Below are 57,671 nucleotides of genomic sequence, written 5' to 3'. Positions count from 1 at the left end.
TGCAATTATTGGAGTATTAGGATGCATGATTTTGGCTATTTCTCTTGGGGCAAAAGAGGTTACTTTTAATACAGTTTTGTCAGCAATTTTTAATTATAATCCTATATTGACTGAGCAACAGATTATTCATGAACTGCGGCTTCCACGGGTGATAGGTGCTGCAATCGTTGGGGCGTCTTTTGCAGTTGCTGGGTGTTTAATGCAGGGAGTAACCCGTAATCCATTAGCTGATGCAGGGATTCTTGGTATTAACGCTGGAGCAATGTTTATCGTAACTCTTTGCTTTGCTTTTTTTCCAGGTATTCCGTATGCTTTATTAATGATTTTTTCTTTTATTGGAGCAGTACTTAGTACTTTATTCATTTTTATCATTGGATCTTCCGTCCCAGGTGGACTAACACCTATGCGGCTGACTATTTCAGGTGCAGTAATAGCAGCACTCCTACATTCACTTAGTGCTGGTGTAGCCATTTACTTTGATTTGAGCCAAGATCTAGCTTTTTGGTACGCAGGAGGTGTTGCAGGAATTAAGTGGGATCATTTAAAAGTGTTGGTCCCTGTTATTCTCATCACCATTATTTGGGCAATAATCATGGGTCGCTCTGTTTCTCTTATTTCCTTGGGCGATGATATTTCAAAGAATCTTGGGATGAACGTAATTCTAATAAAGGTACTCGCTATTATTATCGCAGTTATTTTGGCAGGAGTTTCTGTTTCAGCTGTTGGATCAATAGGTTTTATTGGATTAGTAATTCCACATATTTCTCGAAAGTTGGTTGGAGTAGATTATAGACTTATCATTCCAATGTCAGCATTATTGGGCTCAATCTTATTGATAATGGCTGATTTAGGAGCTAGAACGATAAACCCGCCTCGTGAATTGGCAATTGGTATATTGGTAGCCCTGGTAGGAGTTCCTTTTTTTCTTTATATTGCCCGTAAAACGGGGAGGGATTTATAGTGAAATACCAAGACCAAGCCAATTTAGACAACAAGAGAGCCTATACTGTTGCACTAGTATTAATTCTGATTAGTATTACTATTGTTTTAATTAGTTTGAATACAGGGTCTTTGCAGATTGCTCCACTAAAAGTGATCCAAACCCTTTTTGGTTACGGTGATTATAAAAGTTCTTTAGTGTTGTTTGAATACCGTATGCCCCGAATCCTGATTACTATGTTGGGCGGGATCGGCCTAGGGATTTCTGGTGCGATCTTACAAGGATTATCCCGTAACCCTTTGGCAGAACCAGGAATTTTAGGGTTACATTCAGGTGCCTCATTTGGTCTTATTCTTTTTGTTACATATTTTCATTCATTAGATGATCATGCTGCCATTCTTATCCCGTTATTTACTTTTTTAGGTGGATTTTTAACTGCTTTTATTATTATTTTACTTACTTATGACCGAACCAAGGGTTTACTGCCTATCCGACTTATTCTCACAGGAATTGCGGTTTCAGCGGGTTTTAGTGCAGTTACGCTTTTCCTATCCCTTCGTCTTGATGAAGAAACGTACACATTTGCTTCAAGATGGCTGGTAGGAAATGTTTGGGGAAGAGACTGGATACATGTAACGGCCCTTTTTCCCTGGATTCTTGTCTTAGCACCTTTTGCTTGGTCTCAATCTAGAACATTAAATGTCTTATCTTTAGGGGATGACATTGCAGCTGGGCTTGGTACCTCTGTTCAAGGACAACGCTTGCTTATGCTGGCAACAGCTGTCGGTTTATCCTGTGCTAGTGTAGCAATGGTAGGCGGCATTGGTTTTATTGGTCTAGTCGCCCCCCATCTTGCACGTCGTCTTGTTGGCCCGATGTATCAGCATCTTCTACCTGTCGCAGGACTCATCGGGATGGTCATATTAGTACTCGCAGATACAGTGGGACGCTCAATATTCCAACCCAATGCGATTCCCGCAGGTGTAATTGTTGCAGCAATAGGAGCCCCTTATTTTCTTTATTTATTAATAAAAACAAAATAAATCAATCAACCAGGAGAGAAAATCATGAAAAAGAAACTTACCCTTATATTAAGTACAATGTTGTTACTTTTATTGTCAGCTTGTGGACAAACCGCTTCAAATGAAGCTAAATCAACTAACGAAGAGAAAGCAGATAATAAAGAAACTAGAATTGCTTCCCTCTCTATTCACTTAACAAATGATTTACTTGCATTAGGGATCAAGCCCGTCGGTTCTGTCGTAGGCGGAGAATTAAAAGATTTTCTTCCACATGTAAAGGATCAGTTGAAAGATACAACAAAGCTTGGACCTGCTAAAGATCCAGACATGGAAGTATTGCTCGAATTGAGTCCTTCTGTGATCTATCTTGATAAAGAATTTGCAGGACAAGATGTATCCAAATATGAAAAAATTGCATCCGTTGAAGTATTTGATCTTGATGAAGGGACCTGGAGGGATCATTTAAGGTCGATTGGTAAACTTGTTGACCGAGAGCAGCAAGCTGAACATTTTATTGCTGATTATGAAAAACAAACAAAAGAAGTACGCACTTTATTTAAAAATAAACTTGGTGAAGATAGTAAAGTAATGGCTATTCGTGTTACAGCAAAAGAGTTACGAGTATTCAGTACAAAACGTCCAATGGGCCCGATGTTATTCGAAGATTTAGGTTTAAAACCTGCTAAAGGTATTCAGGAACTTGATTCAAAGCAGCCTTACGAAGTGATTTCCCAAGAAGTTCTTCCAGACTTTGATGCTGATGCTATATTTGTTGTTGTTAATAAAGATGACGAAGCTCAAACAGCTTTCAAACAGTTACAAGAGTCACCTATTTGGAAAGGGTTAAAAGCAGTAAAAGGTAATCATGTTTACGTAGTTCCAGATCAACCTTGGCTTGACTATTCAGCATTAGGAAATAAAATGGCAATGGATCAAGCAAAAGAAATTTTTTCGAAATAAATCATAGAAATATATCTTTTGCACTTTCATAGTATTAATGGACATCTTTGATGACATCATAAAAATTGCAATGCTAAAGCCTGTGGAACAAAAATTCCATAGGCTTTATAAATAAAGAGATTCTAAATCATCTATAAGTTAATCCCAATCTACTTATATTAATTGTTAGATGTATTATTTTTTGATCTTTTCGTTTTCTAATCTCAGTAATCTCACTTTTTGAAGCTTGACGCCCCATAATCTATAATAGTTAATTTCACGTTGTATTCGATTGGAACTTCACTAAATGTTTGGTCCCAATCTTCTTTGACTTTTTCCCATACTTTAGGATGTTCAATTCTCAATCGATTTCCGAAGCCGGCAACGTCGACTTGGTAATCCTTTTGCATTTTTCCTCCTACATTATTTACCAATCGATTCACTTCTTCTTCAGCCGCTTTTTCAGCCCTTTTTAAAAAATTTTTTCCGGAATTTTCCCCCGAAACCACCCAATTTTCAGAAAGACGCCCTTCTGATTCGATTTTTACATCAAAAGAGATGTTGTTCCCATTAATATGAGGTGTGATTTTGCTTTTCATAGACTTTACCTCGTAAATAAATGGCTGATTTGTCTCTTGATCAAAGTTTTTCACCAAACCGCCTTTTCCCTTTCCAGTTATCCATGTTAAGCCATCCAATTCCTCTTCATTCAAAAAACCAAGCAGCTGTTTTGTCTTTCCTGTAATCACGGCAGCTCCTGAAAATTTAACTTCTCCGTTCGTCGAAATTACATTTTGCAAAAGAAAACTAGATCCTGATTGCATCTTGCCCTCTAATTTAGCGAGAGACATAGGAGGCAAAATCCTTGTTGTTCGATCCTCATTATCTGAAATTCCAATCAAACGAAACGCTGGAATTTCTCCTGATTCGTTTGATTCCAGCGTCTCGATTGCTCGCCCCTTGCTAATGACAACAAGACAGCTTGGTCTAATCTCATTATCACGGAGAAATTGATCAAGTAATTGTTCCAAACTATACTTACGCACAAGATCCTCACTAATAACGATCACTTTAAGGTGTGGACTGAACATGGGGCGAGAACCTCTCAATGAAAATTCTCGAGTCATTTGATGGATGGAATCACCGGTTTCAGAAATATTTAAGTAAGGTTTTTGTTGCGATCCCCCTCCCTTACTCTCCGAACCTGTTCCTTTTGGGTTAACGAATTGATAAGTCACGGTTATTTTTTCTGTTTGGTTATATTCCCCTCCTTGTTCCTTTAATTCTTTCTCAGTTGTTGACTCTTTTCCTTCATCTAATGCCAAACCTACAGTTAAACCTAATTCTTCAATTTCATGACTGCTCCAGCATCCTGTAAGAAACAGGAGTAATATAACAGAAAGCATACGTTTTAGAGACCGTAAATTGTTATAGCTTTGCTTCATGCTTTCCCACCTTCCATCTTGAAACAATGAGAAGTAGCAACGGTAGTAAACCAAATAAATACATTGCGATATAGCCAACCATATCGCCGAGTTTAAATAGGTCATTAATATTTTTCGGAATCATAGAGATAAAGTAAATAACTGGAAGCAATCCAAACATAAATGGTTGAATGTTCTTTTTGAAGAGTTGAGCCAGCCCCAAAGCAGCCACATAGTAACTGATGGTAAATGAAGAAAATATTTGCATGATCCATATCACGAGCAACAAAGACTCAAACCTTTCAAAGATCAAGCCGTGGATTTCAAAACTTCTTATAAGATCAAGGGACGGCCACGTTCTTGTGACCACTCCATCGACGGATAACGCTCCGATAACCATAATGACGGTTATTACATAAAAGATCAAGGGTATGGATATTCCGACTAAAACAGCTTTTACTGCTTTATTTGGATGTTTCATAAATGCCGGAAGGAACAACATGATTTCAAAACCTGTATAGGCGAGAGCCGTTGTCTTTATCCCTTTTAGCACTGGTATGACTCCCAATCCTAATACTGGACGGAGATTATCCATCTCAAATATTCCGAAACTCATAAAGGCAACCAGCAAAAAAAGAATGACCGTAATAGGTAATATAATTTCAAACAGACGGGCGATCGGATTGATGCCTCCAATGATCAAATAGAGACCTATCCAAATAAATGGCATGGTGCTTGCCCATATGGGGGTGCCTTCCAGTAAATAAAAGCCTGTTACTTCCACCATTGAACGTACTTGAAACCCGGAAGTTATTAATAAATAACATACAATTAGGAGACTGAGCAGCCCGCCTACCCATTTTCCTACTATTTCTCCACTATATTGATAAAAGGTTTTTTCGGGAAACTGTTGGCTTAATTTCACTATGATCACCCCTGCCATCATCGCGATTAGCCCCCCTAAAATAACGGTAATCCAAACATCCGGTGTTTTTACCTTTTCCACAGATACCCTGGGCAGAGTGAGGATCCCTGATCCGAGGATAAAATTGATGACGACAACAGCTGCTTGCGGAGTGGTTATTCGGTCTTTCGGACTGAGTATCATCTAGGGTTCACTTCCTTTCGAAGTAGGCTATCCTTTACGAATTTGATCTTTCGTATGCAACATCTTCGGACGACGTTTCATCATCTGAAGTGGCATGCGAACCATAAAATCTTTCCAATCCCTTAATCGATAAGGTACAGCAGGGCTTGCATAAGGTACACCAAAACTCTTCAGTTTCACCAAATGACTGCAAAGAAAGAGGAAAAACAGAATGATTCCGTACAATCCAAACAATGCAGCACTAAACATGGCTACAAAGCGAAGAATACGTAATGGCATCCCTGCACTATAACTCGGAATGGCAAAGGAAGAAATGGCGGTTATTGCCACTACAATAACCATAATATTACTAACAATCCCTGCTTGTACGGCTGCTTCACCGATGATCAGTCCGCCAACAATCCCCATCGCTGGGCCAATGGGTTTAGGTAAGCGCAGCCCAGCTTCCCGTAAAATTTCTATGGCTATTTCCATAACCAGTGCTTCTATTAATGAGGGAAACGGAACACCTTCCCTTGTTCCAATGATTGAAATGGCTAACTCGCTTGGGATCAATCCTGGATGAAACGAAATAAAAGAAATATACAATGAAGGTGCAAACAACGTAACAATAGCTGCTCCAAAACGCAGTAGACGGAAGAGCGTGCCGGGAATCCATCGTTCATAATAATCTTCCGGCGATTGCAATAACATGCTGAACGTAACCGGAGCAATCAAAGCGAAAGGCGTTCCATCTAACAAGATTGCTACTCGTCCTTCCATCAATGCGCTGATTACACGGTCGGGACGCTCTGTACTTTGTACTTGAGGAAAGGGACTGAGGTAATTATCTTCGATCAGTTGCTCTACATACCCTGATTCCGCTACATGATCAATATCGATTTTCTGAATTCTTTTCTTTACCTCTTCTACTAATTCCGGGTCAGCAATCTCTTTCATATAGGCGATGGCCAATTCTTTTTTTGCACGTTCTCCTACTTGGAATTTAGTTAATGATAAGTTCACATTTTCACCATGGCGTCGCAAAAGGGCGGTATTATCGGTTAAAATTTCAGTGAAACCAACTCGTGGACCTCTGACCAATGCTTCTGATACCGGCTCTTCAATATTCCGTTTGTTTGCTTTGGTTGTACCAAGAATAAACACATCTGATAATCCATCAATCAAAAGGGCTGTCAAACCTGTCAATACTTTTGGTATCAACTCTTTTATATGATGGACTTCCTTTACTTCACTAATGGAAAGAATTTGATTTTTAATAAACTCTTTTGAAATGGCTCCTTTCACATAAGATGGTTCCTCTTTTAATTCGTCGAAAAAATCAACCATTAATGATTTCATAATATGTTTATCGATGAGATCTTTATCGGACAGTCCTTCTACAAATATAATGGCCGCCCGAATGCCTGTACGGCCGATATTAAATTCCCGAAAGTGCACATCCGAGTTATGACTGATTTCTTTCCTGATAAGTTCCAAATCCAAGGTGAAATCGCCCGTAAAATGACCTGCTGAATTTTCATAAGACTTATATACTTCCTTTTTTTCACTTTCAATTGCATGTTTTTTTGTTTTTCTGATTTTTGATCTCCACATTCTCATCACTCTTCCTCTGAATTTCTGATCCAACTAAAAAATCTCGAGATAGAATATGGGGTGAAAAACACAATAAAAGCTTGCATAAAAATATTCCAGTCTGGAAGATAGGAAACAATTGTTTTCCACATATTTATCACCTAATGTCCCATGCCTACAGCTAACACAAGGACCATCTTCTGTAAAATGTTGTTATCTTTTTTAAAATATATTCATCATTTTTCTGATAGCATTATTATTACCTTATATAAGGAAATTAATCGGAATCTACCTAAAACAGATATCCTTCCCTTGTATTTAAATAGCAGCTCTTGTGCTTTATTTAAATAGGATTCGTTTCGTATATCCCTGATTATTATACGAAACCTAGAATAAAAGTTTAATTCACAAGTAATTGATGAGAATTTAAAAAAGAGCCAACCGAACTTTGTCGGATAGTTCTTTGACTAACTATGCAATTACTTTCGAATTTTTAACATCATTTTTAGTAGGCGAGTTATCATCTAACTCTTTACTTTTCTTCGCGTACAAAGATGGAAATATCCTACATTCGTCAGGCGAAATCGAATCAAGTTTAGTAAGAGGGAATGCTGAAACTACAGCGGTGTGGAATACTAAGTACCATTTGGAGGTATGTATCTAAATCTTGAAATGTCCATCTGTATCTACCTCATTTTATTTTTAGTTTTAATATAATTTATATAAGCATTCCTCAGTTGCTATTAACTGCTTCAAACAATTTTTCTACTCAATAAAAAGAGAAAGCAAGTATACAACTAATCAGCTAGTTGTATACTTGCTTTCTTTACTTCCTACCTTTGTTCTTTAAGCAGTAGGGATTCCTATCAAGCCAGCCTAGAAGTCCAAAAATGGCAATATGAAACTAAGCGCAGCTCTTTCATACGATTAATCAAGTACCACTTATCAAGAAAATCTTCCAAACCAATTGGTTAGCTTTGCATTCTGCACATTCATTCTTTGCACAGATTTCTGCAAATTCCTTTTTTAGAAAAGAATTGAATCAGTGTATTACCTTCCTCATCATGTCCTGTTGCCCAACCCTCATTATACAAGCCCCAAACCACTTCAGAATCTACAACCTTCCTTATGAAATCCTTATATCTTATATTAGGGGGTTGTTTGAAGCAACATTCCTTACTAATTAAAGAGAGTATCATTTTCTAATATTTTAACAACACTCCTTATTCAACTAAACTGGTCCGTTAGTCGAATAAGAAAAAAGGATTGCTGCAGCAACCCTTCTTGTACTCAAGCACCCGTTAGTTGAACAAGAAAAAATGGCTGCCGATAACACAACTATATCTTAAACAAACATATAGTGAGTAAAACAGTTCAGCTGGGTAGTATATGTTTGGGATGGTGTGCTTTCATCATTAGCATATTCCCCATTAATAAACAAGGAAGTGAATAGATGAATCAGAGTAACGAACGCAATAACTTTGGTGGAAATGTAGAAGAAAGTGGCAACAATCAAGCTGGTAGTAATGCTAATCAAGGTGCAAGTGACTTTGGTGAAGCAGCAGGAACTTTTAATGGAGCCGTTGCGGGTGCTATGATAGGTGCTCCATTTGGACTAATTGGTACTGTAATAGGCGGTGTTTCAGGCGGTGCTATTGGTAACCAGATCGTAGAGGGGGCTAAAGTCGATGACAAAACAGCTTCCAAAAATCGTGATGAGAACAATAATAACTAATAAGTAGCAGGCACTTTACAAAAACGTATTTGTGTTAATCTCACCCAAAAAGGACCGTCAAAAAGACAGTCTTTTTTTCACTAAAGCACCCATTAGTGGAATAAGAAGCTTTCAAAAATAATAAAAGACTACCCAGTTATGAGCAGTCCTTTTCAATATTTGTATATGTTTATGAGAAATGGGAATTAATTGTGTCTTCAACTTTCTTTAACATACCTTTATATGCTTCTTCATCAAGGTATCCAATACTTCCGAATAGTAAATGGTCCACAGGTTCAATTCCAGTAAAATCCCATATTCCAATGTCAGAAGTTACTTTCAAACCTGCTGTCATACCTATTTCATCGTAAACCTCATTAGGTGTACCATGTGTATTAATGATAAAGCCTTTTTTACCTTCTAATAACTTAATTACACCTTCTGGTCCAGCAGAATAAGCAAACCCAAACGCAAATACTCGGTCTACATATCCTTTAAGAATAGCTGGAAGACCTGTCCACCAAATAGGATAAATAAATGTTATTACGTCTGCTTCAGCAACAAATTCTTGTTCCGTTCTAATATCATCAGGAGTTTTTCCTGCTTTCATAGCTGCTGTATCTTCTGGTGTCAGTACAGGTTGAAAATCAAGTGCATATAAATCACGGACAACAACTTCGTGACCATTTTTCTTTAATGAATTTACTGTTGTTTCCATGATAGAGTGATTTAAGCTGTCAGCGTTTGGATGTGCATAAACAACAAGATGTTTCATTTAACATAACCTCCAGGTATCTAATATCTTTTTTATTGGATTACTAACCATAATCTAATATTATTGTATTAGCTGTCTTTTTGAAAGTAGTCACTTTTTTATAACATAGTCACAAAAATAGTACCAATAAGAAAGAGAGGTATTCATTATGGCACGAAGTAGGTTCGGAGAACCCCCAGAGGAACAAATAGAGGTTTGTCCAATTACAGAAACTCAAGACATAATTGCAGGAAAATGGAAAATCATCATCTTATGGCATTTAAGCAGACAGACAAGAAGATTTAATGAGCTTCAAAGGTTATTACCTGACATTTCAAAAGGAATACTGACACGTCAGTTGAGAGAATTAGAAGAAGACCAAATGGTTCACAGAGAAGTATATAAAGAAGTTCCTCCAAAAGTAGAATATTCGCTAACACCTTTAGGGACAAGTTTTATTCCTATACTATATAGTATGGGCGAGTGGGGGGAAAAATATAAAGAATTAAGAAAAAGCTAAAGCCTATACTGGTCTTTAGCGTTTTCGCTTTAATTAGGTTTGCATGGTTTATCTTAAACTAACGTAAAAAGACGTCTTCTTATTAAAGAAAAGCGCCCTTATCTGGAAGACTCGATATCAAGATAATCTGATAGACATACATAACGATTTTCCGTTTTTGCCTCGTTTGTTGAATAAAGAATCTTTTTAATCGAAAAATTCCATATGTGTTTTCACTTGTTTGTAATAATCCAATCTATCTTTTAATGTACCTGTATGAAATTCAAATTTATGCCCATCTGGGTCAGTAAAATAAATAGATTTTCTATCTCTCTCATCTCTTGGGCGACCTGACAAGATGTTTACATTCAATCTTCTTAATTTCTCATACATTCTATCAAATTCTTCTTCTTCAATTGAAAAAGCTATATGTGTGTATGATTGGTTTATCTCATTACGAGGTATATCTTTCTCTACATTGAGAGCAAGCCACATTCCATTTATATCAAAGTAAGCAGTGCTTCTACCCTTTACTAACAATTTAGCATCAAATACATTTTTGTAAAACTCAATAGAATTTTCTAAATCAGATACTGAAAATAAAAAATGATTAAGACCTTTTATCGACACCTTTATCACCTCAAAAAATTTGTACCCTTTATTAACTTTTCCAGCCATATAACTGATTAAATACTAAGAAAAATTGGACTGATGAAACAGTCCATCGTTGTTCAATTTTTGCGCCCAATTGCTGAAGACTTCCTTATTATTATTTAGCGAATTCCTTTTCAGGTAACCCCAATATGTCTATATTCTTAGGTATATGCCCAAGTAGACGTAGCATAGCTACAATTTGCCCTTTATGATGCGATTCATGAGTAATTGAATGGATTAGTAATTGATGTGGCGTTTTTCTTACAAACCCACTGCCTGCTTTCCAAGAAGGCTCTTTTTCGATAAACTCATCAAATTTGTTTGTGGATTGCTCAAATACACTCTCTACATATACATCAGCTTGTTGAAAATAGCGTTGAATATCATCTATCTTCATATTATTAATTGCTTCCTTCGTAAATAATGGGGATGATGTTTCTGAAAGTACAAAAGAACCTAACCAAGCATGATAGCAACCTGCCACATGAACTAAAGAATCTCTAATACTTTGAAAACCAAATTCAAACTCTTTAGTAAAGTCATCTTCATTCAATTCTCTACACTGATCTAATAAAATCTGACGTGTTTGTTTTACCCATTCATATTCTAGCTTTTCCATAGCTATCTTCCCACCCCTTAGATATAAAGGAAAATTTTTCTTTTTACTATACACCAATTGACATCATCATTTCACCTAATTTGCTTTTTTATTGAGCTATCCTAAAGGTTAATAACACTCCTTCACAACTCTCTAGAGTAAAGTTTGATCAAAACGATAGCTTTCTTTTATTGTTAAACACTGTTTTTTATTAAAATGTTTGTTTATCTTTTCTCTTTATTTAACTAACTACTTTAAGTACAATACTTCACAATCTCTTTTTTATACGTATTTTCCCTGAAACCCTATTACAAAGCAGAAGTACCAAGGAAAATATCCATCATTGCGTTTTTCAAGCTAGTGAAAGCTATTTTTTACCTAGAGAGAAAATAGCTTTCACTAAATTCAATGAAGAAAAAGGATGACCAATTACAATAAATGGCTAGATTCCACACCTTGCGCTCTTGCTTATTTTAATATTCTCCTTTGATTACAAAAAACGAGCCCCGAATGGTTCCAGCTAGTTTAGACTTTTGTCTAGCAAACTTAAAATTCCCTTCTAACTCCTTTGGTACCTCCATCCCCTCAGAAAGCTTAAAACCAACGGCCCGCTTCTTAGGGTCATCAACAGTATACATGACGTTGACCCCAAGACCGTCCTCATAAAAGACGTAGGCAAATTTGATATTTTCCACTTGAAAACGCGACGTTTCTAAAGGTTTGGCCGCAAACTCAATATTACGTTCTCCTTTCAAAATTCGGTTCACATAATCAAGGGTCTCCTGGCTTTCTCTAGATGGTACAACCGTAAATTCATGCTTGTATTTATTCATAAAGTAACGGGCTTCATTAGCACGTAAACCAGAAAGCGCTTCTACTACAGGTGAGGATTCTAAACCAACCGTAGACACACTTTTAAAATCAACGATATAGGACATTTCCATCCCTCCAGTTATCACATTATTTCCTAACAACAGGAATCCACATTTCACCCAAAACTAAGCCGTTTCGCTGCCCCATCTCGACCGTTGCATTTGGCCCGCCAACATAGGCAAAATTCTTTGCTTCTGGCAAAACTTGACCAAAGGCAATGCCGGAAAGTTTATTATTCAATTCTTCAGCCGTCTTGCCTTCCCCTTTCACAACTAGGTATTCCCCCTTAGGAAATTGGATCACTCTGGCTTCTTCTGGTGCCGATGCCTCTGTCATGACGCCGGCATAATGCATCATCTTGTTATTCACCGCTTCGTTCACGGCAAAGACGTAGTCATTTATGGCTATGGCTTTTAAAGCGTCAAGCCTTCCATCTTGACTGAATGCCTGCCAAAAGTCTGACTTTTCCTTGTTTATGCCAGCATAGTCTGTGTAATCGCTCTTAAGCTCAGTTCCAAAACCTAAAACGGTAAAGCTATCTTTTTCTTGTAGAGTATAATTTGTCATATTTAAAACCTTCCTTTTTTTAGATTTATCAAATGAGTTTGTTATCTTCACTTGATAAGTTTATAATAGTCTTAAATCATGTCAAAAAATGATACTGTTTAGGAGTCCTGATGAAAAAAGTTGAACGGATTAATATCATCATGCGGTATATCAACAACCGCTCCCACTTTACAATTTCTGAAATCATGCGAGAATTTAACATCTCTCGTTCGACAGCTATCAGAGATATCAGAGAAATTGAGGCGATGGGGATGCCACTTGTCGCTGAAGTTGGAAGGGATGGGGGCTATTTTGTCATGCACAACTCTGTCCTGCCCGATGTTCGCTTTACCGATAATGAGGTCAAAGCTCTTTTTATTGCCTTTATGGCCACAAGAAATCAACAACTCCCCTATTTAAAGAGTCGTCAGTCTTTAGCTGAAAAATTACTTGGCCTCATCTCACAAAACCAGCAAGATGATCTTGTTCTTTTAAATCAAATCTTGCTTTTTGTAGGGACCAATTCCAATAATCCCGATCTACTTGATCTGTCGGACCTCCCCCATCCCATGTTAGAAAAACTCATCCAAATTCTTCTTTTGGATAGATATTTATTGGTTACCGTCGAAGAAGAGAAGATAATAAAGACTTATCCAATCTATCTTTTGCACCTTTATCATGAAAAAAGCGTTTGGCTGATCGAAGGCTTTGACGTAAAGGAAGAAAAGAAGCAGATTTTTCCTGTCGACCAACTCACTAATGTCAAACCCTACCCGGCGAAAAAAAGATTAAGTAAGAAAAAGATATTAGAAAAACTAAGTGAGCAGGAAGAAGTAAACAACCTTGTCCTTGAACTTGGTCCAAAAGCAATTGCCCAGTTTAAAAAATACCATCCTTTAAAATCTTCAATTTCCTATACGAATCCTTACCAAACCACAGCAAATCTAAAGACTTATATCAATGTTAATAAGCCCGAAGAATTGAACGAAATAACAAATTGGCTACTTTTCCTAGGTGGGGATATCAAGGTCAGGGAAGTACCAGCAGAAGTCCTAGAAGTTATACAAGAGAGATTATGCTTATACTATCCATAAGCATAATCTTTTCCAAAAAAACAAAAACAAACCCGACTAAAACCCCTTCAACTTTTCTGAAGGGGTTTTCACTCATCATTCATGAATAAATAAATTCGCCTTTATTCAACTAAACTGCACCGTTTGTTTAAGTACACTCCTTCACAATCACTAATTACTTTACCATAATTATCTAGTTTTCTATAAAGGTGTTGTTCAACAATCTGGCCCTATTGCTGAACAAGATCTCCAAGAATTGGATGAATAATCTCTACATTTTCAGTTTACATAATGAGGCGATATAGGCTTTTAATCTCAATTTTTAATTTTGTCACGTACGAATAAATTAATCATCAATTGTTAACACAGCGAAGACATAACATTGCACTCCAAGCGTCGACTAAAAAACTGTTATCAAAATAAATAACAGTTTTTTAATGTGTATCTTTGATTAAAAATCACATATCTTTATATTGTCGATCGCAACGACGTAATGAAATCGTGCGCCCACTTTTTTAAGTGGTCGTTTGATTTTATTTTTAGAGATTTGTTTATTTACATAAGCGATTTGGGTAGTCCCTTCATTTACTCATCAAGTTATAGTTGCACTCCAAGTACCTCCACCTTGGTCACATGTATAGTTACCTGTCACTCTTCTTCCTTCAATTCTACCTGTGTAATCACAGTTATTTCCATCACTGCTGTTTCGACGTTCAATACGAACATTATTATCCTGTTGCTGCATTCTCAAAACAGCCGTTACAGGAGTTGCACCTGGTCTGGTCCACCTCGCGTCAAAGATATTGCTATTTCCTCGACGTGTCCAAACTCCTCTCCATCCGGATTCCTCTTCATCCCATCTTGTTCCTAAATCCGGTACTCGCTGTCCCCTGATAATAGTACCACTCCAAGGACCTCCACCTCGGTTACATATGTTGAAACCTGTCACTCTTCTCCCTTCAATTCTGCCCGCATACTGACAATCATTTCCATCGCTGCTATTTCGGCGTGAAATGCAAACGAAATTGTCCTGCAATCGCATTCTCAAAACTGCAGTAATAGGACGTTCTCCAGCTCTGGTCCACCTCGCATCAAAGACATTGCTGTTTCCCCGGCGTGTCCAAACTCCTCTCCATCCGCCTTCTTCCACTTCCCATCTGGTACCTAAATCTATTTGTCGATAATATGGATCTTCATAATAATATGAATTAACAGAGTAATATGGACTGGCATAGTAATATGGGTTGACATAGTTGTACATATACAACCTCCTCCACGAATAGTAAATTTTTAAAATTGCAGCTTGCAGTTTATAATATGTAAAATAAAAAAAATAAGTACATTGGTTATTAAAGTGAATGTTCTAATTTTCTTTAAAAATGTTGTTCAACAATCTGGCTCGATTACTGAACAAGATCCTATGACAAAGCTAGCTCATAAGCGATATTATAAAAAGATTAGGATTGATCAATAGCATCTACTCATGAACCTCAGTTGATCACCATATATTTATTTTAGTAATACTTCATGTGTTAACGGAGGAGGCTGTATATATTATGCAGACAAAAGAAGTGCGTTTACGACGTATTCAACATCTTGCTCATGAAATTATGGATGAAATGAATTTAAGGGAAGAACAAAGACAATGTGAGGAATTAAGGCTTGTGATTGATAACCTCTCCCGAGCCATTGGTGATTTAGCAGATCCATTCGGTGATTATTCGCTCAACTATATAGAAGAAAAATTGAAAAATGCTCATTACCTATTATTTAAAAATAAAAAAAAGATACAGTTTCATCAGTAACTTCTATTAGGATACCTCAGCATAACCCAGCTAATATAAACTTTTTTACCTCATTTTTTTCAAATAAGATATAAAAATTAAAGTTATTCAATAAATTTGAATGAAAATGAGAGTTATTATCAATACTATAAATAGTAAAAGGTAACCAATATTTTGGTTACCTTAAGAAAAATTAATGCTCTGGTTTAAATGTTTTACAATCTGTTTCTTCACTATTGGATGCTTCTTTACCTTTATTACTCACTACATAAATAGCATCTGCATTACACTTGTTTCCAGAACCCCAATACGTACAGTTATTGACTTCACAAAGAACATCTTGAGCCACAGTATCACACCTCCTCTTTTGCTATCATTAACAAATTAGAGATGGTTGATACTTTCTTTATTTCCCTGTAGTTTCATTTTAATTGAATATAACATAGAGAATTTTTGCTATGTAGAAAGCAAAGTTGTTGTTTACTGGCAAAATCTTAGAGGCATTTTTATGAAGCAGAATGTTCAAAGGTTTTACAGCCTGTTTCTTTAATTTCAGAAGGTTGTTTACTCTCGAGGCTCACTACATAAATTAAATCAGCAGTACATTTGATTCCTTGTTCCCAGTTTTTACAGCTATTTACCTCACATAGTACGTTTTGTGCGGTATGATTCACCTCCTTTTAAAGTGGATGTGAACCTTTAATGATTCCAGTTAATACTTATTCCCTTGCTGAGCGCATTCATGACAATGAAGATCTACAAAACCGATTGCGAAATTTTGCTGAAGGCAATGCTAAACGTTCTCGACAATTAATGGATGAATTAAAAGATAATGTATAGTATATTCACTTTACTTAACACAATGAGGTATTATCGGTACTGAAAAAGGATCTTCGGCTTGGAAGATCCTTTTAGCTGCTTATTCAATTCAAGCTACCCGTTACTATAAGTGAATTAGTTCACAAATCTTTTAGTTAATTCTTTTTTACCCTCTATTATGTATTGGAATCCGTATAACAAAAAAGCCTTGTAAAAGAAATAAAGAAAAAATTGAAAATTATTTAATCGAACTAATTTAGCAACTTTTAATTTCTCTGTTAACCTAACTATAATAAAAGCGAAGAAACCATCTACAATTGCATTAAGGAATATGAACTTTTTAAAACTTCCATATGTCCACTTTAATATCCACATAGAACCTACTAAAAACGGACCAATATTAAAAGGAAATTCATTTGTAATATACGATTTTGGTTTATTGTAAAAAACCCACCATTTCCTTCTTTTTCCTAGTTGAACATTAATAGCTTCTAACAAAACAATTAAGATGGATGATGGTAAAAATCTCATAATACCACGTACCCCTAAAAAAGGCAGTGTCAACCAAGGAAGTATGACCATTGTTATATTAATTAACCACTGATTTTTCATTGACATATTAAATTCCGCCTTAATTAATAAGAATTATTTAACTTATTATATCTCTTTCGTTATTTAACTATTCTGTATCCGAGGACAATAAAAAGGGATTTCCGCAGCAGTTCCTATCGTAAACTCTTGCACCCATTAGCTGAAGAAGGAATTTTTACCTTTTATGTTTAATCCTTTTTTTGGATTTATTAGTTGCAGGAACTGTATCCTTTTTACCCGAAAACTAATTGTTAGGCAGTTGGATGCCGCGCCAGCCGCTTACATCGCATTGGTCATTTTTATTCAAACCCACAGCAACCACCGTTCCGTCAGATTTAAGAGCGATTGTATGAAGATAACCTGCCACGACCGCCACAATATCGCTCCAGCCGCTTACATTGCATTGGCGATACCGATTATTACCCACAGCCGTCACCGTTCCGTCCAATTTAAGACCGATGATATGCCAGTCACCCGCCGCGACCGCCACAATATCATGCCAGCCGCTTACATTGCATTCAACTCCATTATTTCGGCCCACTGCTACCACCGTGCCATCCGATTTAAGCCCAATGGTACGACGCCAACCTGCCGCAACCGCTACAATATCGCGCCAGTCGTTTACATCGCATTGGTCATGCTTATTCCAACCCACAGCCGCCACAGTACTGTCAGATTTAAGACCGATTGTATGAGCATTACCCGTGTTCGTTGCCATATGAACATTACCAGCCGCGACCGCCACAATATCGCGCCAGCCGCTTACATCACATTGGCCATATTTATTATCACCCACAGCCGTCACCGTTCCGTCAGATTTAAGCCCAACGGTATGACGACGACCCGCCGCTATGGTATCTTTAGGCCACCGTTTCACCTTTAACACTGCTTCTTTCGGTGAAATGTAATCCATGTTTTACCTCCTTGAAAACAAGACCTATTTTATTATTGTATCACTTTTGCTTGTTATACTAACCTGCCCCTTTAGTTCAACAACAAATACAATCTATCTATGTAAAATCATCTGGTCGGTTTCTTTAAACCCTATTGACTGGTATAGTTTTTTTGCGTTATCACTAGCTAATAATCGGATGGTATGGATTTCTTTTTTAGAAAACCAATCTAACACTTCTTCTGTTAACTTTCGTGCATTTCCTTGATTTCTAAAGCTAGGCTCGACATACACATCGCCAATAAACCCATATTGTGCTTCTTTATAAAAACAGTAAGGAATATCCTCTTTTATAAATGCCCCAGCACACGCAATAATGTCATTGTCGTGTTCAATGACAAAATGATTAGCTTTTCCTGTTTCATACAATTCTTCGTAGCTGTTCTTAACTACTTGAATAAAATCTTCTATTAGAATGTGTTCCATCCCAACTTCTTTAAACATTTTTAGTTTAAGTTCTCCTAATCCGTAAAACCTCTTTGTATAATCTTTCTTATTAGACTAAACTGCTACCCATATTTGTCCGCCCCTTTATAAAGACTTTCCTTAATAATTCTAGGATTCCCTATGGGTTTCCTTCCTTATTGCTTCTTTAACAAACCTCCGTTAGTTACTGCCTTCGTCATTTGTTAGATATGAAAAAGAAGTTGCCATTGTGACAACTCCGATTGTTAAACAAAACCAGCTAATAGGATGTCAACATTTTTCAATAAAAATCCTATAAACAAAATGATATACTAAAAATATTCATGCCAAATAACCTTCCTCATTTATATTGGAAGGTTTTTCATGTTTTGCCTAATTGTTTTTGTTAAGCTAAATCCAGGAAAGCTTCTTTACGTTTTAGTAAGGCATAAATCCAATGAATAAGCTTATTTACACATGCAATCATTGCGACTTTAAAAGGTTTTCCTTCTTCTCGCTTTCGATCATAGAACTCTTTTAGCTTCTTATTACGAGAGGATCTGATCCCACAGAGAACAGCCATATATAAGGCATGTCGCAGTCTGCTTGAGCCTCTCTTGGTGATTCGATTAATCGTCGCTGTAAATTTCCCCGATGAATGTACACTTGGATCGATTCCAGAGAAGGCAACCAATTTTTTAGGGTGATTAAACCGTTCGATTTCTCCAATTTCAGAAATAATCGTTGCCGCGATTTTTTCTCCGATACCGGGAATCGACTGGATAATCTTATATTCTTCTATTTCTCCTGCCAGGGCATCTATTTGATCATCTAACTTTGCTAGATGCTCTTGGTATTGGAGAAGCAGTTGAATATACATTTCAAGGCTTATCAAATGACTTTGATAGACTATGCTCTTAAATGGGTTACGCTGAGCTGCTTCATAAAGCTTCTTTGCCCTTTCTTGTGCCCAACGTTCCGAACGACTCATACATAAACTCGCTATTTTATCGGTTACCTTGTTTTCTCCAGCCTGTACCACAGATTCTGACGTACTAAATTCCAGGAGTATGTTTAGAGAAACTTTTGAATACAAATCTCCAAATACCCCTTTATATTCAGGAAACACTTGATCTAAAATCGCATGAAACTGTAACTTAGCTTGAACATACAAACCCGTAAGGGTTTCATGTTGTCTAGTAAGATGACGAAGGTTTAAACGTTGGATACCCCTTTTTTTATAGGGTTCAAGCTCTTCTTTGTAATACAGTTCACACAAGCGAAAAGCATCTATTTCATCTGTTTTCACATTTCGCAAACTCGATTTTTTTGCCTGATAAGACAGTAAAGGATTGATCATAATGTATAAATAATTCTGTTCCTCTAAAAACTGAATGACAGGAGTGTGATAATGTCCCGTCGATTCTAATATTACACTTGGTTTTATACCAGTCTCATTTTCTACCACTTTCAAATAATGAAGTAAGGCATCTAGTCCCTCAGTCGTGTGTGATACACTAAAACTTTTTCCAAACGGCTTTCCTTTATCTAAAAATGCTTGAACCTGGCTTTCCCCTTTTGAAACATCCAGACCGATTACTGGATTCATTCTTTATCTCTTCCTCTCCATTTGTTTTGCCAGTAGCCCCTATTCCTCTTGCAGTATCATAGCTTCGCTTGTTATACGAGATCGTTGTCCCAACCAGCCTCAAACATGTTTCTTCAAGTAGGGGGCGGACAGTTTAGTTGACGAGATCATGGTCCCACGCACCCGTACGTCCTACCCTGGCTACCGATATAATAGGTCCTATATAAAAAAGGTCAACCAGTAAAAACTGGTTAACCTCATAATACGATTGCACCCGTTAGCTTAAGTACAATTCTTCTCAATATAAGTTTCTCTTCACCCACTTTAAACATGCTGAAATCAACAATCATTCCTGCAGATAATCAACAATTTAGATTCATTTGTTGAATAAACATCAAATCGCATGTAATTAGCGATTGAAAACAGCCCGTTACTTTATATAATGATAGACGGATGATGTTTAAACATCATTGAAGGATTTGTTTAGTTTAATCATTAGTGAAAGTGGGGGTGTTTTTTTGGCAAAACGAAATAATTTATTGATTTTCATATTGACTATAGGAGTTTTCGGCATCTTAAATACCGAAATGGGGGTTATTGGGTTATTGCCTTCCATTTCTGAACACTTTAATGTCAGCATATCAACAGCAGGTTTGGCAGTGAGTCTTTTTGCCATTGCGATTGCAGTGTCTGGTCCTACGATGCCGTTATTATTTTCGGGTATAGACCGCAAGAAGATCATGTTACTTGTATTAGGTGTTTTCACTTTGGGAAACATTGCATCTATATTTATTTCTAACTTTACCATTTTATTAATTGTTCGTACCATTCTTGGTTTATTTCATCCCATTTATTGTTCCATGGCATTTACAGTAGCTGCTTCCTCAGTAAGTAAAGAAGAAGCTCCAAAAGCTGTTTCTAAAGTATTTATTGGAGTATCGGCTGGTATGGTAGCGGGTGTACCTATCGCAAGTTTTATTGATAGTGCCTTTTCGTATGAAATGGCAATGGCATTCTTTGCAATCGTTACTGCTATTATGTTGATTGCAACATTGATTTTTGTACCATCTTTGCCTGTTAAAGAAAGACTGTCTTATGGTAAACAACTTTCCGTATTAAAAAAACCGATTTTATGGCTTTCCATAGTGACTGTTGTTTTATTAAATGCCTCCGTATTCGGGATATATAGTTATATTGCTGAGTACCTGGAAACTGTTACCCAAATGTCTCCGAATACCATCAGTTTAACGTTATTCGTTTTCGGTGGAGCTAATATTATTGGAAACATCGTTGCAGGGAGGGTACTCACGAATAGTCCTATTAAGTCCATCTTAACTTTTCCTTTGTTATTGAGTGTAGTTTACATCCTTTTATTCTTCACTGGAGAGTTTGCCGTACCTATGGTAATAATCACTTTCCTTTGGGGACTATTGGCTGGAGGAATCATGGCTAATATTAATCAATATTTGATTTCATCTTCAGCTCCAGAAGCTCCTGATTTCGCCAATGGTTTATTTATATCAGCATGTAACGTAGGAACAACAATTGGTGCAGCTGTTGGCGGTTTATTTATATCTCAAATGGGTACACAATACGTTGTGTTAGTGGGAATCCTATCATTAATATTAGGTTTGGTAACTATTTTACTTAGAACCTACATGTTGACTCCTACAAAACAACTTTCTAAAAAAGTTTCCTAATAAAAAAGGCTAGGTAAAAATGCAAAATACCTAGCCTTTTGTTAATAACTATAGAATCCTATCTAGCAAAGTCCCCAATTCTCTTGCTATTGACTGAGGCGGAGATGGCATTCCATCCTTTAACCACGATTCCAATACCCCTACATAAGCATTCGCGGCAAATTTAACAATAACATCTTCATTTAGACCTTCATTTTTTCTATTTGTTTCGTGTAACTCTTCCTTGAACCCTTCCATCACATACTTTAGGAACTTACTACGAAAATAAGGGGCTGCTTCTTTACTGGTTAACATGGTCGAAAAGAACAGATAATGATTCCCAAAGTATTCGAAAAAGACCTCGGTCGCTTCTACCCATTCCTCTTGACATGCCCATTCATTTGTTTCCTTAAGCTCGTTTATATGTTCTTCTATCAGCTTATCTAATAGGTCAAATTTATCCAGGTAATGGAGATAAACCGTACTTCGGTTCACATTTGCCCTGTCAGAAATATCCTGAATGGTTATGTCATCAAAATTTTTTTCATTCATAAGTTCAAGAATTGCTTTTTTTATCGCCTCTTTAGTTTTAACTACTCTTCTATCTACTTTCGTCATCGTTTGATCACCAGACTTTCCTTAAGATTATCTACAATATCGATTACTTTGTTGGATAAACATCATATTGCGTTAAATTGACTATTAACGAAGGTAGGGATAAGGACTATAAAAAAGTAAAAACTTATTGGTAATAGAAACTGCTAGAAAAAATGCCTTAAAAATAATCAACAATTTTTATAAATTTATTGAATAAACAACGAATCACGTTCATTTAACGATTGAAAGCATCCTGTTTCTAATTATAATTATAGACAGATGTTGTTTAAACAATCAATGATGGTTTTCTATACTAGACGAAAATCTAGTAAGCCTAAAAGAAAGAGAGTTATTAACTATGTCAAAAATTCAAGATATCGTTACATTACGATGTTGCTTCATTCGGCATCAAAACGACTATTGTCGAACCAGGTTTCTTCCGTACCGAACTTTTGGAGCCAGAATCAACTTTCTTTGCTGAACTATCAATCGATGACTACACAGAACGTAATGTACAATTCAAAACTTTCTTTAAAGAAAAGAATCGAAATCAGGAAGGTGATCCTGTCAAACTTGCAAAGGCTCTAATCACCATCGCAAATCAGGAGGAACCACCGTCTCGCTGGATCGGTGGTACAGATGCCATCGCTGGTGCAGAGCAGAAGGTCGCAGAACTTCAACAATAGATCAATGCCTATCGTAATCTGTCTACCTCCCTTGCTTACGAGGATGCATAAGCTATCAGATGAGGTACTATCGTAAATAATAAACTGCCCTAGTCATTGGGGGCAGTATTTTATGGTTTAAAGGAGGAATCACATTGGAAAGACCATATATTATCTGCCACATGCTAACTTCATTGGATGGGAAAGTGGTTGGAGATTATTTGAAAACGGAACGAGCAGCTCACTTTTCAGACGAATACGAAAAAATTCATGAAGTATACGGATGTAAAGCATGGATGTGTGGCAGGGTTACCATGGAAAAACACTTTACTTTCGGACATCAATTAGATTTAAAACATGACAACATTGCGACGATCCCTAGAACAGATTACGTCGCAAACAAAGATGCTAAGAGTTATGCCATAGCAGTAGATCCCTCTGGGAAATTAGGATGGACAAAAAATTCAATTGAACCATGGAATGAGAATAGATCGGAGGATCACATAGTAGAAGTTCTTACAGAGCAAGTGTCCGATGCATACCTGGCTCATTTGAGGAATATAGGTATATCTTATATTTTCGGCGGAAAAGAACGATTAAACTTTAGTCTAGTAGTGGAAAAGCTAAAAAATCTTTTTGCAATCGATAAATTAATGCTAGAAGGCGGAGGTTTTTTAAATGGCTCCTTTTTGAATGAAGAATTAATTGATGAATTGAGTCTGATTTTAGTCCCCATCGCAGATGGTGCATCTAATTCTGTGACACTATTTGAGACAAGTTCCTTTCTAACAAATCAGCATCCAGTAAATTTCTTCTTGAAAGAAGTCGAAAAACTGGATGAGGGTGGGTTATGGTTGAAGTATGTAACAAAACATGATTAATCATCTTGTAAATTACAAAAATAGAGATGCATTATGAATTATGGCAATCACTTGGTTTTGTGCAGCATCAGTTGCGTTTGCAGCGATTGTAGCAGTAATTTCCTAAGGTCCTAATCAAACAGACTCGAACGTACGGGTAATTAATTAGGTTTAATGATAACGGATTGATTAGATAAAAAATTAATAATAGATAAGCTGATTTTTCCTAAATTGGAAAATCAGCTTTTTCTAACTTTGTGAAGGAATATACTCAAACTAAACTGCTTATATTAGTTGAAGAACAAAAAAGCCTTACTCCATATCGAAGTAAAGCACCCCATTACTTGAAGAGTGATACAATAATAAAGGCAATTATGATTACAAGAATCAGAATTCCCGTACCTTTCCAACCCAAGCTACCAACTAAATCAGCAAGATTTCCACTGTTCGCTCTATTAAAAGCATCGTTCATATTCCCCGTTGGATTGCTTTTCAATTCTTTATGACTTAACCTCTCTCTTTTTTGTTCAGGAGTTTCTTTCTTATCTTGCATTTAAACACCCCCTGTAAATTAAACAATCATTCCTTTTTTATTTTGCCACAAATAACCATTATCTTTTGTTGAACTATACTGCCACGATAATCGAATAAGAAAAAGGCTGCCATTTTTAGCAGCCAGATCTTAAAAGAAAGTACCCGTTACTTTAAAGTATAATATTTCACCAACTTCAGGAATCCACATACAATCTATGTGGTTAGATAAAACAATCGAGTGGATTCTTATCTATTTTTAATGATTTTCTATTCAATGTAATCTTCGTGGTTTACAAGGTTAATCGATCACTTTCAAAAATGGTTAGAAAAACATTAGGTGCTACTTCTTCATCCTCTTTTTCAATAAACCCAAACTTTTTATATAAATTCTTAGCAGGGATATTCTTAGTTCCCGTTCTTACGATGTACTTTTTAACTGCTGTGTCTAAATTGAGAATATATTGAACTAAGCTCTCTCCAATCCCCTTACGGAAATAATTAGGATGAACAATCAAACGGTGGATATCTAAAACATTATCTTCTAAAACAAATGCGATAGCTCCGGCTAAACTCGTATCAACAAAGTACCCATAAAAAATCTCAGAACTTGTCATTAGAGATTCGACCGAATCATTTAACTGTGGGATACCATTAAAACCGATTATCTCCGCCTCTACTTGATAAGAAGGTATCTGTACATCAAGAACTTTTTTTGCGACTGATCGCTGTGTAATATCAAGATATTGTATCATAGTTAACATCCTCCAAAATCTGTGTAATATGGAAGTTTAGGTTTTTAAATTCTAAAAAGGGTATAGCATCAACGCTATTTAACCTTATAAACATATTTTGCCACTAAAATGATAAACCTTGTTGAACTATCCTACGACGTTAGTACAATCATTTTCTATTTATTTTTGACTTTAAGGGCCTTAATTACTTCTTCTGTTGCCTCAGCAATAAGCTCGTCGTTATAATCAGCATCTTTTTTATCGCGACTCGAAAGTACAGCAAGAACAATAGGGTCTCCTTTTGATGGCCAAATGATCGCAATGTCATTTCGAGTACCATATGATCCTGCACCAGTTTTATCAGCAACTACCCAACCTTTCGGCACTCCAGCACGAATTAACGCATCTCCAGTAGTATTTCTCTTCATCCAATCTATTAAAAGTTCACGTTTCTCAGTTGGAAGTGTATCTCCCAATGTAAAAGCCTGAAGACTAGTAGCAAGTGCTCTTGGTGTACTCGTATCATGAGTTTCACCAGGATTAACTTCATTTAAATCAGGCTCAAATCGCTCAGGGTTTGTAACATTATCTCCAATTTCCTCCAGTGCTTTTTTAAATCCAGCCGGTCCCCCCAGTTGTTTAAGGATAAGGTTTCCAGCAGTATTGTCACTGTATCGAAGAGAAGCATCAGAAAGCTCCTTAAGAGTCATCCCCGTATCAACATACTTTTCTGTAATCGGATTATAATTAACAAGATCCTCACGTGTATAGGTAATTCTTTGATTAAGGTCTTCTATTGATTTCTGTTGTAAAAGTGCTCCTACAGCTAGTGCCTTATGAGTAGATACATAAGCAAAACGCTCATCTGGATGATAGGTTACTGTTTGGTTTGTACCAGTATCCAACGCGAAGACACCAAGTTTAGCATCAAATTTTTCTTCAAGCTTAGCAAAATCATGATTAGTGGCAGTTTCTTGTTTTTTGAGTTTAGTTAATTCAGCATGAACGATATTGTTTGAACAACCTACAAGCGTTGCACATGAAAGAAATAGTACAGGCATAATTTTTCTGAATGTGGAAGTACCAAAAATGTTGCTCAATGATTTCATTAAAATTCAACCTCTTTCTAAAAAATATTTATTATGTATTCTCCTGGAATAGCAGCCGGATCTTTAACTCTTGCATCCTATCTTTTGTTCATGATGTAGACCTCCTAATTATTTGATTAGACTCTTATGTACGAATTGAAAAAACAACCTCATGCAAGGAGTTTTAACAGATTACATTTGTAGTCTGATTACATCTGTAGTATAGTATTACATATGTAATCAAATAAAGTCAATTCTTTATTTTTTTACCATCAAGCCACTATAAATATGCTATATACCTGTTTTTTAAAATTAAAAAATCAAGAGAGTTGGTATTGAAGGACATGTTTTTAACTCATTTTATAATAGGTCTATTGGTGTCTTCATTTTCCGTTACTGTTATTCTACTTATACGAAAATGGTTTGGAAGACAATTAACAGCAAAATGGTACTATCATTTGTGGATGTTACTTTTTATGGCTTTAGCACTTCCATTCATACCTACTGATTTATATAATTTTAGTTCTCTCTTTAGCGGTGGGGATACATATCAGACTCATGCACCCAGCTCCAATATGGAAATAACCGGAACTGATATGATGCAGGGCCTACACCTAATACAAGACTTTTCTGTATCGGTCAATCGGGCGGACCTGTCCTTACTTAATATGGGAGTGATAGGTTTATGGATGTCAGGGATGCTTATATTTACCTTTACTATGGTTCGTGGATTGCTCACACTTAGAAAGATAAAGAATTATTCTTCTGCGTTTTCCAATCAAGAAGTTCTCGTGCTTTTCGAAGAATGCAAGAAAAGACTACAGATTAAAAAATCAATAAAGATTGTTATTTCGAAAAGAGTCCAATCTCCAATGATATTCGGACTTTTTCAAACATATATCGTCTTACCTTCTCAGCATAAAAACTGGCTTAGCTTGAAAAATTACGAGTATATCTTTCTTCATGAACTGAATCACTATAAAAACAAGGATTTGCTGACAAATTACGTGATATTGTTCTATCAAATCATTTATTGGTTTAATCCCCTTGTCTGGCTTGCTTTTAGAGAAATGAGATTGGATCGGGAAATCGCATGTGATACATCTGTTTTACAATTACTTGATGATAATTCATTTAGTGAATATGGAAATACAATCATTAATTTTTTGGATCTTTCAAAACGGTCAAGTAAGCTACAGTTAGTAACACAATTAAACGGTTCGAAGCTTCAAATCAAAAAACGAATTGAACAAATTTCTGCCTATAAGCATTCCGTAAAAAAATCAATAAGAAAAAGCGTCTTTATTTATGCGTTGGCCAGTATCATTTTGACAATCCAATTACCTTTCGTTTCCGCATTTGCGACGGAAAACGACCGCTACTATTTTAATAATGACGGAGCAGTTTATGAGGATTTACATCAATTCTTTAAAGGGTATGAAGGAAGCTTTGTTTTATATGATCATAATGCACAGCAATATCGCATTTATAATGAAGAGAAAAGTACGTTGCGGGTATCACCTGATTCCACATACAAAATCTATAGTGCCTTATTTGCACTAGAATCAAATGTGATATCACCCGAAGAATCCACCCTTTCATGGGATGGGACGGAGCAACCCTATGACGCTTGGAATATGGATCAGGATGTCTCATCTGCTTTACAAAAATCTGTAAACTGGTATTTCCAAGAATTAGATCGTAGAACAGGATTTGAAACAATACAATCCAATCTACAAGAGATAAACTATGGAAATTCCGATGTATCTGGGGAATATGGTGAATTCTGGCTTGAATCCTCATTAAAAATTTCTCCAGTCGAGCAAGTCCAACTGCTGCAAGACTTTTATTACAATCACTTGGGATATAAGGAAATGCATATCAAAGCTGTGAAGGAAGCACTACTCATAGAAAAGAATGAAGAAGCTCGCCTATCAGGAAAAACAGGCACAGGAGCAGTGAATGGAAAAAACATCAATGGTTGGTTTATCGGGTATGTAGAGACGAAGAACAATACTTATTTCTTTGCTACCAATATACAAAATGAAGATGATTCATCTGGAAGCAAGGCGAGAGAAATTACTTTATCAATTTTAAAAGATGTAGGAATCTATAAAGAAAATGGAGGGGAGAAATATGGAGAAAAACATTCCTAGTATATCAGAATCAGAATGGGAAATCATGAACGTGCTTTGGGATAAAGCCCCTCAAACAGCGAATGACATCATATTTTCCTTACAGGAGAGTACCGATTGGAAGCCGAAAACCATACGTACTCTTCTCGATCGATTGGTTCAAAAAGATGTAGTAGGTGTCAATAAAGATCTAAGAGTTTACACCTTTTACCCGCTCTATACACAGGAAGAGTGCCAGCGTGCCGAGACCGAATCATTTATCAACCGTATCTATGGAGGTACCCTGAAATCCATGCTTGTCCAATTCATTCAGGAAGATACCCTATCTGATGATGATATCAATGAACTACGCTTTATTTTAAATAAGAAACCTAAAAAGTAATAATATTAAAAAAGTCGATTTGGAATTTTTCCAAATCGCTTTTTTCGGTCGAAATCGAAATAGCGGGGGTCAGGCTTCTCATGTAATTATCGCTTTCTTCTCTGTAAATACTACGCCCGTTAGTCATAAGCTAAAAAACAAGTGTAGAGCTACACACGAAAGGAGCCATTAACTATGATGGATGTATTTCTTCAACTAAACTGCTTCTTTAGTTGAAGAAAAAAAGCCTACTTCTTCTTGAAGTAAAGCACCCGTTACTTTAAGTAGATTATTTCATAATCATAGTAAATTCCACAAAAAAAGGCATTAATCCCTCCTGCTGAATCAATGCCTTCACTTTTTGAAATTAACTTTACTATTACTTTTTTTAGTTAACATATAGCTTTGTTTTATCATTTCGTAAATTTCTTCCTTTGGAACAGTACCGTCAAGAATTATCGAATTCCAATGGTCCTTATTAAGATGAAATGCCGGAACTACCGAATTGTAAATCTGACGCCAATAATCCAAAAAACCGGGTTCGCATTTCACATTAATCCAAATATGGCCATCTTTTTTAAATATCCACGCAAACACTTTCTTGTTATCTATATGTCGCATTAACGTCCAATTCTTATCGCGAAATGGGTAATCTTCATATGTATTACCCAGCCCTATACAGTAACCGATAGCTTCCTCTCTATTTTTCATTGTTATCCTCTTCCTAACACCTTGCTAGTTTTTTAATAAAGCTGCATCCTTAATTATAACCCTTAGACCCTTTATTGCACTAACCTGCCACTTTAGTTGAAGAAGACTGTTTAGTTCGCAATTTCTTTGAAAAGCGACATTTAGCTTCTTTGTAATAACCGTCACTACAAACTCCATTTCTCCTTTTTCATCAATATCATGTAATAATCTGATGTAATTAAATTTCCGATACCATTTATCTTTTCCGGAATATAATATCTAAAAACATAAGGTAGGTACTCTAGAATGGACAATGAACTTAAAGCATTATTTGGCTCATGGGATCAAGCACTAGGTACAATTATTTCTGCTATAGGTAGTACCCCTTCATCAAGAATTAACGAAACACTCCAAAACAATCTTTCATTATTAGGTAATGTCATGCAAGCTACTGGAAATGCACTTTTAGCAGATACTATACGAAGTTTTAATTTAAATAAAATTGGTAACGAAATACAAGCTATTGGAAACTCCATGGTTATTGTTGGCCTTCTTTTATACGAGAATAACGAAGAAAAAAATATAGAATTAAGTATAAAAGGAAATTTACTTCAAGCGCTAGGAAGCAGTCTGTCCATCCCTGAACTATTAGAAAAAAATAAAGTTTCCATTGATAATTTATATAGTATCTACGGGGCACTTTTACAAACAATTGGTAACTCACTACAGGCTATATCGGGCATTATTAATTTAAAAGGACAACAGGCAAACGGCGTTAATTTTGTTGGTAGTTGGATTCAAGCCATTGGTGCTGTTATCCAAGCTCTAATGCAAAGTAAAAAGTAATACAATACAAATTATTAAGCTGAATTCTTATTGACCAATTTCTTGTGTCGCATTTTATGTCAAATGCGAAATAAAAATGGCTTACTTCTTATTGAAGTAAACCACCCGTTAGCTCAATAACGATCACTATTATCATTTTGGTTATAAAAAGAATCCCACATCAATTCCATTCGTGTATATTTAAGCTTAAAGTATCCCCAATTGTCTTCACCATAATGCCAAGGAAAGCCTTCAAAAGACTGTATGAAAAATGATTTATTTTTTCTTTTTATATTTTCAGTAACAATGGTAAAGTCATTTATTAATTGTAAAAGTTGAATTGGAACATATGGGCATTTATCATAGCTTTTAAGTTGTTTTTGAACTTGTGAACAATCATAATATCCAGAATCTAGTACCTCGAAGTCATAAAAAACTAAAACCGCTTCATTCGTTTCCCCTTCTGTTCCAAACGGGTTTAGAGGGTGTTCATTTGAAATTTCTAGATTCTCATATGTTAAATAAAGATTATTGTTTTCGACTTTGAATTTTTCTATATAAACGGATTGCCAATCATATACTCAAAACAATTTTCTGATATGTATTTTGGCATTTTATTCAATCTTTTTTTATTTAAATTACATCTGGCTTTTCATCAAGAACCCAAGGAATATCAGCCGCCAAATCTAACTGAAGGATAGGATTAGGAAAACCTCCTGGAATAAACTCTAGGTCGTTTGAAAACCCAAATGTGAAATTCTTTATTTGAGTAGTATTAGTTTCATTCCAGTTGGACGATGTACTCAATTCTCCTTCTAACACTTTGCCTACTAAATGATAATTCCCTGAGTATAATCGTGTCATAGCTTCTTCGGTTGGGAATTGAGAAAGATGTGCTGGCTTTGTTGGATTAATCCCTAGTTTGGTGAAAACATAAGATATAGAAATCTTTAAATCCTTACAAGCTTCAACATAATTTTTACAATATAAGCAATTACAGATTTGTTAAATCTTTGCTATAAAATTCACGTGTTTTATCAATATCAACTTCTAATAACCAATTCGCTATTCTAATCTGTTGAAGCATTAAGACATCCACTCCCTTTGGATTCCCGCTAATACTCATTTATTCTGTAAACATTTTTACAATTCCTTCTTGAACTATCCTGTCCATTAGTCAAATAAGAAAAGCCGCCAAAGATGGCGGCTGGATCTTGAAGTTACGCACCCATTGTTTAAGTACAAAAGTTCACTAACATACTATTTCCTTAGCTAGCAAGTTGTTTTGTTTTAGGACTATACATATAACTTCTCAGTACAATAGATACTAAACTCAATATCAAGAATAGTAATCCTCCTAATACGATATATTGTGTGCCCATTCCTGATATAAATAATCCACCTACTGCTGTACCAATTGTTATCCCTAAATTACCACACGATAAAAACAATCCATTTGCGAAATCAGGAGCTTCTGGAGCCGCAGAGGTAATCCAATATTGACTAACATTATTTCCTATAGCAAATAATATCCCCCACAACAAAATCGTTATCATCATAGGGACAGTGGACTTCCCCGTAAGGAATGACAAAATATGAACTAGCCCTAATACGATTGGAAAAAATATGGCGGTTTTACTAGCATATTTAGTAAGTAAATTTCCTCCTGCTAAATTTCCAACTAGACTGGCTAAGCCTAATATAAGTAATGCCAAAGTTAAGGTTTTCCCAGATATATTCGTAACAGTTTCAAGATATTCTGCAATAAAGCTATTAATACTCGAAGTTGCTGAACCTATAAATACTACTGTAGTAATGGCTAACCAAACAATTGGCTTTTTTAATACGCTTATTTGAGCTCCATAAGAAAGTTTTTCTTTAACAGGTAAGGAGGGAACAAATATCAATGTTGCGATGAATGCAATAGCATTTACGATGGCAAAGAATAGCATTGCCATTCCTAAAGAAGTCGAACCAGCAATAAAGTTAGTGATTGGTACACCAAGTATCATCCCAGCGGTTACACCCAAAATAATTTTAGAAACAGCCTTTGGGGCATTTTCTTTGCTAACGGACGTAGCAGCTACTGTCAAAGCCAATGAACAATATATTGGATGAAAAAAGGCTGGAATCACACGTGCAAGTAGCAAAACGGTAAAGCTTGATGCAAACATTGAGACAATATTACCTACAACGAAAATGCCAAGTACAAGAAGCATTACCTTCTTGCGGTTTATACCTGAAAATATTAACGGCATAATGGGACCAGATATTGCTACAGCAAGTGCAAAGAGACTCACTAGCAGCCCTGCTTTGGATACACTGATATCAAAATGGTCAGCAATTGAAGGTAATATCCCAATGACACCCATCTCAGTTGTTAGGATACCGAAAACTCCTATGGTTAATATAAGTATTAGTAGATTATTTTGTTTAGACATAAGTTTAATCTCCTCTGTTCTTTACTTAATCTGTTGTTCTTTGACGTTTCAGATATACCACCATTTATCGTCCGAAAGAGCGACTAAAAGATTGTCCAGATTGCACAATCTGACGTGCATTTTTTAGACGAATAGACTCATATTCCAAAAGAGCCTCTGCTGCTGAGTTTCCTTGTATTCCCTTTGCAACACATTCGGCTAAGGCAGCAGCATCTTGTAAGGAAGCATTAAATCCCGATGCAGTTAGTGGTGTAGGTAGATGTGCAGCATCTCCTACGATTGCTATACGTCCTTTCACAAGGTTGTCAGGAACGTATTCGGCAATCGGTGTTCCTGTAAGGTTACGAGTTTTAATACTATGAAGAGTTGCATCTAACCAGGGTTGAGGCCATCTTACAGCAGCTTGTTCAGCTAACTCAATCAGTGTCTGTTCGGGGATGTCAGAAGCATTAAGCGAATGACGCACAACGTTTCCATCCACACATCCCAGACGACGTAACAAATCATTTTGAGTGTTATCGTACCAAGCCCATCCTAGCCGTCTATTTCCTAGAGCGTTAGAACCGTCAGCTCCAGCAATAATAGAACCGAGTAAAAAGTCACCAATACCATCTGGCATACTTAATTTCGGGGCAATGAGGCTAGGTCGATGTTTTTCAGGTATGTCGTTCTCATCTACAATAGCTACCCATATCAAGTATCCAGCAAAAGTTGCGCTCGGTTTATGTGATGCAACATAACGTCGTACAATACTACGGTGACCATCAGCACCAATTAAAATATCTCCGTGGAATGTTTCACCCTTATCCGTCACAACCCAAGCAGAGTTGTCGTCCTGATTAACACATTGAACACGAGTATCATAATATAAGGTAATTTTAGGATCAGCTTCGGCTTCTGTGCGTAATCGAAACTGTATAGATGACCAGGCCTCAGCCGACCTAATTCCACCAGAAGCAATTTTTCTCAAGAATTTCGCTGTTTTAGTTTGATCAATTTCTCCACTGTCAACTTGAAGAACAGCTCCACTACGTGGTTTCGCTCCAGCTCTCTCTAAAATTGTGACATTTAATCCAGCTCGTGAAAGAGCAATCCCAGTCATTAGTCCAGAAAGAGACGCACCGACAACAACAACAGAGCCGTTAGCTTCTTTGATAAAAGTGTCATTGGTTGATTCGCTCTGGAAATCCTTTCTCATCATTGTTTTTTCTCCTTATTTAAAATGTCTTCAAATTGGAAAAACCGAATTTCCTGATTGGATATCGGTTTTTTTGGGTGATAAAAAATATTAAACATCAAATTTAACGTTACCGAGCCATTTTACAAATTCGGGATCTCTATGAGAAAAGAACACACTGTCTTGTGTATCTAAAGCAGCAATCCGATCCATATCCTCTTGATTTAATTCAAAGTCAAAGATATTGAAGTTTTCGATGATTCTTTCTTTATGAACAGATTTTGGAATGGCCACGACTCCTTTTTGTGTCAACCAACGTAAAATTACCTGAGCCACGGATTTATTATACTTTTCAGCCATCGCTACTAAAGTTTCGTTCTGGAATATGTTATTTTTTCCTTCAGCAAAAGGTCCCCAGGACTCTATCTGAACGTTGTTCTCTTTCATAAATTTTGCACTTTCGATTTGCTGACAAAAAGGATGCGTTTCAATTTGGTTCACGGCAGGGGTTACTTCATTATGATTAATTAAGTCTATTAAACGGTCCATATGGAAGTTACTTACCCCGATCGCCCTGATCTTTCCTTGCGCGTACAATTCCTCCATAGCCCGCCAAGAACCATATACATCACCAAATGGCTGATGAATTAAGTATAGATCCAAATAATCCAATTGCAGTCTTTCCAGTGATTTTGCGAATGCCTTCTTTGCACTTTCATAACCTGCATCCTGTATCCAAAGTTTTGTTGTAACAAAGATTTCCTCTCTTGGGACACCACTCTTTTTGATAGCCCTGCCGACCGCTTCTTCATTCATATAAGCCGCAGCTGTATCAATCAAGCGATAACCTGCCATAAGGGCATCATAAACGGCCTGTTCACATTTGTTTGCATCTTCAATTTGATACACACCAAAGCCGAGAATTGGCATCTCAACTCCATTGTTTAAAATTACTTTTTGCATATATAATTCCTCCTGTGTTTTAAATGTAATATTTCAAATCACTGATTTTATCCCATTTGTCCTTTATGGTTGGTGATTTACAATTTCAGTAACTTGAACTATGATAATCCTATCACCTTCGAGTAACGCGAAGGCAAGGGATTTTAAACAGATTTATAAAAAATTTTTTAGGGAGTGGTAAAATGTATACTGTGAAGGAAGTATCCAAACTACTTGATCTGACTGAACATACCGTTCGTTTCTATACGGATAAAGGATTAGTTCCTAGTGTACAGCGTGATAAAAACAATAATCGACTTTTTGATGAAGAATCAATCAGTTGGCTTATAGGTGTTAAATATCTGAAACAATGTGGTATGTCAGTGGAAGACATTAAATCCTATGTAGATTTGTGTTTGGAAGGCCGTTCTACCATTCAAGAACGCTATGAAATCATTATGAAACAAAAAGCCATTGCTCTGGCTCAGTTAGAGGAGGCAAAACAAAGAGCTAAATATATGGAAGAAAAAGCAAATCACTACCTTGATATTATCAATGGTGTGGTCCCAGATGACACGAATCCTAAAGAATGGGAGTCAATAAATGCTAATACCCCGCACCAAAAAAGAACAAGCTGATTTCTTTTGGAAAATCGGCTTGTTCTAAGCATTAATAACTGAATTCGTTAACTATGTGATTCTACAATAACGACAGTAGTGCTCCTATTTTGCCTTAAAGAAAAATCTTCCCTTCTTCAACTAATCTGCCACGTTAGTACATAAAGAAAAAAGCCACCAAAAATGGCAGCTGTATCTTCAACTCTTGCACCCGTTACTTTAAGCAATATTTCACATTCTTTTCGTGTGTAATAAGAAAGAAGGCGACCATCATACTTTATTTTTATGGGCATAAGCATAAAATGGAAAAACATCCAAATTGGTTCATTTGGATGCCATTTGTTTACAATCCGAGACGAACACTATTAGATGTTTGTTGAGAGTAATTATTTTTCAGTTGCAGTATTCCCCATTGCAATAGAAATTCTATTCCAACTGTTGATTTGATTGATTATTAGAACAAGATCAACATACTGTCTCTCGTCATAATGTTCACGTACTCGTTGATAAAGCTCATCTGGTACACGTTTTGTAGGAATTAAAGTCACGTACTCTGTCAACTCAAGAGCAATTTTTTCAGCATCTGTGTAAAATGTGCACTCTCTCCAAGCACTAATACAATATAAACGTTGTTCGGTTTCTCCCATTTTTCTAGCATCAGCTGTATGCATGTTAATACAATATGCACAACCATTTATTTGAGAAGCCCGAATTTTTATAAGTTCACGAAGTTTACGGTCTGTACCTGTAGTTTTCGTATACTTCTCCATTTCCATCATTATTTTAAGTGCTTCTGGTGCTACATTGTAATAATCAACTCGTTGTTCCAATTTAATTACCTCCTTAAATACCTTTTCTTTTCATTTAAGACAGTATTAATTTAGCAGCTAATCTTGAAGCAGCTTCTTCAGCTTCTTTATATGCTTTTTGTAATACTTCATTTGGTTCTAGTAAAGCAGTTCCTTGTGCCCGAATAATTTGATAATCTTCAATACCAAGGAAATTGAACATTGACTTCAGGTATTTATTAGAGTAATCAACTTCTGTATACCAATCATCATTTGTATAGATTGATCCACTTGCTTGTATGACAAGCATTCTTCGTCCGTCTTTAAGTAGTCCCACTGACCCATTTTCAGTATATTTAAAAGTTTCACGTGCAATCATGATATTGTCCATATAGTCTTTTAACTTTGATGGAATATTAAAATTATGCAAAGGTAAAACGATGATATACGTATTTGCACTTTTAAATTGTTGTAAGATCTCGGACATACGCTCCGTTACTTTTTGTTCTAGGCTAGTTAGCTCCTGTCCTTTTCGTTGTTTTTCCCATGCACTTAAAACCGTATTATCTACCATAGGCACTTCATCTCTGTACAAGTTAATCTGTTCAATTGCTTCGCTATCAGGAATTAATTCTTTATAAGCTTTCAAAAAGTGGTTAAAAACTTGCAAGCTAACTGAAGAAGTACTATCTATTTTTGGATGTGCGTTTATGATTAGAGTTTTGTTCATTTGAATTTCTCCTTTAAAATGAATTTTAGGTTCAAATTGAAGATTAAATTAATCGTCGATTAATCCTGTCTCTAATATAAAGGCTATCATTATTTTTGTCAATTGAATATAATTTACCAAAAAGAGATTTTATTTGACTAACACTCTAAATACTCCTAAGATACAATTTAATAACCCTTAAAATCAAAAGTAGGTGAGTTTATATGCAATATAGTGTCGGAGTTGAATATGCTCTACATTGTCTGGTTTATTTAATCGATGTTCCTTCTAAGGAAAGTGTTGGGATAAAGGAGTTGGCAGAATTCCAAGGACTTTCTGAGACATTTCTTTCAAAAGTTTTTGGTAAATTATCTAAGGCTGGTATTGTAAGTTCTGTCCCTGGTGTAAAGGGAGGATATAGGTTATCTAAGTCCCCAGAAGATATTTCCTTTTGGGATGTAATTGAAGCAGTTGAAGGCCCTAAGCCTATTTTTCAATGTAAAAATATTAAAGATAACGGTTATTTGTATAGAGACAAAGTCTGCACTTCAGGTAGCTCCTCTTGCACTATCAATTTAGTTATGCTCTCTGCAGAAGAAAAAATGCGTGATTTCTTGCGTAGTAAAACACTTTCATGGTTAAATGAAGAGCTTGATCGTGTCTTACCCAAACAAATACGTGAAGATACTCAGAAATATTTTGCGAAGAGTAACATATAAAACAAACCTCCCGTGAAATTCCTTAATTAATAGGAATTTAGGGAGGTTTTTTCTTAATTCATGGAAACGTTTCTTTCTATTGTCTATTGATAACTACAACCAATCCTCAACTAACCTGACCTTTAGTTTAAGTACATTTCTTCACAATCTCTTCCACTGTGATCTTCAACAATATGGCCCTAAAATGGAAAATAGCACTTTCCTTATTCCAGAAGTCGAGTAGAAGAGAGCCTTTCTACCTTACGGTAAATTGTACTCCATCCCCTCACAGAACCGTGCTTGCACTATTAATGCACACGGCTCCTCCTAGTCATCGTTCACAGAATGTAGCTAATTTCTTTTCTTAAATCATATATATTCACTTTAATTTTCGGTGAAGGTAGTGGATATTTATCAAGAAATAGTCTGAATTTATCCCATGTAAAGGATTTCCTTTGACTTCTTCTATTGAGCCATTTAAACAGTAAGTTCTCGATTTTATCTTTGAAGTTGCTAACATTTAGGGTATTATCAGTTATGCAATAATAGTTGTAATAACCTATAAGCGAGCGTCTAAATCTGTCCATGATCATATGAATATCTTTATTTCTATTCTTCTTCAGCCATTCTTTAGACTCTTTTAGTTTACCTTGGACTTTCTTCCTACTGGATTTCCGTTTCACCCGAAATTTCCCTTGTTTGCTTTTCCCGCAATAGTGTGTAAAGCCTAGGAAATCAAAGGTCGCTGGTTTACTATTTCCCTTTTGTTTTGCATATTTCTCGGCAAACCGCCCGAAGGGAATAATTTTGGTTTTATCCTCGGCAATTTCCAAGTTAAATTTCTTTAATCTACATTTTAATGATTGGAAGAATTCCTGAGCTTCGCTCTGATATTGAAAACAGCACACAAAGTCATCTGCATACCTTACTATATATGCCTGCCCCTTGCATTGTTTCTTGACCTTTTTCTCAAACCATAAGTCGAGGACATAATGGAGATACACATTGGCTAATACCGGAGATATTACTCCACCTTGCGGTGTGCCATTGTCTGTTTTGTATTTCTTACCTTCCTCCATGTATCCACCTTTAAGAAACCTACCAATTATTCTTAATAGGTTGGGGTCAGCAATTCGCAGTTTTAAGAACTCCATCATCCATTTGTGGTCAACGTTGTCAAAGAATCCTTTAATATCGACATCAACTACATAATTTACTGATCTCTTTTCAATATAGAAGTTCAGTATTTTCAAAGCATCATGGCAACTACGGTTTGAACGAAACCCAAAGGAACAATCTAGAAAATCATTTTCAAAGATGGTATTTAGTATCTTTGTAATGCCTTTTTGAACAATCTTGTCTTCGTGTTCCGGTATTCCTAATGGTCTTTTCTTATTTGAATTGAGCTTCGGAATATACATTCTCCTTACTGGAACAGGACGATAACTTTTGCTTTTAAGCCTACTTACTAACTCCTCTATGTTTTCTTCTAAATTTTCACCGTATTTCTCTTTAGTTGTACCGTTAATCCCGGTTGCTTTCCTATTGGGTAGTTCATGATGACATTGAGCTAGTGCTTGCTTATTTAATAAATGTGCAAGTGATGTGAATTTCATTTTAGGATCAGATTTTGCTAATTCTGCTATCCTTAGTAGTTTTGTTTCCATTTAGTTATACCTACCTCTGTGTGTAGTAAATGTGTCCCTAGCAAGGGTGATAACTAGGTAGCAGCCTTTCCTCCATCGGCATTACCCAACTTCATTGGTACTACGCTGCTATCCGACTCCCTACATCGGCATTTGGTTTCCTTGCTTTTTATCGCTTGTACACCATACTCTTCTAAAAAAAAGAAAAGACCGGTAGGGTCTCCCAAGTTGCCGTATCATATCAATGTATAACGTGCCAAGGTCTATGACTCCAGAGAGGTTTTACCCTTCTAGCCTTTATCGAAAGATAAAATGTAGCTTTCTGCAGCGCTTAAAGCATCAGCCCTCTCGATTTACAATCATTATGGAGCTCAATCCCTTCAACCAGTTGGCTTTCGGCCCGCCACCTAACTGTCTACGCTTAAAGACTAAAGTTACCTTTAGTCCTCCAAGACTCGCTACGAGCGAATGGCTAGTTCTTACTCGACGGGAATCCCACCCGTTATATGATACGACCTAAGCTTGGCCGCACAAGCGCCCGATTATTGAAAATCGTCAACAATAATTTTAGCTAAATCGCTGCATATGCTATTGGACAAAAGCACACGTTACTTGAGTAAGATTCTATTATTGATTAATAACTTCACCATTACTGCTTACAGCTCTAACTTCTGGATGATATCCAATTCCAAGATAATATCGTTTATTTCCTTGTTTAATCATTTTTGTTTCTGTGAAATCTTTCATACCTTGCTTTGCTATTTCAATCTTTTGAATATCCTTATTATTTATTTCTCCATAAACCACATCAAAATCTTTTAGTAACTCACCTTGTTCATTATATTTTGTATAAGGTTGATAATAGATTGTATAATTTTCATTTTGATAATGCTCCCAACCATTAGGACCATCATTTTTCCAACCTTCTTTGTTATTACCTTTAATGAAAGCTACACCTAACACAGGTTCTTTTATATAACTGAATTCCTCCCCTTTTGCTTCTGTCGTATAGAGAACCACTGTAATATCATCAATTTTCTTAGTATGTATAACTTCGCTTACTTTATAGGGTATGTCATTATTAATCGCTTCTTGTAAAGTAGGATAATTGCAACCAGTTATTAGAAACATGAAACCTAAAATAATAGAAAAAACTATACTATTTCGCACTTCATCCCTCCTTATTATTAAATACAACAATACTACATATTGTATAAATTTATTGTAATTTTCTTTAACTAACCTGCACCGTTTGTTTAAGTATAAACCTTCACAATTTCTTCTACACTTTAAAAGGGTTGTTCAATAACTTTGTCCTTTGCAAAAAGAAAACTTCATATTATAAAATGCTCCAGTTAATAAAAATAGCGAAGAAAAACGACTTGACGTTTTTCTTCACTAGAAACCTTCACTTAGATATAGTCTACAGCTATATACTACTCATTAATGAACATGAAACTCTTTTAACTATTTTTCTCTTGGTTTAAGTTTTGCTCAGTTTCTGCTATTGCCATAGATATATCAGCATGTGGTTGATTTACTATTTCTCCATGTCCAACAGCAAGCAGGGATGGATTGTAACTCTGTATTTTTCGAGCACTTTTTAGAGCAATTTCCTTATTCCATGTTCCCTTGGCTGGGAATGGAAACGATTCTCTAATTTGACCAGCCACTGCCAGACCACCTATTGTTTGAAAAGCATCTCCTGCTATCAACGCATGATTACGAGTGTCTATAAAAGACATTGAACCTGGTGTATGTCCTGGTGTAAATAACGCTAGTAAGGAACCAATACGTTCTCCATCTTGAAGTAAAATGTCTGCTTTCGATGTGATTTTTTTAGGGAATATTCCACGAATTGGAGTTTTGGGTTCGTCTTCATTTAATGATAAGTCACCATTCATTAGTGGTGCTTCTCGGTGGGAAATATATACTGTACTATGGGAGATTAGTTGTTTCATTGTGTCTAAGCCGCCTATATGGTCATGATGAGCATGAGTCAATATAATATTGGTTATTGGTTTTCCTAAATCCTTTGCTACCCTAAGAATATTTTCAGCATGTTCTTCCATTGCTGTATCAATAAGAGTAAAGTATTCATTTTCTTCAACAAGATAACAATTAACAGATAAACCTTTCGAATTGTAAAATGTGATTTTATACATCATGTTTACTTGAGTAACTTGCATGAACCTCTCCCCCTGTATATATCAATAAGATGCTTACTGTCCTATATTTCTTCTTTTACTATTTAATTCCTTCTTTCTAACCTGCTTCATTTGTATAACAAGGAAATCAACAAAAATGTTTAACAGAACCAACTAAAAAAATGCCCTCATTTTTAATACAGGGTATGATCTAGAAGATTTGTCATTTTTTCAGTCCATATTTTCATCAGTTTTCATTGAGAGATGCGCTCAGATAAAAGTATGTAGTTATATACTATGCTGTAAGAGTCCAGTCAAATGGATAGATTCAGTTTTCATTTAACGTGAACAGTAAAGCCCATCCGAGCTGTTAGGCAGGATGGGCTTTATTTGGGTCTATATTTCAATTTTGCTTATCGAACATTCATGTCGGCTGGATGTGGACCTTTACGTCGATTACGGTTAAGTTGATTAATTTCGACCATTTCATCCGCCGTTAGTTCGAAATCAAAAACATGGAAGTTTTCTTCGATTCTTGATGGTGTAACTGATTTAGGAATGACAATCGTATTATTTTGTAAATGCCAGCGCAGCACAACTTGTGCTGGAGTTTTGCTGTGTGTGGCAGCAAGCTTTTGAATCACTTCATCCTGCAGCACTTCTCCTCCTTGATCAAGAGGGCTCCATGCTTCTACAAAAATATTATGTTTGGCACAGAATTCCTTTATTTCATTTTGTGCCAGGTACGGATGACACTCAATTTGGTTTAGAACTGGGACGACTTCACATTCTTTTATAAGACGCTCTAAATGTTCAATTTCAAAGTTACAAACACCGATCGCTTTCACACGACCATCATGGTAAAGCTTTTCTAATGCTTTATATGTATCGACATATTCATCATATTGCGGAGTCGGCCAGTGGATTAAATATAGATCAACATAATCAAGGCCTAATCTCTCTAAACTTTCATCAAAAGCACGCAATGTATTCTCATATCCTTGATCACTATTCCAAACCTTTGTTGTAATAAATAATTTCTCGCGTGGGACAGATGCTTGTTTAATTGCTTTTCCAACTCCCACTTCATTTTGGTAGATCATCGCTGTGTCAATCGATGTATAACCAACTTCAATCGCTTTTGCAACAGCAGAAGTTGCTTCATCATCGCCAACCTGCCAAACTCCAAATCCAAGCTGAGGCATTTTCAAGCCATTGTTTAAGGTAACAAAGTTCATTTTCCATTTCTCCTTTTATAAAAAATTGAAACAAGCTAACCATACTAATATCTAGATATTTTCATGATTTCATACAATCTTTGTTGAAAACTAAAAAAGATTGATCTAATAAGGTTAACTTGTTATTTACATAATTAGTTACATTATCTTGTAACGTGTACCGGTAAGGAAGCCTTTCGGACTAGTCCATAATAAGATAGAAAGGCTAAGAAGCTTGCTAAAAAGATAATGATGCCCATTGGGACAGCTGAATTTTCTCCAGCTAATCCTACAAGCGGAGCCGTTAATGAGCCGAGTATAAATGGCAATACACCTAATAGTGCAGAGGCGCTTCCGGCAATATGACCTTGTGTCTCCATTGCTAATGAAAAAGACGTTGTTGAAATAATAGCAATCGAAGATACGAAAAAGAAGACCGGAACGGCAAAAAGGAATAGCGGTGCTTTTAGAAAAATAGCTACTAGTAATAATACAGCAGAAGTGTTAGCGATAAGTAAACCGATCTTTAAGAAGGTTTTCTCTGAAATAATATCTGAAAGCCGGCCAACTGACTGGGTTCCTATGATTAAGGCAATCCCATTTACGCCAAATAATAAACTAAACCCTTGTGGTGATACACCATAAATATTTTGATAGACAAATGAAATACCAGATACGTAAGCAAAAATTCCGGCAATAATAAAAGCTTGAGTTAGGGCATAGCCTGCGAACTTACGATCTTTTAATAGAGTTCCAAAATTCTTCACTACCTGTGAAAAGTTGCTAGGAATACGTTTTTCCTGTGGCAATGATTCCTCTAGTTTCCATACCACCGTTAACAATAGCACCAGGCCAATACAAGTCAAGGCAATAAAAACCCAGGACCAATCGGCAAAAGCAAGAATACCAGCACCAGCTATTGGTGCTACAATAGGTCCAAGATTGCCTACTAACATCAATAATGCGAAAAACTTTGTAAGCTCCCTTCCACTATAAACATCTCGAACAATTGCTCTCGAAATAACAAGGCCGCCAGCTGCAGCAAACCCTTGAACAAAGCGAGAAGTAATGAAGAAATAAATATTTGGTGCGAATGCACATGTTAAAGATGCTAATATGTACAAGCTGAGAAAAATAAGCAATGGCTTACGTCGCCCTTGAACATCACTCATTGGCCCAATAATCAATTGCCCGAGTCCAAGTCCTAAAAGGCATGACGTTAAACTAATTTGTACGAGTGACGCATTCGTGTGATAATCTTCTACAATTGTCGGAAAGGAAGGCAAATACGTGTCAATTGTAAATGGGCCTAAAAGGCCAAGTGACCCTAATAGCAAAGCTAGTTGTAAACGTTTCACTCCTGTTAAATTTGTCAAGTTGTTCTCGCCTCTCTGTCAAAACAGACTTTTTCTATTAAACTACTTTTTCAGCTTACTTAAATCATAGCAAAATATGTAGTTTTTGAGATAAACCATAAATAATGGATGGTCCTGCTTCCAAATAAAAAACTAATGCCAGATAAAACTCCAGTTCTTGAATAAGCTTTCGACTTTAAAGATCGTTCCTAGTTGTATACCTCCGTTTCCCCATCACAAATGAAATAAATGGTTCATGATGAGACTGGTCAAACATTCATTTTCCACTTGCCAGTAAAACCACTAAAAAATGTATGTTCATGCATACAAATTAGCATATGACAAAACCGATCGTCAAATGATACACATCGCATAAGTAAAAAGTGATTTTAACAAATATCCGTAAAATTCGGACTTTCTTTTCATTTTCATTGCCCCTGCATTTTTTTCTTAACTCATCTTTAAATGCACGAAATTTAACCTTATTGTACGGAGATTTTCATTCATAACTCGACAAATTGAACAGATTGATAAAAATCATGTTTGATCATTTGTTTCATCACTAATATCGACACTATCAACAAATCACTATATGCCATCATAAAAGCGATTGCCCTTCCCCTATTGTCCTACTAATTTAAATGGGTTTTGAGGTTTGAACTAAGCCTTCATCCATCTTATCGCGTCACCCTCATTTGCATGCGAAAACTTTAAGTCAAAAGACAACGTGCTCAAGGTGATGATCATGCGCTAACGATTTCATGCATATGATCCTGTCATTCTAATCGAATCGTAAGAAATATCTTATCTCATGTAATGAAATCTGGAAAAATATGTTTTACTAAAATAAGTAGATAGAAGGTTAATCGTTCCTCTCTTTTGAAAAGTTGAGAGTCTATTAAAAATTTTTTTAAAAATTAACATAAGTAAACAACTTACCTCTTGTCGATGTGTTGTTATATATAAATATTAAATTTAGTAATAATTAAAAGTTAAAAGTAGTGAAAACAAGAAAATAACCTTGTATTCAATACATCTTGCAAAATATTTTAAAATCAGTAGATTTAAATAATAATTTTTTAGAATATTAATTTTGCATACCTCTGAATAATTATACATAAACATGTCGAGTTGAGTCATTCTTCTCTAGTAAGATACAATTGGAGCAATCAACAAAGGAGGAAATGACAAGATGAAAAATCAAATATCAATTATTGGGATGCCAATGGATTTAGGGCAGTCGAGACGTGGTGTAGATATGGGTCCTAGTGCGATTCGTTATGCTGGTGTTGTTGAGCGTTTAGAAAAGCTAGGTTATAAGATTCATGATAAAGGTGATATTGAGATTGGTAGACCTGGTATGGCTGAAGCGGAATCTGATACGAATTTGAAATTTTTGAAAGCGGTAACAGAAGCGAATACGAAGCTTGCTTCAGCTGTAAATGACATTGTAGAATCGGGTTCATTTCCGCTTGTTTTTGGTGGTGATCATAGTATTGCGATCGGTACACTTGCTGGAATCTCTAAGCATTATGACAACTTAGGTGTCATTTGGTATGATGCACATGGTGATTTGAATACGAGTGAAACCTCTCCTTCTGGTAACATTCACGGGATGCCTTTAGCCGTAAGCATAGGGATCGGCCACCCTGCATTAACAAATATTGCTGACTATTGTCCGAAAGTGAAACCAGAAAATATTGTCATTATTGGTGCTCGCTCTTTAGATGAAGGAGAAAGACTGCTGATCCGTGACAAAGGAATAAAGGTGTATACAATGCACGAAATTGACCGTCTCGGAATGACGAAGGTGATGGAAGAAGCGGTCAAATATTTAAAAGAAAAAACTGATGGCGTTCACCTCTCTCTTGATTTAGATGGACTTGATCCGAGTGATGCACCTGGTGTTGGTACACCTGTTTTAGGCGGGATTAGTTACCGAGAAAGCCACTTGGCGATGGAAATTCTTGAGGAATCAAAAATCATTACTTCTGCTGAATTTGTTGAGATTAATCCGATCTTGGATGAAAAAAATAAAACGGCTGAGGTAGCAGTTGCATTAATGGGTTCTCTTTTTGGTGAAAAGTTATTATAATAGAATTTTTCTATCTTAGTTTTTAACAGTCAAGGTCGCAGGGGTGCATGCTATGGAAAAGCCAGTACATAGACTGCTATTTAAATAACCTGGTCGTTATCAATTGAATGTTGAGCATCATGGCTAGATGACGGAATTACAACGTCCATTTTAGCTGGATATTATATGAGGAGCTTTAACAAAAACATTCAGATCTTACTTAATATGGTATGTGCCCTCACCCGACACAACACTGTTTTGAATTCCTATTTATCAGTGGTTCGATCATTTTCCCTTACCTTAATCTAAAGGAGAATTTTAATGAAAACAGCACACAATGAACAACATGAATTAAAAAGAAGTATGACATCGAGGCATTTATTCATGATTTCACTAGGAGGTGTGATCGGTACAGGCTTTTTCTTAGGTACCGGTTATACGATCAACCAAGCAGGCCCCACAGGTGCCATTCTTTCATTCTTAGTCGGCGGTTTTATCATGTTTTTGACGATGCTTTGTCTTGGTGAACTTTCTGTTGCGATGCCTGTTTCCGGATCCTTTCAGACCTATACGACAAAATTCATCGGACCTGCAACAGGGTTTGCCATCGGTTGGTTATATTGGTTAGGTTGGGCCGTAACAGTTGCACTGGAATTCTTATCAGCTGGACAATTGATGCAGCGTTGGTTCCCTGAATCGCCAATTTGGATGTGGTGTGCCATCTTTGCCATTGCCTTATTTTTATTAAATGCCCTTTCTGCCAAAGCTTTTGGTGAAGCAGAATTTTGGTTTTCTAGTATTAAAGTGCTTGCAATCGTCATGTTTATCATTCTTGGCGGCGCTGCAATGTTCGGATTCATTGATTTGAAAAATGGACAAGAAGCACCGTTTTTTTCAAATTTCTTTGCTGAAGGTCTTCTCCCTAACGGAATAACAGCTTTATTAATTACGATGATTACCGTCAACTTTTCTTTCCAAGGAACTGAGTTGATTGGGATCGCAGCAGGTGAAAGTGAAAATCCGGAAAAAACGATTCCAAGATCGATTAAACAAACCGTTTGGCGGACCCTTTTCTTTTTCGTATTAGCCATCTTTGTTTTAGCTGGACTTATTCCAAGAGAACAGGCAGGCGTTGTTGAAAGTCCGTTCGTTGTTGTTTTTGACAGCATTGGGATACCGTATGCAGCAGATATTATGAACTTCGTTATTTTAACTGCCCTGCTATCTGTAGGTAATTCAGGCCTTTATGCAGCAACTCGTATGCTTTATTCTCTTTCAAAAGAAGGAATGGCAAGCCCATCTTTAGCAAAAGTCAATAAAAGAGGAGTTCCAATGAATGCCCTCTTGATCACACTCGGTATCTCAGGATTGTCGCTCTTAACCAGTGTAGTAGCTGCCGAAACTGTTTTCGTCTGGTTGCTTTCCATTGCAGGACTTGGAGCGCAAATTGGCTGGATTGCGATCTCAGCTTCACAATTAGCCTTCCGAAGAAAATATATTCGCAATGGCGGTAAAATTGAGGATCTAAAATTTAAAACACCGCTTTATCCATTTCTGCCATTGTTAGCATTAGTCTTGAATAGTATCGTCATGATCAGCTTAGCATTTGATTCTGAGCAAAGAATTGCTCTTTACTGTGGTATTCCATTTATGTTGAGTTGCTACGTCATCTATCACGTCAAGATAAAGAAAAAAATGAAACCAGATAATCTGCAACAAGAACTACAATTAAAATCAGAACAAAAAATGATCATTTAAAGCGAGACTTATCGGACTTTTACGGGAAGTTCCCCCCTTCGCTTCTTGTATAACTTAAGCTTAGAGGTGGGGTATTACTTCCTGTTAAAAAACGAGGGCACTGAAAAAATTATAAGGCATGATAAAGTTCCATTGAACGCACTTTATCATGCCTTTTTACTTTATAATTGGCTGCCGTCGTAAACGATGTTGCTAATGTAAAATAGGGCACAATCAACCTTAAGATCCGTTTTAGCCAACTTTTCTGTCTTTAGGCATCTTGTTTTATATATTTAGAAATTTAATCGTTTTTTTCACAATCGACTCCATTTACTCTTTTTCCCTCCTATTCTTTATTAGGCATAGAAAAAGGCGCAATTCATTTGCAGAATTGTGCCCATCTCATAGTAAACTAAAATGACTGTTTGCACCAAACTACTATTTTCTCAATTTATCTTTATACAATCTAAATTTATCTTTCCAACCATCCAATTCACTGATAAACATTTCTAATCGCTGAGCTGATAACATCCGCTGTTTTTCTGTTTCTTTCGGATTAGGCCCTCCCATGACAGAACGAACAAGAATAAAATGATAAGGATCAATCGCCTTTTTATAATGTTCCTCAGTTAATGGTAATGCAAGATTAAAGCTTTTTTTCGCAATATCCTTGATTAGCTCCACATTTCCATCATTCAAGGTTCTCCCGTTATCAACTAACATTTTTACATACATATGAACAAGCTGATGTGATTGACGAAACGAAAGCTTGTATTCTCTTACAAGAACGTCTGCTAATTCAGTGACAGTAGAGAACCCGTCTTGACAACGTTTTAATAATTTATCTTTATTGATCATCATATTCCTGAGAATTTCCATTAATAACTCGACAATTTTAACAGATTGAGAAAAACCATGTTCGATCATTGGCTGAATATCATCACCAATATCGACAATATCACCGAAAGGCACACTATGAGTCATCATAAATGCAGATTGCAATTCCCCTATCGTTCTACTAATCATGGATCGGGTATGTTCGAGTGATGAAGGATTACGTTTTTGCGGCATGATGCTTGAGGTTTGGACTAAGCTTTCATCCAATCTTATCGCATCAACCTCATTTGTTGCCAAAAACATTAAGTCGTAGACAAAACGAGACAATGTACTTAAGGTGATGGATAATGTGCTGACGATTTCAAGCATATAATCTGCCGCACTAATCGAATCGTAGGAATTATCTAGAGGCTGATCAAAGGCTAATTTTTTGGAGATAAAATGGCGGTCTATTGGAAAGCCTGTCGTCCCTAAAGCTGCAGCTCCCATTGGAGATTGGTTGATTCGGTTAAGTAAACCAAATCCTCGATCGAGATCTCTTTCTAGGTGTTTGTCAATGGCAAGAAGATAATGAGCAAATGTCGTCGGTTGCGCTTGCTGGTTATGTGTATATGCCGGCATGACTGTCAGTTCATGCTCCTTCGCAAGCTGAAGAAGTTGTTTTTTCAAGTCGGTAAGCAGACCCATCCAATGGACAAGCTGTTCACGCCATAACATCCGGTACATCGTTGCATCCATATCGTTTCGACTAAATGCGATATGCATATTCCCAACTAATTCATCACCAATTTCCTTTTTTAACTCCGCTTCTATCATAAAAAATAAATCTTCATATGCGGGGTTATACTCTTTTTGGAACCCTTTCACTAATAGCTGTTGATTGGCTTGGATGATTTTTTTCGCATCATGCTCCTGTAAAATGTTTGTATGTGCCAGCATAGCGGCATGAGCAATATTAATTTCTAACATAAATGTTTGAAAATGTGTTTTTGTAAAATTGTAGCCAGGCTCAAGAATATGATTAATATAAATACGAGATCGATTGGAAGACATGTTTCTTGTTCACTCCAGTCCAAATGTTTCTTATGTATTTATATTCTTTCACTCCTTTTCTTGAGCTTGTAAACCGTTTCTTCCAGAAAAAGGAGCATCTGTTTTGTTAACGGGTGCGGTTATGAAGTAGAAAAATAAAATTAGCAATATAATTTGAAATCCAATTTGCATATTAATTAGCAACAGTATGCTGTCCAGCAGACAATCTCCAAAATATGTACTAAAAATGGGTGTTAAGTGGACGACTAAATTTATGCCTTAAGAATTTGCATTAATTGAATAACAAAGGATAGTAATCGTTACTTAAACGAATATGTAGTTGAGTGCCAATGCTTAGAACTTATTTTTCGATAACCTATCCAACCTAATTTTTGAAGTTCTTTCGCAATCATCATATTAAAAAATCCGTGCCCAACTAATACTGCGACATCATTTTCTTTTGCATTTACCACTAAACGTTTCGATGCTTTTTTTGCTCTGTTTTTTGCATCGTTTAAAGATTCGCAACCACTTGAATAGCCGCTAAACCACAAGCATCTCAAAAATACTGCCCAAGTATTTGGGTTTAGCTTTACTCCCCATAATTTTGTTGGAGGGATAGGAAACTCTATTTCACGAAACAATGGGTCTGAAATTGTTTTTATGTTTGGATTTAAATATCTTGCAGAATCGATAGACCTTTTTAAATCGCTTGTAATTACAACCTTCGCATTTGAAATCGTTTTAATCGTTTCTGGTGGGTATGAATTCTCTTCATAAACCCCATTGCAATCATAGTTTTCAATCCAATCTTTAAACTCTTTACATGTTATAGGATTATTTACAGTCCACAGAGATTTACCGTGTCTGATTAGCGAAATTTCCATAATAAACTCCTATTTTATTAATTTAAAACCTCTATTTTTAGTATAATTTTACCATCAATTTATCTATTACATATGCAGTTTTTGAAAATTTAAATAAAAAAGCAATGGGAGTATAAATTCCATTGCTTTTTCTATTGCTAATTTTATGGGTTGCGAATTAAAGTTTTCTACTCGAAAACCGCACTCGTTACTGTTTTGTACCCTTGTTTTCCAAGTGATGAAATCAGAATGAGCTAATCGTTAAAAAAGCACACTGTTTCCAGTGTGCTCTAGTGTCATATGTAATACTTAAATTGATGGAGCTTCCATTCCCATTTGGCTCCATTCTTCTCTTGATGGTCCATACACTCCTGGCACCTGCAGTCCTGCTTGGCGCATAAGAATCGTCATTTGACCGCGATGATGAATAATATGCTTGATAAGCAGTGAAAGGGTTACAGCTTTTGGCATCTCTCTTCCAAACACATTTTGCATTTCACTTAAAGATTGATCTGTCCACTGTTGTTTCACAGCATCACTTGTGTCGGCACTTACACTACGAAAGGTCTCAGCGATTTCCCTAGCTGAAGCTGGGATTGTGGCTGGGTCTTTCAACTCTTTCACCTTTATGCCAAACTCCACAAGCATTCCAGGTGTACTCGATACAATATGCCATGCAATGGCACCTAACGTACGATCCTCAGACGAAACCTTTTGCTCTAGAGAAGCATCTGTCAGTGCATCCAAAATCTTTTGCGTTGAAGCTGCTTCTTGATTCCATTCTTCGATAAATTCGGCTATAGTCGTGTACATTTTTTCTCCTCCGATTTTCATGTTTTTGATTTTATATTTCCAAAGCATAGTATACCATTTTCAACCAAAATCATGAAATTCTAAGAAATAGTAAATTTATAGCAGCCATATTGAAAACTACGTATTCCAACTACAAATGGGAGTTTGCCCTTTTATTTAACTAAAAAATCCTGGCACACAAAGAAAAAAGACACTTTTCAAAGTGTCTTTTTTTCAGGTGGTATGTGGTTAACATTTATTACCGTAGAACGACGCGCCAATGATAATTAACAAGATAAACAACACGACGATGAGCACAAAAGTATCTCGATACGGAGGGCAATGGTCATAAGCAGGTGCAGCATAACTGTAAGGCATCATAGGCTGGTGAGGAACATTTGCACCACCAACATGTGGAAAGTTTGCTCCTGCAACATTTGGATAGTTTTCGTTTCTGAACATATAAACATCTTCCTTTCTTTTGTAAAAAGCTAAGACACAATAGTATATACGTTTAGACAAATTTGGAGCCCGTCTAGTGATAAGAACTCTCCAATAAAAAGCCTAATTTTAGGCCCATTTTTATGGGGAGATGTAAGTGCGTACTTTTGTATTCAAAGATTGATGAAGAGATTACCCATGTTCAGCACTATCTGATTGGTGAGAATCTGATTTGTGTAAGAATATTGGACTTGGTTAGGATTAGTGCGGGGATTGTTGAGCAGATGGAGCAGCTATATCATTACTATAGTAACTTGTTTCCGTACAATAAATAACAGACCTCTTCAAAACTTTATATGAGGAGGTCTTTTAAAAGAGTTATTAAAGTTCCAAAAGGTACTTCATCCTAAGCTCTTCTGATGTTCAAAACATATAATTTCCCTTTTAACTTCTTATTGGATAGACAGTATGACTTTATCTTTTCTGAAACCTTTTATCACACACAACATTTTGCCAGTTGATGTTTGTTTATAGGCTCTCCCTCTAAATAGCTCTATGTTCATCTGTTTCACTTCAATAAAAGAAGAAAATGACTACATAAATCATTATCTATGATAAAACAAGGAAATACTGTGTGTTCTTAATTGTCTCAACTTGATTACCATGTACTTGTTCTGTGTAGTCAATCCACTTATAATTCTTTATTCTGCTGTCTAATTTTTCGTTTATTTCATCTTCAATTTCGTGCATCAATTTCACTATTTCATCTAACTGCATATTAAAGCGATTGGCTGCCTGAAGGTGGGGTAATTGTTCTTTGAGAAGGGTTAAAAATTGCTTCTTCGTTTCGGATTGCTGTGCTAAACTATCTTCAATACCTTCAATAAATTGATAAAGCTTTCTTTTCTTCCTTGGTAGAGAAGCCACAATATCCCTCGCAAAAATCTCCATCATTTTCTCATTCATAACAAACGACCATCTTTCCCTTAGTGTTCAAAATCATTTATACTCATGTTTTGGCTGGCCTTTCTAAATCTTCAAAGGCATTCTTACTATAAATCAAACAGGAACTTGTAAGCACGACACTCACGATGTTCCTGTCGTTCCAATGCTTACCAGCTAGATTTTTTAACTCCAGGGATCTGCCCCTTATGTGCTAATTCACGAAAAGTGATACGAGACATCTTAAACTTTCTTAAGTAGCCTCTAGGTCTCCCAGTAACTTGGCAACGGTTATGAAGCCTAGAAGGTGCTGAGTCACGAGGAAGCTTACTTAATGCAGCATAATCTCCCTTTTCTTTTAGTTCTCTTCTTAAATCTGCATATTTTTCTACCATTTTTTGTCTTTTGAGCTCTTTTGCAACTTTGGATTTCTTTGCCACTTATGTTTGCCTCCTAAATGTTCTTAAATAATCATAACGCTTACGATTTAAAGATCAGACTCTTTAAAGTTAAAAGACGATGTTAACTCCCTTTATCAACTATCTAGATTAACAAATAGTTAACTTGGATATTAAGTGAATGGATTATTTCTTTTCTTTCATATTATATTTTTGAAGGAAGCGATCCACTCTTCCGCCTTTATCTGCAAATTTCTGCTTTCCTGTGTAAAACGGGTGCGTATCAGAGCTGATCTCTACCTTAATTAGTGGATACGTATTTCCGTCTTCCCATACGATGGTTTCATTCGATTTTTTGGTAGAACCCGTTAAGAACTTATAGCCACTGTTTATGTCCATAAATACTACTTTCCCATAGTTTGGATGTATGTTTGGTTTCATGCTATCACCTCAGGATAAAATTTTTCTTATTAATGATAATCGAAATCATTACGTTTTGCAAGTAAATAACTTACCTCTAAAAGAGATATCATGAAATCAGTTATGGTGCATAATGATTCCCTATTCGAATTCTGAGTCAATTTTAGGCTGCATAATTTTTTGCAGGCTCTTTTTAGGTATATTTAATGAACCTCTTAAACAGCACCTTTAGTGAAACAGTGTGATACTTATTGATACTAATTATAAGGAGCTGACAATCTTATGGGCGGCTGTTCTAGCTCCCGATATATTTCGAGCTGTAGGTCCTACTTCTAATTCTGCAAGAGCTCCTACTACATAAAGATTTTCCCCCCATTCTAGGTTTTTCGAGACAATTGGGAAACCACATTTAGAACATAAAAGCTTTTCATTTTTGATAACTGGCTGAAGCCAGGTTAGATATTCCATATTTGATTCAAACCCAGTAGCAAGAAGAATTTGTGAAGTCTCTATCTTTTCTACAGAATTTTTTAGGTTCAATTGGAGTGATGATTCGTCATAGTTTGAACATCTTTCAATTTCTCCTTTTATTACTTTTAGTTTATTTTTCTGGATTAATCGAGATAACTCCAGTGAAAGCTCTTTGGGAAAAGATCCCCGATACCTTGCAATAGTAATCGTTCTTCTTCTAATGTTATAATCTTTGATTTTAGAGAAGGAGTTCATCTTTTTAGGTCCAAGCCATCCTGGATCACTATCAAAATCGTGGACACGAAAAGGGTGTCTTGTTATTAACACCACCTGCTCGTGTTTTTTGCTAAGCTTTATAGAAAGATGGGCAGCGGTAATGCCAGCTCCTACAATTACCAAAGGTTTATTTCCATCAAATGTTTCAGGCACTTCCTTTTCAAAAATATGGCAGATGAGATGAGGATGAATTTCCTTTACTTCCTTTGACCAAGTTGGGTAGTTTAATGCCTCTGTGAATCCAGATGCAATTGCAACATTTTTAGTATTAAACCAAGAGTTTTCTTCGGTTTTAATCCACCACCCGTTAGCTTTTCTTTCTAAATTAGAAACTCTTCCTATATGCCATGATCGTTTCAGGTCAATTTCACGAAAGATAGAATCACAATGTTCATGAAAGAGTGAAAGTGAAGGCCTTTTATAGTAACCGTAAAAAGACTGAGAGAAGTTTGCTTTTCGGGCAAACTTTTGCAGGCTAAACGGTGCTAAATCAAGATGGTGAACAGATGGAGACCGTAAAAATTTCATTTCAATCCTTTCTGTATTTCGTTTCCACTGTGAAATTGGTTCTTCATACGGATCAATGATCATAAGATTATCAGCAGAAACCTTTCCACTTTTAATCAATGAAACAGCAAGAGTACATCCTTGAATGCCTCCGCCAATGATAATCCAATCGTACACGTCTATCAGCTCTTTTCTTTAATGGAGTTTAAAAAAGCACTCATGTTATTCATGAATGCTTCAATATTACTTATTTTGTTTCCCTATGAAGGGTTTTTCTTTTTAAACGAAGTGAATATTTCATTCATTCTAAACGGTCTGGGTTATTTCGTTTGTTTTTTGTTGTGATAGAATTACGATCTCCAGTTTCAGTACAAGCTATCGTAATTTTCACACGCATTTATAGTTACTCCTTATGTTTAAATCGTAACAATTACTATTAATAAATAAATAGTAATTGTTAATAGTAGAATTGTCAACTTAAAACGTAAAGATTACGTTTTAATAATCGATTAAGGAAAGATCCTATATATAATAGGGAAAAATCGTCAAAAAAAGAGCTATGTCGAATATGTGGTTGTTTTTTAAAGTAGTTTTCCCTTTGTCCTCATACATATAGAACTCAGGCTGTTTAATTTACTTTTTTATTTACTGTTTACTTGTCAGGGGTCAGTTCAGGATTGTACTGCTCCTAATTTTAGGTCGTTTATTCAAAACAATTTGTTAGAATAAAATCATCTACTCACTCTACTATTATCTTCTTATTTTAAGTCTTTCCGTATTTCCCTCACTACATGAGATATCTCGGGAATAATCATCTTTTCCATAGCTAATTTAACCGCCCCTCTAGAACCTGGCATAGAAAAAATAGCTGTATCATTGTATACGCCTGCAATAGATCTACTTAAAATTGCTGCAGATCCAATATCCTCTAAATAGCTCAGCATACGGAAAATCTCACCAAACCCTGTAATCTGCTTTTCTACTAAACTTTGAACAACCTCAATGGTAACATCACGTTTTGCTATACCTGTTCCACCATTTAACAGGATGACATCTATTTCTTTGTCTAAACATCCGGTCTTTATAGCTTCATAAATGACCTCATAATCATCAGTTACAATTTGATAATCCTGTACAGAATGTGAGGAATCTTGCAACATATTTATAATTAAGCTCCCACTTTTATCTGTCTCCTTCGAACGTGTGTCACTGACTGTAATGACTTTGCAATTCACCCTTTTAGGTGCTTCTTTCTTATGTTGACTAACACTCATTAATGATCCTCTTTTCCTATTTTTTTGACATTACTTAATAAACTTAAATAGAAATTGACTTATAAGTTAATCAAATTCCTTAAACTTTTTGCTACTAGAATATGATTTTTCGCAGTCCTCGTCGAGATAGATCCGACTCCCGGTTGCTCTATCCTGACAGTTATACTTCCCTATATACGACAAACCTTTTTGATCTAAATGAGCTAAGACCAACTGGCAAACTCGTCTCCCTGCTTTTAACTCAATTGGTATACGATTTGCATTGTATAACTCTAATGTTAAATGCCCCTTAAACCCTGGATCAACCCATCCAGCATTTTGAATAAATAAACCCAACCTTCCAATGGAGCTCCTTCCTTCAACAAAGGCAGTCATATCATTGGGTAGATTAATATATTCAATTGTTGTGCCTAGTACAAAACCTTGGGGAGGAATGATAATCGTTTCTTGGTAAACTTCTTTATAACTAGCTGGTTTTTCTAGTGAAATAAAAGGTGTTGAATACTCATCCATTATCATGAAATGGTTCCCGATCCGTAAATCAATTGATGCAGGTTGAACTTGGGATGACGTAAGCGGTTCAATCATAAGTTCTTGCTCTTTTATTTTGTTTAGGATTGTTTTACTGGAAAGAATCACAAGCTGTACCTCCCGATTCATCTTTTATATAACTAAGTGAATTCTATCTATAAGCTTTCCTAACGAATTATTCTCCTCATTTTTCTATACAAAATTTCTACTAATTTTTGACTAAGTAAACCAATAAATAAAATGATAACTAAAAGTAAACTAATAGTAGCACCTGGTGGAGTTCCTAACCCATAGGAGGAGACTAGTCCCAAGAAAATACTAAAAGAAGCAATTAGAATAGCAGTCACAATAACCACTTTAAAACCTTTTCCAAACCTTATGGCAAAAGCAGCCGGCAAAATTAATAAAGCAGATACTAAAAGAACTCCTATTGCTGGGATAATAACTGAAATAGCTAAACCAACCAACATACTAAATGATAGGGATAATAAATTTGTGTTAATGCCACTTGTAAAGGCAGAATCTTCATCAAATGTCATCAAATATAAAAGTCTCCTTAAAAAAAAGAAGTATAGTAGTATAATTGCTGTTACCCCTGCTAACACAAAAAGCTGTTCTGTGCTAATAGTTACAATGGAACCAAATAAATACTGCTCGATACTAGGTGTCATCCCACCCTCACTTATACTTAACATAACTAAAGCAAAAGATAGTCCGGCGGCCATTAGAATGGCAATCGAAACCTCTGAATAGGTTTTATATGCCCGCCTCATATATTCAACTCCTACTGCCCCTGCTATAACGACAAGAATGCTTGATAAGGTAATATCTTTATGAATAAAAAAACCAATAGCTACTCCTGCCAAAGAAATATGAGATAGCGTATCTGCCATTAAGGCTTGTCTTCTTAAGACAAGGAATACTCCTAGCAAAGGGGCAATAATGGCAATTAATCCACCTGCCCAAAATGCTCGCTGCATGAATTCCAAGTTAAACATTTCCAACCACCTTGTTCCCCCTTCTCTAAACGGAGAATTTTATCTAAGTATTTCTGTACTTCATCCTGTTCATGGGTGACCATCACCACAGTTTTATTGTGTTTTTTAACTTGATGGTACATAAATTTATAAAAGCCTCTTCTACTCTCTGTATCCATGCCCGTTGTCGGTTCATCTAACACTAAAAGATCAGGGTCGGAAGCGAGAACTCTCGCAATCATTAGTTTCTGTTTTTGACCACCGGATAAGGCACCAATTTTATGAAATCGAAAGTCCCACATCCCAACCATCTTTAAGGCATTTTCTATTTTTTGT

Annotated in this window: 60 protein-coding genes and 3 pseudogenes (1 of these 63 cut by a window edge); 18 read left to right on the top strand and 45 right to left on the bottom strand. The window is 36.1% G+C overall.

Annotated elements, in window-relative coordinates; all coding sequences use genetic code 11:
* Positions 1 to 25: 25 nt before the first annotated feature.
* Genes GMB29_RS11450 through GMB29_RS11440 form a run of 3 tightly spaced genes read left to right on the top strand, consistent with a single transcriptional unit; the run spans position 26 to position 2,922 of the window.
* A complete protein-coding gene (locus GMB29_RS11450) occupies positions 26 to 961 on the top strand; it encodes a FecCD family ABC transporter permease (protein WP_227551668.1) in 936 nt (311 codons plus the stop codon).
* Positions 961 to 1,983: a FecCD family ABC transporter permease gene (locus tag GMB29_RS11445; protein ID WP_136359117.1), complete on the top strand. Its 1,023-nt coding sequence runs from the start codon at positions 961 to 963 to the stop codon at positions 1,981 to 1,983. Before GMB29_RS11450 ends, GMB29_RS11445 begins: the two co-directional genes overlap by 1 nt.
* A 24-nt stretch (positions 1,984 to 2,007) precedes the next feature.
* Positions 2,008 to 2,922 (top strand): ABC transporter substrate-binding protein, encoded by a 915-nt coding sequence (locus GMB29_RS11440; RefSeq protein ID WP_136359115.1) that lies wholly within the window; start codon positions 2,008 to 2,010, stop codon positions 2,920 to 2,922.
* A 212-nt stretch (positions 2,923 to 3,134) separates the two neighbouring features.
* Here GMB29_RS11440 and GMB29_RS11435 read toward each other — a convergent pair whose 3' ends face one another.
* From GMB29_RS11435 to GMB29_RS11420, 4 genes are all read right to left on the bottom strand, one after another.
* The gene (locus GMB29_RS11435) at positions 3,135 to 4,346 is read right to left on the bottom strand and encodes a Ger(x)C family spore germination protein (RefSeq protein ID WP_136359113.1); all 1,212 of its coding nucleotides are present in this window, start codon (positions 4,344 to 4,346) and stop codon (positions 3,135 to 3,137) included.
* Positions 4,330 to 5,433, bottom strand: coding sequence for a spore germination protein (locus tag GMB29_RS11430; protein WP_136359111.1), 1,104 nt, complete (start codon positions 5,431 to 5,433; stop codon positions 4,330 to 4,332). The genes GMB29_RS11435 and GMB29_RS11430 overlap by 17 nt, the downstream gene beginning before the upstream one ends.
* 27 nt (positions 5,434 to 5,460) lie before the next feature.
* Positions 5,461 to 7,035: a spore germination protein gene (locus GMB29_RS11425; RefSeq protein ID WP_136359109.1), complete on the bottom strand. Its 1,575-nt coding sequence runs from the start codon at positions 7,033 to 7,035 to the stop codon at positions 5,461 to 5,463.
* A gap of 965 nt (positions 7,036 to 8,000) precedes the next feature.
* Positions 8,001 to 8,207: a DUF2750 domain-containing protein gene (locus tag GMB29_RS11420; RefSeq protein ID WP_136359107.1), complete on the bottom strand. Its 207-nt coding sequence runs from the start codon at positions 8,205 to 8,207 to the stop codon at positions 8,001 to 8,003.
* A 254-nt stretch (positions 8,208 to 8,461) separates the two neighbouring features.
* Between GMB29_RS11420 and GMB29_RS11415 the strand changes: the two genes are divergently transcribed.
* Positions 8,462 to 8,743 (top strand): hypothetical protein, encoded by a 282-nt coding sequence (locus tag GMB29_RS11415; RefSeq protein ID WP_227551667.1) that lies wholly within the window; start codon positions 8,462 to 8,464, stop codon positions 8,741 to 8,743.
* A 169-nt stretch (positions 8,744 to 8,912) separates the two neighbouring features.
* On the opposite strand, the gene GMB29_RS11410 is transcribed toward GMB29_RS11415, so the two are convergent.
* Positions 8,913 to 9,497, bottom strand: a complete 585-nt coding sequence (locus tag GMB29_RS11410; RefSeq protein WP_136359105.1) for an NAD(P)H-dependent oxidoreductase — start codon at positions 9,495 to 9,497, stop codon at positions 8,913 to 8,915.
* A gap of 148 nt (positions 9,498 to 9,645) precedes the next feature.
* Between GMB29_RS11410 and GMB29_RS11405 the strand changes: the two genes are divergently transcribed.
* On the top strand, positions 9,646 to 9,996 hold the full coding sequence (locus GMB29_RS11405) for a winged helix-turn-helix transcriptional regulator (protein WP_136359103.1): 351 nt from the start codon (positions 9,646 to 9,648) through the stop codon (positions 9,994 to 9,996).
* Between the two features lie 186 nt (positions 9,997 to 10,182).
* On the opposite strand, the gene fosM is transcribed toward GMB29_RS11405, so the two are convergent.
* The 4 genes from fosM to GMB29_RS11385 all read right to left on the bottom strand — a co-directional run bounded on the left by fosM (position 10,183) and on the right by GMB29_RS11385 (position 12,667).
* Positions 10,183 to 10,653, bottom strand: coding sequence for a FosM family fosfomycin resistance protein (fosM, locus tag GMB29_RS11400; protein WP_406600326.1), 471 nt, complete (start codon positions 10,651 to 10,653; stop codon positions 10,183 to 10,185).
* 91 nt (positions 10,654 to 10,744) lie between these two features.
* Entirely contained in the window at positions 10,745 to 11,248 is a 504-nt protein-coding gene (locus tag GMB29_RS11395) for a DinB family protein (protein ID WP_136359101.1), read from the bottom strand.
* 452 nt (positions 11,249 to 11,700) lie between these two features.
* Complete coding sequence (locus GMB29_RS11390) at positions 11,701 to 12,165, bottom strand: DUF8821 family protein (RefSeq protein ID WP_136359099.1); 465 nt, start codon at positions 12,163 to 12,165, stop codon at positions 11,701 to 11,703.
* A gap of 22 nt (positions 12,166 to 12,187) precedes the next feature.
* Positions 12,188 to 12,667, bottom strand: a complete 480-nt coding sequence (locus GMB29_RS11385; protein ID WP_136359097.1) for a GyrI-like domain-containing protein — start codon at positions 12,665 to 12,667, stop codon at positions 12,188 to 12,190.
* A gap of 110 nt (positions 12,668 to 12,777) precedes the next feature.
* Here GMB29_RS11385 and GMB29_RS11380 point away from each other — a divergent pair, with 110 nt between their 5' ends.
* The gene (locus GMB29_RS11380; RefSeq protein WP_136359095.1) at positions 12,778 to 13,740 is read left to right on the top strand and encodes a helix-turn-helix transcriptional regulator; all 963 of its coding nucleotides are present in this window, start codon (positions 12,778 to 12,780) and stop codon (positions 13,738 to 13,740) included.
* A gap of 571 nt (positions 13,741 to 14,311) precedes the next feature.
* Here the strand turns inward: GMB29_RS11380 and GMB29_RS11375 are convergent.
* A complete protein-coding gene (locus GMB29_RS11375; RefSeq protein ID WP_168733989.1) occupies positions 14,312 to 14,980 on the bottom strand; it encodes a hypothetical protein in 669 nt (222 codons plus the stop codon).
* A 295-nt stretch (positions 14,981 to 15,275) separates the two neighbouring features.
* Here GMB29_RS11375 and GMB29_RS11370 point away from each other — a divergent pair, with 295 nt between their 5' ends.
* The gene (locus GMB29_RS11370; protein WP_136359093.1) at positions 15,276 to 15,524 is read left to right on the top strand and encodes a hypothetical protein; all 249 of its coding nucleotides are present in this window, start codon (positions 15,276 to 15,278) and stop codon (positions 15,522 to 15,524) included.
* 172 nt (positions 15,525 to 15,696) lie between these two features.
* On the opposite strand, the gene GMB29_RS11365 is transcribed toward GMB29_RS11370, so the two are convergent.
* A complete protein-coding gene (locus GMB29_RS11365; RefSeq protein WP_136359091.1) occupies positions 15,697 to 15,852 on the bottom strand; it encodes a DUF1540 domain-containing protein in 156 nt (51 codons plus the stop codon).
* A 157-nt stretch (positions 15,853 to 16,009) separates the two neighbouring features.
* The gene (locus GMB29_RS11360) at positions 16,010 to 16,177 is read right to left on the bottom strand and encodes a DUF1540 domain-containing protein (protein ID WP_136359089.1); all 168 of its coding nucleotides are present in this window, start codon (positions 16,175 to 16,177) and stop codon (positions 16,010 to 16,012) included.
* Between the two features lie 28 nt (positions 16,178 to 16,205).
* On the opposite strand from GMB29_RS11360, the gene GMB29_RS26995 reads away from it, so the two are divergent.
* Positions 16,206 to 16,343 (top strand): hypothetical protein, encoded by a 138-nt coding sequence (locus GMB29_RS26995; RefSeq protein WP_196305289.1) that lies wholly within the window; start codon positions 16,206 to 16,208, stop codon positions 16,341 to 16,343.
* Between the two features lie 114 nt (positions 16,344 to 16,457).
* Here GMB29_RS26995 and GMB29_RS11355 read toward each other — a convergent pair whose 3' ends face one another.
* From GMB29_RS11355 to GMB29_RS11340, 4 genes and pseudogenes are all read right to left on the bottom strand, one after another.
* Positions 16,458 to 16,940: a hypothetical protein gene (locus GMB29_RS11355; RefSeq protein ID WP_136359087.1), complete on the bottom strand. Its 483-nt coding sequence runs from the start codon at positions 16,938 to 16,940 to the stop codon at positions 16,458 to 16,460.
* A gap of 235 nt (positions 16,941 to 17,175) precedes the next feature.
* Positions 17,176 to 17,826, bottom strand: a pseudogene (locus GMB29_RS11350) (RCC1 domain-containing protein); the annotation flags it as partial.
* 93 nt (positions 17,827 to 17,919) lie between these two features.
* Positions 17,920 to 18,309, bottom strand: a complete 390-nt coding sequence (locus tag GMB29_RS11345) for a GNAT family N-acetyltransferase (RefSeq protein WP_136359083.1) — start codon at positions 18,307 to 18,309, stop codon at positions 17,920 to 17,922.
* Between the two features lie 367 nt (positions 18,310 to 18,676).
* The gene (locus tag GMB29_RS11340; RefSeq protein WP_136359322.1) at positions 18,677 to 19,879 is read right to left on the bottom strand and encodes an IS110 family RNA-guided transposase; all 1,203 of its coding nucleotides are present in this window, start codon (positions 19,877 to 19,879) and stop codon (positions 18,677 to 18,679) included.
* Positions 19,880 to 20,376: 497 nt separating this feature from the next.
* Here GMB29_RS11340 and GMB29_RS11335 point away from each other — a divergent pair, with 497 nt between their 5' ends.
* The gene (locus tag GMB29_RS11335; RefSeq protein WP_136359159.1) at positions 20,377 to 21,558 is read left to right on the top strand and encodes an MFS transporter; all 1,182 of its coding nucleotides are present in this window, start codon (positions 20,377 to 20,379) and stop codon (positions 21,556 to 21,558) included.
* A gap of 48 nt (positions 21,559 to 21,606) precedes the next feature.
* On the opposite strand, the gene GMB29_RS11330 is transcribed toward GMB29_RS11335, so the two are convergent.
* Positions 21,607 to 22,155, bottom strand: a complete 549-nt coding sequence (locus GMB29_RS11330; protein WP_136359161.1) for a TetR/AcrR family transcriptional regulator — start codon at positions 22,153 to 22,155, stop codon at positions 21,607 to 21,609.
* A 431-nt stretch (positions 22,156 to 22,586) separates the two neighbouring features.
* Here GMB29_RS11330 and GMB29_RS11325 point away from each other — a divergent pair, with 431 nt between their 5' ends.
* Together GMB29_RS11325 and GMB29_RS11320 are read left to right on the top strand one after the other, a co-directional pair.
* Positions 22,587 to 22,820, top strand: a complete 234-nt coding sequence (locus tag GMB29_RS11325; RefSeq protein ID WP_136359163.1) for a Rossmann-fold NAD(P)-binding domain-containing protein — start codon at positions 22,587 to 22,589, stop codon at positions 22,818 to 22,820.
* Between the two features lie 134 nt (positions 22,821 to 22,954).
* Positions 22,955 to 23,680 carry a dihydrofolate reductase family protein gene (locus GMB29_RS11320; protein ID WP_136359165.1) on the top strand — a complete coding sequence of 242 codons (726 nt, stop codon included), beginning with the start codon at positions 22,955 to 22,957 and terminating at the stop codon, positions 23,678 to 23,680.
* 319 nt (positions 23,681 to 23,999) lie between these two features.
* On the opposite strand, the gene GMB29_RS11315 is transcribed toward GMB29_RS11320, so the two are convergent.
* From GMB29_RS11315 to bla, 3 genes are all read right to left on the bottom strand, one after another.
* A complete protein-coding gene (locus tag GMB29_RS11315) occupies positions 24,000 to 24,212 on the bottom strand; it encodes a DUF6366 family protein (protein ID WP_136359167.1) in 213 nt (70 codons plus the stop codon).
* Positions 24,213 to 24,483: 271 nt separating this feature from the next.
* The gene (locus GMB29_RS11310; protein WP_136359169.1) at positions 24,484 to 24,945 is read right to left on the bottom strand and encodes a GNAT family N-acetyltransferase; all 462 of its coding nucleotides are present in this window, start codon (positions 24,943 to 24,945) and stop codon (positions 24,484 to 24,486) included.
* 155 nt (positions 24,946 to 25,100) lie between these two features.
* Positions 25,101 to 26,033, bottom strand: a complete 933-nt coding sequence (bla, locus tag GMB29_RS11305; RefSeq protein WP_136359171.1) for a class A beta-lactamase — start codon at positions 26,031 to 26,033, stop codon at positions 25,101 to 25,103.
* A gap of 323 nt (positions 26,034 to 26,356) precedes the next feature.
* Between bla and GMB29_RS11300 the strand changes: the two genes are divergently transcribed.
* Together GMB29_RS11300 and blaI are read left to right on the top strand one after the other, a co-directional pair.
* The gene (locus GMB29_RS11300; RefSeq protein WP_136359193.1) at positions 26,357 to 28,168 is read left to right on the top strand and encodes a BlaR1 family beta-lactam sensor/signal transducer; all 1,812 of its coding nucleotides are present in this window, start codon (positions 26,357 to 26,359) and stop codon (positions 28,166 to 28,168) included.
* Positions 28,149 to 28,529, top strand: coding sequence for a penicillinase repressor BlaI (gene blaI, locus GMB29_RS11295; protein WP_136359173.1), 381 nt, complete (start codon positions 28,149 to 28,151; stop codon positions 28,527 to 28,529). The genes GMB29_RS11300 and blaI overlap by 20 nt, the downstream gene beginning before the upstream one ends.
* 333 nt (positions 28,530 to 28,862) lie before the next feature.
* Here the strand turns inward: blaI and GMB29_RS11290 are convergent, their stop codons facing one another.
* On the bottom strand, positions 28,863 to 29,219 hold the full coding sequence (locus tag GMB29_RS11290) for an MmcQ/YjbR family DNA-binding protein (RefSeq protein WP_136359175.1): 357 nt from the start codon (positions 29,217 to 29,219) through the stop codon (positions 28,863 to 28,865).
* A gap of 285 nt (positions 29,220 to 29,504) precedes the next feature.
* Between GMB29_RS11290 and GMB29_RS11285 the strand changes: the two genes are divergently transcribed.
* Positions 29,505 to 30,044, top strand: a complete 540-nt coding sequence (locus tag GMB29_RS11285) for a DUF6944 family repetitive protein (RefSeq protein WP_136359177.1) — start codon at positions 29,505 to 29,507, stop codon at positions 30,042 to 30,044.
* 612 nt (positions 30,045 to 30,656) lie between these two features.
* Here GMB29_RS11285 and GMB29_RS11280 read toward each other — a convergent pair.
* From GMB29_RS11280 to GMB29_RS11265, 4 genes are all read right to left on the bottom strand, one after another.
* The gene (locus tag GMB29_RS11280) at positions 30,657 to 30,845 is read right to left on the bottom strand and encodes a hypothetical protein (protein WP_155443881.1); all 189 of its coding nucleotides are present in this window, start codon (positions 30,843 to 30,845) and stop codon (positions 30,657 to 30,659) included.
* Between the two features lie 446 nt (positions 30,846 to 31,291).
* The gene (locus tag GMB29_RS11275) at positions 31,292 to 32,464 is read right to left on the bottom strand and encodes an MFS transporter (protein WP_136359181.1); all 1,173 of its coding nucleotides are present in this window, start codon (positions 32,462 to 32,464) and stop codon (positions 31,292 to 31,294) included.
* A 64-nt stretch (positions 32,465 to 32,528) separates the two neighbouring features.
* On the bottom strand, positions 32,529 to 33,665 hold the full coding sequence (locus GMB29_RS11270; RefSeq protein ID WP_211091280.1) for an FAD-dependent monooxygenase: 1,137 nt from the start codon (positions 33,663 to 33,665) through the stop codon (positions 32,529 to 32,531).
* Between the two features lie 87 nt (positions 33,666 to 33,752).
* On the bottom strand, positions 33,753 to 34,604 hold the full coding sequence (locus GMB29_RS11265; protein WP_136359183.1) for an aldo/keto reductase: 852 nt from the start codon (positions 34,602 to 34,604) through the stop codon (positions 33,753 to 33,755).
* A gap of 182 nt (positions 34,605 to 34,786) precedes the next feature.
* On the opposite strand from GMB29_RS11265, the gene GMB29_RS11260 reads away from it, so the two are divergent.
* Complete coding sequence (locus tag GMB29_RS11260) at positions 34,787 to 35,221, top strand: MerR family transcriptional regulator (protein ID WP_136359185.1); 435 nt, start codon at positions 34,787 to 34,789, stop codon at positions 35,219 to 35,221.
* Between the two features lie 365 nt (positions 35,222 to 35,586).
* Here GMB29_RS11260 and GMB29_RS11255 read toward each other — a convergent pair whose 3' ends face one another.
* Complete coding sequence (locus tag GMB29_RS11255) at positions 35,587 to 36,030, bottom strand: carboxymuconolactone decarboxylase family protein (protein WP_136359187.1); 444 nt, start codon at positions 36,028 to 36,030, stop codon at positions 35,587 to 35,589.
* A 34-nt stretch (positions 36,031 to 36,064) separates the two neighbouring features.
* Positions 36,065 to 36,718 (bottom strand): FMN-dependent NADH-azoreductase, encoded by a 654-nt coding sequence (locus GMB29_RS11250; protein ID WP_136359189.1) that lies wholly within the window; start codon positions 36,716 to 36,718, stop codon positions 36,065 to 36,067.
* A 203-nt stretch (positions 36,719 to 36,921) separates the two neighbouring features.
* Here GMB29_RS11250 and GMB29_RS11245 point away from each other — a divergent pair, with 203 nt between their 5' ends.
* Positions 36,922 to 37,416 carry an RrF2 family transcriptional regulator gene (locus tag GMB29_RS11245; RefSeq protein WP_136359191.1) on the top strand — a complete coding sequence of 165 codons (495 nt, stop codon included), beginning with the start codon at positions 36,922 to 36,924 and terminating at the stop codon, positions 37,414 to 37,416.
* Between the two features lie 317 nt (positions 37,417 to 37,733).
* On the opposite strand, the gene ltrA is transcribed toward GMB29_RS11245, so the two are convergent.
* From ltrA to GMB29_RS11220, 5 genes are all read right to left on the bottom strand, one after another.
* The gene (ltrA, locus tag GMB29_RS11240) at positions 37,734 to 39,062 is read right to left on the bottom strand and encodes a group II intron reverse transcriptase/maturase (protein WP_155443880.1); all 1,329 of its coding nucleotides are present in this window, start codon (positions 39,060 to 39,062) and stop codon (positions 37,734 to 37,736) included.
* A gap of 606 nt (positions 39,063 to 39,668) precedes the next feature.
* Positions 39,669 to 40,211: a hypothetical protein gene (locus GMB29_RS11235; protein WP_136358814.1), complete on the bottom strand. Its 543-nt coding sequence runs from the start codon at positions 40,209 to 40,211 to the stop codon at positions 39,669 to 39,671.
* A gap of 293 nt (positions 40,212 to 40,504) precedes the next feature.
* Entirely contained in the window at positions 40,505 to 41,230 is a 726-nt protein-coding gene (locus tag GMB29_RS11230; protein ID WP_136358816.1) for an MBL fold metallo-hydrolase, read from the bottom strand.
* Between the two features lie 371 nt (positions 41,231 to 41,601).
* Positions 41,602 to 42,426, bottom strand: coding sequence for an aldo/keto reductase (locus GMB29_RS11225; protein ID WP_136358818.1), 825 nt, complete (start codon positions 42,424 to 42,426; stop codon positions 41,602 to 41,604).
* 143 nt (positions 42,427 to 42,569) lie between these two features.
* Complete coding sequence (locus tag GMB29_RS11220; protein WP_136358820.1) at positions 42,570 to 43,781, bottom strand: multidrug effflux MFS transporter; 1,212 nt, start codon at positions 43,779 to 43,781, stop codon at positions 42,570 to 42,572.
* Between the two features lie 1,171 nt (positions 43,782 to 44,952).
* Here GMB29_RS11220 and rocF point away from each other — a divergent pair.
* Entirely contained in the window at positions 44,953 to 45,855 is a 903-nt protein-coding gene (gene rocF, locus GMB29_RS11215) for an arginase (RefSeq protein ID WP_136358822.1), read from the top strand.
* A 300-nt stretch (positions 45,856 to 46,155) separates the two neighbouring features.
* A complete protein-coding gene (locus tag GMB29_RS11210) occupies positions 46,156 to 47,592 on the top strand; it encodes an amino acid permease (protein ID WP_136358824.1) in 1,437 nt (478 codons plus the stop codon).
* Positions 47,593 to 48,009: 417 nt separating this feature from the next.
* Here GMB29_RS11210 and argH read toward each other — a convergent pair whose 3' ends face one another.
* From argH to GMB29_RS11145, 13 genes and pseudogenes are all read right to left on the bottom strand, one after another.
* Positions 48,010 to 49,461, bottom strand: a complete 1,452-nt coding sequence (argH, locus tag GMB29_RS11205; RefSeq protein ID WP_136358826.1) for an argininosuccinate lyase — start codon at positions 49,459 to 49,461, stop codon at positions 48,010 to 48,012.
* 299 nt (positions 49,462 to 49,760) lie between these two features.
* Positions 49,761 to 50,327: a histidine phosphatase family protein gene (locus GMB29_RS11200; protein ID WP_136358828.1), complete on the bottom strand. Its 567-nt coding sequence runs from the start codon at positions 50,325 to 50,327 to the stop codon at positions 49,761 to 49,763.
* A 288-nt stretch (positions 50,328 to 50,615) separates the two neighbouring features.
* Complete coding sequence (locus tag GMB29_RS11195) at positions 50,616 to 51,119, bottom strand: DinB family protein (protein ID WP_136358830.1); 504 nt, start codon at positions 51,117 to 51,119, stop codon at positions 50,616 to 50,618.
* A gap of 228 nt (positions 51,120 to 51,347) precedes the next feature.
* Positions 51,348 to 51,431, bottom strand: a pseudogene (locus GMB29_RS27675) (YjcZ family sporulation protein); the annotation flags it as partial.
* Between the two features lie 717 nt (positions 51,432 to 52,148).
* Complete coding sequence (locus GMB29_RS11185) at positions 52,149 to 52,505, bottom strand: hypothetical protein (protein ID WP_136358832.1); 357 nt, start codon at positions 52,503 to 52,505, stop codon at positions 52,149 to 52,151.
* Positions 52,506 to 52,651: 146 nt separating this feature from the next.
* The gene (rpsN, locus tag GMB29_RS11180; RefSeq protein WP_136358834.1) at positions 52,652 to 52,921 is read right to left on the bottom strand and encodes a 30S ribosomal protein S14; all 270 of its coding nucleotides are present in this window, start codon (positions 52,919 to 52,921) and stop codon (positions 52,652 to 52,654) included.
* Between the two features lie 144 nt (positions 52,922 to 53,065).
* The gene (locus tag GMB29_RS11175) at positions 53,066 to 53,320 is read right to left on the bottom strand and encodes a type B 50S ribosomal protein L31 (protein ID WP_136358836.1); all 255 of its coding nucleotides are present in this window, start codon (positions 53,318 to 53,320) and stop codon (positions 53,066 to 53,068) included.
* Positions 53,321 to 53,560: 240 nt separating this feature from the next.
* The gene (locus tag GMB29_RS11170) at positions 53,561 to 54,730 is read right to left on the bottom strand and encodes an FAD/NAD(P)-binding protein (RefSeq protein ID WP_136358838.1); all 1,170 of its coding nucleotides are present in this window, start codon (positions 54,728 to 54,730) and stop codon (positions 53,561 to 53,563) included.
* A gap of 127 nt (positions 54,731 to 54,857) precedes the next feature.
* Positions 54,858 to 54,950, bottom strand: a pseudogene (gene rpmG / locus GMB29_RS11165) (50S ribosomal protein L33); the annotation flags it as partial.
* Between the two features lie 361 nt (positions 54,951 to 55,311).
* Entirely contained in the window at positions 55,312 to 55,827 is a 516-nt protein-coding gene (locus GMB29_RS11160) for a MogA/MoaB family molybdenum cofactor biosynthesis protein (protein ID WP_136358842.1), read from the bottom strand.
* 66 nt (positions 55,828 to 55,893) lie between these two features.
* The gene (dcd, locus tag GMB29_RS11155) at positions 55,894 to 56,466 is read right to left on the bottom strand and encodes a dCTP deaminase (RefSeq protein ID WP_136358843.1); all 573 of its coding nucleotides are present in this window, start codon (positions 56,464 to 56,466) and stop codon (positions 55,894 to 55,896) included.
* 59 nt (positions 56,467 to 56,525) lie between these two features.
* Positions 56,526 to 57,362 carry a metal ABC transporter permease gene (locus GMB29_RS11150; RefSeq protein WP_136358846.1) on the bottom strand — a complete coding sequence of 279 codons (837 nt, stop codon included), beginning with the start codon at positions 57,360 to 57,362 and terminating at the stop codon, positions 56,526 to 56,528.
* Positions 57,308 to 57,671 carry the 3' portion of a metal ABC transporter ATP-binding protein gene (locus GMB29_RS11145; protein WP_136358848.1) on the bottom strand. 344 nt of this gene lie beyond the right edge of the window, so the window shows 364 of its 708 coding nt (coding positions 345–708); the start codon falls outside the window, past its right edge — the gene reads right to left on this strand; the stop codon is at positions 57,308 to 57,310. The genes GMB29_RS11150 and GMB29_RS11145 overlap by 55 nt, the downstream gene beginning before the upstream one ends.

This window comes from Metabacillus sediminilitoris (genome assembly GCF_009720625.1).
GTDB classification, from domain to species: Bacteria; Bacillota; Bacilli; order Bacillales; family Bacillaceae; genus Metabacillus; species Metabacillus sediminilitoris.
The sequence above is the reverse complement of the archived record's forward strand: the minus strand, read 5'-3'. Positions and strand labels throughout refer to the sequence as shown.

Coding starts and splice junctions, on each gene's coding strand:
- GMB29_RS11265 (WP_136359183.1), bottom strand. CDS start 34,604: ATGCAAAAAGTAATTTTAAACAATGGAGTTGAGATGCCAATTCTCGGC.
- blaI (WP_136359173.1), top strand. CDS start 28,149: ATGGAGAAAAACATTCCTAGTATATCAGAATCAGAATGGGAAATCATG.
- ltrA (WP_155443880.1), bottom strand. CDS start 39,062: ATGGAAACAAAACTACTAAGGATAGCAGAATTAGCAAAATCTGATCCT.
- GMB29_RS11395 (WP_136359101.1), bottom strand. CDS start 11,248: ATGGAAAAGCTAGAATATGAATGGGTAAAACAAACACGTCAGATTTTA.
- GMB29_RS11285 (WP_136359177.1), top strand. CDS start 29,505: ATGGACAATGAACTTAAAGCATTATTTGGCTCATGGGATCAAGCACTA.
- GMB29_RS11315 (WP_136359167.1), bottom strand. CDS start 24,212: ATGCAAGATAAGAAAGAAACTCCTGAACAAAAAAGAGAGAGGTTAAGT.
- GMB29_RS11200 (WP_136358828.1), bottom strand. CDS start 50,327: ATGGAAATTTCGCTAATCAGACACGGTAAATCTCTGTGGACTGTAAAT.
- rocF (WP_136358822.1), top strand. CDS start 44,953: ATGAAAAATCAAATATCAATTATTGGGATGCCAATGGATTTAGGGCAG.
- GMB29_RS11175 (WP_136358836.1), bottom strand. CDS start 53,320: ATGAAACCAAACATACATCCAAACTATGGGAAAGTAGTATTTATGGAC.
- GMB29_RS11310 (WP_136359169.1), bottom strand. CDS start 24,945: ATGATACAATATCTTGATATTACACAGCGATCAGTCGCAAAAAAAGTT.
- GMB29_RS11275 (WP_136359181.1), bottom strand. CDS start 32,464: ATGTCTAAACAAAATAATCTACTAATACTTATATTAACCATAGGAGTT.
- GMB29_RS11185 (WP_136358832.1), bottom strand. CDS start 52,505: ATGAATGAGAAAATGATGGAGATTTTTGCGAGGGATATTGTGGCTTCT.
- GMB29_RS11370 (WP_136359093.1), top strand. CDS start 15,276: ATGCAGACAAAAGAAGTGCGTTTACGACGTATTCAACATCTTGCTCAT.
- GMB29_RS11375 (WP_168733989.1), bottom strand. CDS start 14,980: ATGTACAACTATGTCAACCCATATTACTATGCCAGTCCATATTACTCT.
- GMB29_RS11380 (WP_136359095.1), top strand. CDS start 12,778: ATGAAAAAAGTTGAACGGATTAATATCATCATGCGGTATATCAACAAC.
- GMB29_RS11410 (WP_136359105.1), bottom strand. CDS start 9,497: ATGAAACATCTTGTTGTTTATGCACATCCAAACGCTGACAGCTTAAAT.
- GMB29_RS11450 (WP_227551668.1), top strand. CDS start 26: ATGATTTTGGCTATTTCTCTTGGGGCAAAAGAGGTTACTTTTAATACA.
- GMB29_RS11435 (WP_136359113.1), bottom strand. CDS start 4,346: ATGAAGCAAAGCTATAACAATTTACGGTCTCTAAAACGTATGCTTTCT.
- GMB29_RS11390 (WP_136359099.1), bottom strand. CDS start 12,165: ATGTCCTATATCGTTGATTTTAAAAGTGTGTCTACGGTTGGTTTAGAA.
- argH (WP_136358826.1), bottom strand. CDS start 49,461: ATGTCTTCCAATCGATCTCGTATTTATATTAATCATATTCTTGAGCCT.
- GMB29_RS11210 (WP_136358824.1), top strand. CDS start 46,156: ATGAAAACAGCACACAATGAACAACATGAATTAAAAAGAAGTATGACA.
- GMB29_RS11250 (WP_136359189.1), bottom strand. CDS start 36,718: ATGAACAAAACTCTAATCATAAACGCACATCCAAAAATAGATAGTACT.
- GMB29_RS11225 (WP_136358818.1), bottom strand. CDS start 42,426: ATGAACTTTGTTACCTTAAACAATGGCTTGAAAATGCCTCAGCTTGGA.
- GMB29_RS11440 (WP_136359115.1), top strand. CDS start 2,008: ATGAAAAAGAAACTTACCCTTATATTAAGTACAATGTTGTTACTTTTA.
- bla (WP_136359171.1), bottom strand. CDS start 26,033: ATGAAATCATTGAGCAACATTTTTGGTACTTCCACATTCAGAAAAATT.
- GMB29_RS11330 (WP_136359161.1), bottom strand. CDS start 22,155: ATGACGAAAGTAGATAGAAGAGTAGTTAAAACTAAAGAGGCGATAAAA.
- GMB29_RS11230 (WP_136358816.1), bottom strand. CDS start 41,230: ATGCAAGTTACTCAAGTAAACATGATGTATAAAATCACATTTTACAAT.
- GMB29_RS11355 (WP_136359087.1), bottom strand. CDS start 16,940: ATGTCAATGAAAAATCAGTGGTTAATTAATATAACAATGGTCATACTT.
- GMB29_RS11195 (WP_136358830.1), bottom strand. CDS start 51,119: ATGTACACGACTATAGCCGAATTTATCGAAGAATGGAATCAAGAAGCA.
- GMB29_RS11160 (WP_136358842.1), bottom strand. CDS start 55,827: ATGAGTGTTAGTCAACATAAGAAAGAAGCACCTAAAAGGGTGAATTGC.
- GMB29_RS11345 (WP_136359083.1), bottom strand. CDS start 18,309: ATGTTTAAAGAAGTTGGGATGGAACACATTCTAATAGAAGATTTTATT.
- GMB29_RS11385 (WP_136359097.1), bottom strand. CDS start 12,667: ATGACAAATTATACTCTACAAGAAAAAGATAGCTTTACCGTTTTAGGT.
- GMB29_RS11260 (WP_136359185.1), top strand. CDS start 34,787: ATGTATACTGTGAAGGAAGTATCCAAACTACTTGATCTGACTGAACAT.
- GMB29_RS11425 (WP_136359109.1), bottom strand. CDS start 7,035: ATGAGAATGTGGAGATCAAAAATCAGAAAAACAAAAAAACATGCAATT.
- GMB29_RS11270 (WP_211091280.1), bottom strand. CDS start 33,665: ATGATGAGAAAGGATTTCCAGAGCGAATCAACCAATGACACTTTTATC.
- GMB29_RS11420 (WP_136359107.1), bottom strand. CDS start 8,207: ATGATACTCTCTTTAATTAGTAAGGAATGTTGCTTCAAACAACCCCCT.
- GMB29_RS11290 (WP_136359175.1), bottom strand. CDS start 29,219: ATGAAAAATAGAGAGGAAGCTATCGGTTACTGTATAGGGCTGGGTAAT.
- GMB29_RS11430 (WP_136359111.1), bottom strand. CDS start 5,433: ATGATACTCAGTCCGAAAGACCGAATAACCACTCCGCAAGCAGCTGTT.
- GMB29_RS11405 (WP_136359103.1), top strand. CDS start 9,646: ATGGCACGAAGTAGGTTCGGAGAACCCCCAGAGGAACAAATAGAGGTT.
- GMB29_RS11300 (WP_136359193.1), top strand. CDS start 26,357: ATGTTTTTAACTCATTTTATAATAGGTCTATTGGTGTCTTCATTTTCC.
- GMB29_RS26995 (WP_196305289.1), top strand. CDS start 16,206: ATGATTCCAGTTAATACTTATTCCCTTGCTGAGCGCATTCATGACAAT.
- GMB29_RS11245 (WP_136359191.1), top strand. CDS start 36,922: ATGCAATATAGTGTCGGAGTTGAATATGCTCTACATTGTCTGGTTTAT.
- GMB29_RS11415 (WP_227551667.1), top strand. CDS start 8,462: ATGAATCAGAGTAACGAACGCAATAACTTTGGTGGAAATGTAGAAGAA.
- GMB29_RS11340 (WP_136359322.1), bottom strand. CDS start 19,879: ATGAATCCAGTAATCGGTCTGGATGTTTCAAAAGGGGAAAGCCAGGTT.
- fosM (WP_406600326.1), bottom strand. CDS start 10,653: ATGGCTGGAAAAGTTAATAAAGGGTACAAATTTTTTGAGGTGATAAAG.